This is a genomic window from Achromobacter sp. RTa (assembly GCF_000757485.1).
Taxonomy (GTDB): domain Bacteria; phylum Pseudomonadota; class Gammaproteobacteria; order Burkholderiales; family Burkholderiaceae_B; genus Achromobacter.
This window is the reverse complement of the sequence record NZ_JPYO01000042.1, coordinates 447135-504805: the sequence shown is the minus strand read 5'-3', so window position 1 is coordinate 504805 and position 57671 is coordinate 447135. Positions and strand designations below refer to the sequence as shown.

The following is a 57671-nucleotide window of genomic DNA, read 5'->3' as shown; positions in this document are numbered from 1 at the left end:
CCGGCCCGCGGGCATTCCGGACGAAATCCTGGCCCTGGACAGCGGCCTGCACCTGATCGAGCCGGGCGCCTACACCTGGCACGTCATGGTGGCCGATGCCGGCCGCAGCAAGGTGTACCTGCTGTATGACGCCACCGACAACGAAGAGCGGGTCCATGACTTCGGCCTGATCGTGCTGGGCGTGGGCGCCATCTGCGTGGTGGGAGCCTACGCGCTGTCGCGGCGCGTCGCGGCCGTGGCGGTCGGCCCGCTGCTGGACCTGACGGACCGGCTGGCGACCTGGGCGCCCGGCTCGCCCGACATGGCGGTGACGCGCGACGACGAGGCCGGCCGGCTGATCGAGGCATTCAACCGGGTGCAGAATCAGGTAGACAGGTCGATCGCCCGCGAACGCGAATTCGCGGGCAACCTGAGCCACGAAGTGCGCACGCCCCTGGCCGCGATCCGTTCGGACAGCGAATTGATGCTGCTGACCCAGTCGCTGACGCCGGACCAGCGCGAACGCCTTGCCCGCGTGGTGGACAACGTGGACGACGTCATCGTCAGCCTGGAGAGCGCCCGCGCCATGGCGCGCGATCAACTGCGCCCGCCGGAGCCCGTGGATCTTTCCGCCTGCATGGAAGACGCCTGGCGGGGCTACGAGGCCACGGCCGAGCAGGCGAAACTGCGGTTCGACAACCAGATCCAGGCCGGGCACGTCCGCACCCTGGACCGCTACGCCCTGCTGACGGTGCTGCGCAACCTCGTCCGCAATGCGGTCGAGCACGCCGCGCCGGCGACGCTGACGGCTCGCCTGGCCGCCGACGGCGGGCTGGAGCTTGGCGACGACGGCAAGGGCATCGCCGCCGAAGACCTGCCGTTCCTGTTCCGCCGCTACTACAGCGGCCGCATGCGGGATTCCAGCACGGGGGCGGCCGACGAGGCGGCCCGAGGGCTGGGCCTGGCCATTGCCAAGCGCGTTTGCGACATGCAGGGCTGGTCTCTGACCGTGGTTTCTTCCCGGGAAGGCGAGGCCAGGGGCACCCATTTCACGCTGAGCTTCGAAGGCGGCGCTGCGTCGGCGGCGGACGCGCAAACCCGAATTTGACGAAATTTCGACTGTCCGCGGTTTAGGCTCTGCCTTTGCCCGACGCGCCTCTTGTCCATCGACCATGCCGCCCCTATCGTCGTCCGAGCTTCGGAAGCCGACGGCCGCCTCATACCTATGCAGCCATGTCATCGCGGTGACGCTCGTCCTGGCCTGTCTGGCCTGGTGGGCCAATGCCTTCGGGCTGGACCTGCGCATCGCGCAAGCACTGTTCGACACAGCCCTGGATGACTTCCCCCTGCGGGCGAGCCGCTGGCTCGACCTGATTGGCCATCGCATGGTGCTGGCCCTGCCCATTGGCATTGCGCTCGCGTCCGTGGGCGTGGCGGCGGCCAGCTACCGCATACCCGCCTGGAGGCCCTGGCGCGGGCCCGCCCTGGCCGTTGCGGCGACCTGTCTGGCCGGGCAGGTGCTGGTGACCCAGTTGAAACACCATACGACGCTGCCCCGCCCCTACGACCTGGATACGCTGGGCGGCTATACCCCTTATCCCCTGCATTGGTGGACCTGGGCGCGCGCCCGGGCCGGGGGCGCCTTGCCCAGCGGCCATGCCGGCGCGGGCTATTCCATGCTGACCCTGTATTTCGCGGGCTGGGCGTTGGGGCGACCCGCATGGCGTTGGGCAGGGTTGGCCATCGGCATTGCCGCAGGGGCGGGCTTCTCTATCGTCCGCATCCTGCAGGGCGCCCATTTCCTGAGCCAGACGCTCTGGTCGGCGGCCTTGCTGTGGCTCCTGGCGGCGCTGTTCTTCTATCCCCTGATCGTGGCCCATCCGGGCGGCTCGCGGGCCGGGCGCCGCCGCTGCCGCGGCGAGGGCGCCGGCCAGGCTGCGGGCGCCAGGAAACGGGCCTGAGTGGTATGTCGTCGTATAACCTGCCGCCCGTATAATCGACAGGCGCGAGTTTTCAGCGTCTCGCCTTGTGCAACCGCTTTCGGACCCTCTGATGAACGCTCTCGCCGAATCCCCCGTCTTGCCGCAGCGTCGTCCCCGGAACCTGGCCCAGGGCCTGGTCGAAAGCTTTTCCGAACGCATACGCGGCGGTGACATCCGGCCCGGGGACAAGCTCCCGACCGAATCCGAAATCATGCGGCAGTTCGGCGTGAGCCGCACCGTCGTGCGCGAGGCCCTGTCTCGGCTACAGGCCTCGGGCCTGGTCGAAACCCATCACGGCGTGGGCACCTATGCGCTGGAACCCAGCGGCGGCGGCGATTTCCGGGTGGACCCGGCCGACATCGCCACCGTGCGCGACGTGCTGGTGCTGCTGGAGCTGCGCATCTGCCTGGAAAGCGAAGCCGCTAGCCTGGCCGCCGGCAGGCGCACGGAAACGCAGTTGCAGGAAATGCGCAAGGCGCTGGACGCGTTCAAGGGCGCCCTGGAAAGCGGCGGAGACACGGTCACGCCGGACTTCCAGTTCCATCTGCTGATCGCCCAATCCACGGACAACCGCTATTTCGCGGACCTCATGTCGCACCTGGGCTCGGCCATCATCCCGCGCACCCGCATCAATTCCGCGAAGTTCGCCCATGAAGACCGCGCGGCCTATCTGGCGCGCGTGAACCTCGAGCACGAGGACATCTACAGCGCCATCCTGCGCCAGGACGCGGAAGGCGCGCGCGCCGCCATGCGCACGCACCTGAGCAACAGCCGCGAACGCCTGCGGCGCGCGCAATAGGGCAGCATGCGGGTAGGCCGCGCCAAACCGCGTTAATCTTGCCCGTTTTCTTTTTTTCGACGACGAGGCGGCATGGTTCTGCTCGGTACACACAGTAACGTTATTTCCATTGAGCAGGCGCCCCAGGGCCGGCAGGAGGCGGATGCATGCGCCGCCTGACACTACGGTTCATCATCGCGGTCCTGGCGCTGCTGACGCTGTCACGCCTTGGCCTTGCCTTCTGGATGTGGGATCGCGTGGAAGCCGCGGGCGGGCTCGCCCCATTGCTGTTGGGCGGCCTGCGCATCGACGTCTGCCTGCTGTCGATGGTGATTGCGCTGCCGGCCGTGTTCTCGCCCTGGTTCGGGCACCGGCCGCTGGCCGCCCGCATCACCGCCTGGTGGTTCCGGGCGTGGTGGATGCTGTATGTGCTGCTGGAGGTTTCCACGCCGCAGTTCATCGCGGAATACGATACGCGGCCGAATCGCCTGTATTTCATCTACCTGCTCAACCCCAAGGAAGTCGGGTCCATGCTGTGGCAGGGCTACAAGGGCGTGCTGCTGGCCGCTTTCGTGGTGCTGGCGGTGGCCGCATGGATGTCGGTCAGGATGTTCCCGACCCGGGCGCGCGATCCCTTCATGGCGTGGTGGAAGCGGCCGCTCGCCTCGCTGGTGATCCTGGCGCTGGTTTTCCTGGGCGCGCGCGGCACGCTGGAGCATCGGCCGATCAATCCCGCCAAGGTTGCGTTCAGTTCCGATGCAATGGTCAATGCGCTGGCCCTGAACTCGCTGTATAGCGTGTTCGACGCGGCCTATCGCATGCGCGACGAACGCTCGTCCGCCGCGATGTACCCCAAGATGGCGGTGGACGAAATGAACGCCATCGTGCGGGAGAAGGCTGGCATGGCGGGCGCGCCGCTGGATGCGCGCTATCCCAGCCTGCACGAGCAGAAGGCCACGGTGCGGCGGGACAAGCCCCTGAACGTGGTGATCATCCTGCAGGAAAGCCTGGGCGCCCAGTACGTGGGCAGCCTGGGCGGGCGCGACCTGACGCCCAACATCGACCGGCTGGGCAAGGAAGGCTGGATGTTCCACCGCGCCTACGCGACGGGCACCCGCTCGGTGCGGGGCATCGAAGCCGTCACCGCGGGCTTTCTGCCCAGCGTGGCCGACGCCGTCGTGAAGCTGCCGCGCTCGCAGACCGGCTTCTTCACGCTGGCGCAGTTGCTTGGCAAGCACGGCTACCATTCACGCTTCGTTTACGGCGGAGAATCGCATTTCGACAATATGCGCGCGTTCTTCCTGGGCAACGGCTTCGACGAGATCGTGGATCGTCCCAAGTTCGTGGATCCGGTCTTCGAGGGATCGTGGGGCGCATCGGATGAAGACATGTTCAACCAGGTGGATCGTCTGCTGCGCGCCGACGGCGACAAGCCGGTGTTCACGCTGGCGTTCTCGGTCACCAACCACTCGCCCTGGGAGTACCCGGCCGGGCGCATCACGCCCGTGGGGGATCCGGCATCGGTGGACAACACCGTGCGCTACGCGGATTGGGCGCTCGGCCAGTTCTTCGACAAGGCCAGGAAGGCGCCCTATTGGAACAACACGGTGTTCCTGGTGATCGCCGACCACGATTCGCGGGTCTATGGCTCGATCCCGGTGCCGGTGCGGCATTTCCAGATCCCGGCGCTGATCCTGGGGGCCGGGATCGAGCCCCGCCAGGACGACCGCCTGGTCAGCCAGATCGACATGGCGCCCACCCTGTTGTCGTTGATCGGCCTGGACAACGTGAATCCGATGCTGGGGGCGGACCTGACGCAGCGCGATCCGAACCGGGCGATGATGCAGTACGCGGACAACTTCGGCTACCTGCAGGGCGACAAGCTGCTGGTGCTGGAGCCGTCCAAGCCGCCCAGGGAGTTCCGGTACGAGGCGGCGCCGGTGGGCCGCGACGAAGTCTACGAGCCAGTGGCGCCCGCGGATCCGAAGCTCACGGAAGAGGCCCTGGCCCACGCGCTGTGGGCGAGCTGGGCGTACCGCGAGGAGAAATACCGCCTGCCTTGAGGCGCCGCCAGGGCGGTTCCGGCCCCATGCCGCCGCCTTGATCCTGCGCAAGCCGTTTTTCGCGCGGCAGCCGCAAACTGGCGGCCATGACTTTTCCTGACCAATCCTCGAACGCGGCCCGCGCCGCCGTGCCGCACGGCGAGCCCTTGCCGCAACGCCGCGCATGGCCGGTGCCGCGCGGGCGGCTCGCCTGGATAACCGGTTTATTCAGTGTGATCCTGCTGGCCGCCAGCACCTTGTTCTGGTGCCTGCTGCTGTTTCCGGTGGCCCTGTTCAAGCTGCTGCTGCCTTTTCCCGCGGTCAGGCGGCGCGTGGACCCGGTGCTCAACGCCATCGCGACGGCCTGGGTGTCCAGCAATACCGGTTGGTTGGCGCGGATCCAGCGGTCGCCGTGGGACGTCCAGGGCCATGCCGGGCTGCGCTACGCGGACTGGTACCTGGTCAATTGCAACCACCAGTCGTGGGTGGACATCTTCGTGCTGCAGCGTTCGCTGAACCGGCGCATCCCCCTGCTGAAATTCTTCCTGAAGCGCCAACTGATCTACGTGCCGGTCATCGGCCTGGCGTGGTGGGCGCTGGATTTCCCCTTCATGAAGCGCCATGGCAAGGCCGAACTGCGCCGCAACCCCGCACTGGGGCGCGAGGACCAGGAAGCCGCCCGGCGCGCGTGCGAGAAGTTCTCGCTGGTGCCGACCAGCGTGATGGTGTTCGCCGAAGGCACGCGCTTTACCGAGACCAAGCGGGCCGCCCAGGCTTCGCCGTACCGCCATCTGCTGAAGCCCAAGGCGGGCGGGCTGGCGGTGGCGCTGAATGCGATGGGTTCGCGCTTCCGCTCGATGATCGACGCCACCATCGCCTATCCGGAAGGCATACCCAGCTTCTGGGACCTGGCCTGCGGCCGCGCGGGCCAGGTGGTCGTGCGCCTCCGGCAGTTGCCGGTGCCGCCTGCCTTCTGCGATGCCGACTACACGCGGGACAAGGCGTTCCGCTCGGAATTCCACCACTGGCTGGGGCAGCAGTGGCAGGCCAAGGATGAAGAGATCGAGAGGCTGATTGCGCGCCACGCCGCCTGAGCGCGGCGCGCCGACGATTCCCGGATCAGGCGCGCGCAGGCAGCACCGTGCCCGAGCTCTCGCCGAATCCGATGCGCGGGTAGCCCGCCTTCACGCATTCGGCCCGCATGATGATCTGGTCGCCGTCCTGCAGGAAGGTGCGCTTCTCGCCCCAGGGCAACTCGATCGGCGCCTTGCCGCCGTTGCTCAGTTCAAGCAGCGAACCGGCTTCGGAGGCTTGCGGGCCGGACAGCGTGCCCGTGCCCAGCATATCGCCCGGCTGCAGGTTGCAGCCATTGACCGTGTGGTGCGTGATCAGCTGCGCCACGTTCCAGTAGGCATCGCGGAAGTTGCTGCGCGACAGATGGGCGGGCGGCTGTTTCTCGGCGCGCGATTTCTCGGTCGTCAGCAGCACGTCCATCTGCACGTCGAACGCGCCCTTTGCGCGGTTGGCGTCGGATGCCAGGTAGGGCATGGGCTGCGGCTCGGACGGACCGCGGTTCCATTGCGTGCGGAACGGTTCCAGCGCTTCCATGGTGACGACCCACGGCGAAATCGTGGAGGCGAAGTTCTTGGACAGGAAGGGGCCCAGCGGCTGGTATTCCCAGGCCTGGATGTCGCGCGCCGACCAGTCGTTCAGGATGCACAGGCCGAATACGTGCGATTCGGCGTCCGCCAGCGGGATCCGCTCGCCCTGGGCGTTGCCCGTGCCGACGAAGATGCCCAGTTCCAGCTCGTAGTCCAGGCGGGCGCAGGGGCCGAATTGCGGCGTCTCGCCTTCGTTGGCGGGGCGGGTCTGACCGACGGGGCGGGGGAATTTCTGGTCCACGCCGATGCTGGACGCGCGGCCGTGGTAGCCGATGGGCACCCACTTGTAGTTCGGCAGCAGGGGATTGTCGGGGCGGAATTGCTTGCCCACCGAGGTGGCGTGGTGCACCGAAATGTAGAAGTCGGTGTAGTCGCCGATGCGCGCCGGCGTGGCGTATTCAGCGTCGGCCTGGGGAACCAGCAGCGGCTCGATGGCGCCGCGCAGGGCGGCGCCTTCGCGCAGGGCGCGGGACAGCGCCAGGCGCAGCGCGCTCCAGTGGGCCTGGCCCAATGCCATCAATCCGTTCAGGCTGTCGGCCGCGCAGGCCGCCAGGGCTTCAGCGGCAGGGCCTTCGAAAGGCTGCTTGGCGGCCAGCGCGGCCAGGTCCAGGATCTGGTCGCCGATGGCGACGCCCACGCGGAACGACTCGGACGAGGCCTTGCGGCGGAACGAGGCGTACGGCAGGTTCTGCACCGGGAAATCCGACGCGTTCGAATTGGCGCTGGCCACCCAGCTCTTCAGGGACGGGTCGTGGGTTTCGTTGATGGTGGTGGTCATGGCTGCGTGTCTCTTTCAGTGTTGTGATAAATCCAAATGCCAAACGGCGATGAGCTTGCGCTCATCGCCGCGGGCGTGGAAAGCCGGGGCTTTCGCGTCACGCCTTCTTCGGGTCGAAATGCTTGGCCAGGCCCTGCCAGCACCGGTAATAGTCGCCCTGCAATTCTACCGAGGCCAGAGCCTGTTCCGTCGGCCGGATGACGCGCCGGGTTTCGAACATGAACGCCATCGTGTCGCGGATGTAATGGGCCGTGCCGGTGTCGGCATGGGAGGCCTTTTCGAAGGTATCCGCGTCGGGGCCGTGGCCGCTCATGCAATTGTGCAGGCTGGCGCCGCCGGGGGCGAAACCGTCGGCCTTGGCGTCGTACACGCCTTGGATCAGGCCCATGAATTCGCTGGCGACGTTGCGGTGGAACCAGGGCGGACGGAAGGTGTTCTCCATCGCCAGGATGCGCGGCGGGAAGATCGCGAAGTCCATGTTCGCCGTTCCCGGGGTGTCCGAGGGCGCGGTCAGCACTGTGAAGATCGAGGGATCAGGGTGGTCGTAGCTGATCGAACCGATGGTGTTGAAATTGCGCAGATCGTACTTGTACGGCGCATGCGTGCCGTGCCAGGCGACGACGTTCAACGGGGAATGGTCGATGGAGGCGCGCCAGAAGCCGCCCGTGAACTTGGCGATCAGTTCGAAATCGCCTTCCAGGTCTTCGTACCAGGCCACGGGCGTCTTGAAGTCGCGCGCGTTGGCCAGGCAGTTCGAGCCGATCGGGCCCAGCTCGGGCAGGCGCAGCGCCGCGCCGAAATTCTCCAGCATGTAGCCGCGGGCGGAGCCGTCCAGCAGTTCCACGCGGAAGCGCACGCCGCGCGGGATGACGGCGATTTCCAGGGGCTCCAGGTCGAGCAGGCCGAGCTCCGTGGCCAGGCGCAGGCGGCCCTGCTGGGGGACCAGCAGCAGTTCGCCGTCGGCGTTGTAGAAATAGCGGCCCTGCATCGAGCGGTTGGCCGCGTACAGATGGATGCCCACGCCGCCCTGTTCGTCGGGGCCGCCGTTGCCGCCCCAGGTCTTCACGCCTTCCAGGAAATCGGTGGGGGCGGTCGGGATGGGCATCGGGCTCCAGCGCAGCTGGTTGGGCGTCACCGGGGCATGGCCGAAGGCGCTGAGCCAGCCCGGGGCGCCTTCAAAGGCCTCGAAGGGCTTGTGCTGGGCGCCGGGGCGGATGCGGTAGAGCCAGGAGCGGCGGTTTTCGCTGCGCGGCGCCGTGAAAGCGGTGCCGGATAGCTGCTCGGCATACAGGCCGTAGGGGCATTGCTGGGGCGAATTGCGGCCCACCGGCAGCGCACCGGGCAGGGCCTCGGTGGCGCAATCGTTGCCGAATCCGGTTTGGTATTGCAGTTCCATGGAATCCTCCTGGGCGGCTGCGCGGTGCATGGCCGCGCGGCCTGGTTCAGATCGCCCGTCCGGACGCAATCCTCGGGGCCATACGCCATTGTCGGAAAAATTGTCTCTCGCGGCTACGGGAATGCAAAAATAGAGACTATAAAATTTGTGAATAATGGAGAGGCCCATGGCCGAGCTGCGCGACGTCGACCTGAACCTGCTGCTGCTGTTCCAGCACCTGCTGGAGGACCGCAACCTGTCGGCCGTGGCGCGCCGGATGGACCTGTCGCAGCCCGCCGTCAGCAATGCGCTGCGCCGCTTGCGGGAAGCATTCGGCGATGATCTGTTCGTGCGCACCGGCCAGGGCATGCTGCCCACGCCGCGCGCGCAACGCCTGGCGGGACCCGTCAGCGAAGCGCTCACCGTGCTGTCGCAGGCGCTGAAGGACCAGGACGTATTCGACGCCGCCACCAGCACCCGGCGGTTCCGGGTGGCGATGACGGACGTGGGCGAGATCCATTTCATGCCCCGGCTGATGGAGGTGTGCGTGCAGGTCGCGCCGCAGGTGCGCATCGATTCCGTGCGCATCCAGGGACCCGACCTGGCCCGGGAAATGGAAGCGGGGCGCGTGGATCTGGCGATCGGCGCCTTCGATGAAATGGGGGCGGGTACCCTGCAGCGCATGCTGTTCCGCCAAGGGTACGCGACCCTGTTCCGGCAGGCGCACCCGACGGCCCATGCCGGCATGGGCATCAAGGCCTTCAGGGCCGAGCGCCACCTGATCGTCTCGCGGGCCGCGCCCTATGGGCAGGTGAACCAGTCCATGGAGCGCGCGGGCGTGGAGCTGGCCGAGCACTTCAGCGTGCCGCATTTCTCGGCGGTCCCGTACATCGTGAGCGCCACGGACCTGCTGGCCACGGTGCCCGAAAAACTGGCCGCCAGCGCCGCGCCGCCCTTCGGCCTGCGCTTCATGACGCCGCCCGTAAAGGTTCCCGCGCTGCAGACGAACATGTACTGGCAGCGCAGGGTGGACCGCGATAGCGGCAGCCAGTGGCTGCGCGCGCTGATCGTCAATGCGTTTGCGGTAGGAGGGGCGTAGGATGGGTGCAGCGCGAGGACCCTTAAGCAAGAACACAGCTCTCCAGCGCGCGAAACCCATGCGGCCGCAATCGATTGTTTTTCGGCCGATGCCAGGCACAGTCTGCCCACGGCCGCATGGGTTTCGCGCGCTGGGCAGTTGCGTTCTTATGCTGAAACTCTCGCGCTGCACCCATCCTACGGCGCCACCGAGGCGCGCGCGTGGCGCAGGGCTTCGCGCAGCACGTCCATGTCGCCCAGGTGGTTGGCCAGCAGCAGGATCAGCGCCGCGTTGAGTTCCTGGCTTTGTTCGTTGCTCAGGTCGCGGTGGGTCTCGATCAGCGCCTCGTAGAAGTCGTCCGGCGAGCTCAGGTTGGTTTCGGTAATCAGCATGATGGAGTGATCTCGAAGTTCAGGCGCGGCCGATGGCGCGGCTGACGGCCGCGGAGACGGCGCCGGCGTCGAAGGCGCGCCAGCGCGCGGCGATGTGCTGGTCGGGGCGGATCAGGTAGGCCGTGCCGGGCTGCGCGTCGTAGCGCTTGCCCAGGCAGCCTTCGCCGTCCGTCACCACGGCCAGTTCCGCGGGTAGCGATGAGAGATCGCATTGCGGGCCGGCCACCAGCACGGCCTTGACCGGAACGGGCGCCATGCGCAGGGCCTGCAGAGCGAGCAGCGTGTCGCGGCCGGGCAGGGCGTCGCCGCAGAACAGCGCCAGCACGAATTCACCATCCAGCTGCGACAGCCACCAGCCCGGTTCGCCCCGCGTCTTCACCGGCGCGTCCAGTGCCACGGCCCCGGGCACCATGCGGCCGGCGAAGGCGTCGGAGTCCGGCGTGTTCAGCGGCGAAGCGCCGTAGGTGGCGGGCAGCGACAGGCGGCCGCTGTTGACCAGCGAGCGCGCGAAGGGGTGGGTCTTGGCCAGGTTCAGGACCGCATTGCGGAAGCTGCGGCTGATGTCGCTCTTGGGCGTGATGAAGTCGGTGGCGCGCGAGGAATTCAGGATGTTCTCGTCGGCGGCGTATTCGCGTTCGGCGCCATAGCTGTCGATCAGCGTTTCGGGAGCCTGGCCGGCCAGCACCAGCTGCAGCTTCCACGCCAGGTTTTCCGCGTCCTGCACGCCGCTGTTGGCGCCGCGAGCGCCGAACGGCGAAACACGGTGCGCCGAGTCCCCGGCGAACACGATGCGGCCGTGGCGGAACTTGTCCATGCGCTCGCACGCGAAGGTATACACGCTGACCCATTCCAGTTCGAAGCGCGCGTCGGGGCCCAGCAGGGCGCGGATACGCGGCAGCACATTTTCCGGCTTGACGGCCTCGACCGGGTCGGCGTTCCAGCCCAGCTGGAAGTCGATGCGCCAGACGTTGTCGGGCTGGCGGTGCAGCAGCACGGACTGGTTGGGATGGAACGGCGGATCGAACCAGAACCAGCGCTCGGTCGGGAAATCGGCCTGCATCTTGACGTCGGCGATCAGGAAGCGGTCGCGGAAGATGCGGCCATGGCTTTCCTGCCCGATCAGCTTGCGCACCGGCGAACGCGCGCCGTCGCAGGCGATCAGCCAATCCGCGTGCAGCGGATATGAGCCGTCGGGGGTTTCCACGCTCAGCGTCACGCCGTCGTCAGCCTGGGTGACGGCGACGACTTTGTTTTTCCAGCGCAGGTCGATATTGGGTTCCTGGCTCGCCCGCTCGTACAGATAGCCTTCGGCGTAGTACTGCTGCAGGTTGATGAAGGCAGGGCGGCGGTGGCCGGGCTCGGGCAGCAGGTCGAAGCGCCACACTTCCTGTTCGCGGAAGAAGACTTTGCCCACGTTCCACGACACGCCCTTGTCGATCATGCGCTGGCCGACGCCCAGGCGGTCCCAGATTTCCAGCGTGCGCTTGGAGAAACAGATGGCGCGGGAGCCGGTCGACAGGCGGAAGTCGTCGTCCAGCACCACCACGCGCACGCCCTGGCGGGCCAGATCCAGGGCGGTGGTCAGCCCGACCGGGCCGGCGCCCACCACTACTACCTGATGGCGCGCCAGCTCGCTGGCGGCCTGGTCCGCGTGCTTTTCATAGGCGAACTCCATCGCCTGGAAATCGATGTCTCCCACGGTTGTCTCCTGTGTGGGTCATTTTGCTTTTATGCGCCGAAGCCGCGCGCCGCCTGGCGGCGCGCGATTCCGGTTGCTGCTTGGATGGGCCGTTGGCGGCCCGCCGGGGGTCAGCCTTCCAGCTGCGCCCACATTTCCAGATCGCGCTTGTCCGTCCAGATGCGCGGGTCGTTGTAGCCGGTGGCCTCGTCATAGGCGCGCGACACATCGAACGGCATGCAGTGGTCGAAGATCACCCAGTCGCTGTAGCGCGGCTTCATGAAGTCGTAGACCTCGCGATAGATGGTCTTCAGGTCCTTGCCTTCGGCCACGCCGCGGTTCACGGCGCCGTACAGGTCGGTCAGGAAGGCGCGGGTGCCGGCCAGGCCCTGGCGGACCTCGGTGGCGTTCTTCAGCGCCGGGCCGCGGCCGGGGACCATCTTTTCGGCTTCGAAGCCCGACAGCGCGTCCAGCGTCGTGGGCCAGTCGCGGAAGTAGGCATCGCCGCAGTAGGGGGTGGACTGGTATTCGACCAGGTCGCCCGCGAACAGGATCTTCTGCTCGGGCAGCCAGGCGATGGTGTCGCCCTTGGTGTGGCCGCGGCCCACTTGCAGCAGCTTGACTTCCAGGTTGCCCAGGTTGACGGTCATTTCGCCCTTGAACGTCATCGTCGGCCAGACCAGGCCGGGCGGAATCGATTCGGCGTTGCGGAACAGGCGGGGGAAGCGGCCGATTTCGCTGGCCTTGTCCTGCTCGCCGCGCTCGGCGATCAGGTCGTAGGTGTCGCGGCTGGCCAGGATTTCCTGGGCGTTGTAGGCCGACGCGCCGAACACGCGCACGGCGTGGTAGTGCGACAGCAGGATGTACTTGATGGGCTTGTCGGTGACTTCGCGGATGCGGCGGATCACATCCTGCGCCATGACGGGAGTGGCCTGGGTGTCGATCACCATGACGGCCTCGTCGCCGATGATCACGCCCGTGTTGGGGTCGCCTTCGGCCGTGTAGGCATAGGCGTTGTCGGACAGTTTTTCGAACGAGACGACCTTGTCGTCCAGGTCGGCGTGCGAGGCGAATTGCTTGCTCATGGAGGCTCCTTCCACTTTTATAGGAATAGGGGTGTGGAAGAAATATAGCCCGCCGTTAGTGTTTGTGCAATACGTTTGCTATAAACAAATGGTCTTGTTTTTGCAGGGATTTCCCGGTGATTTCAGGGCGGCGAAGGCTTAGTTCCTTTGGCATTTGGGGCAGTAATAGGTGGCGCGCTGGCCCTGCACGAAACGGCGGATCGGGGTGGCGCAGACCCGGCAAGGCAGGCCCTCCCGCTCATAGACCGCCGCGTGGATCTCGAAGTAGGCCCCTGGTTCGCCGGTGGCGCCGACGTAGTCGCGCAGGGTGCTGCCGCCCGAAGTCAGGGCGTCGGCCAGGGTGGCGCGCACCATGTCCGCCAGGCGGTCGCAGCGGGCCGGCGATAGCTTGTTGGCCGGGGTCTTGGGGTTGATGCGGGCCCGGAACAGGCTTTCCGACGCGTAGATATTGCCCACGCCCACCACCGCCATGCCCGCCAGCAGCACCTGCTTGACGGCGGCGCCGTGGTTCTTGAAGTGGCGGTGCAGCCAGGCTCCGTCGAAGCGCGGGTCGAAGGGCTCGATGCCCAGCTTGGCCAGCAGGGGATGGGCCTCGATGGGGCCGTCGGATCCGGGGTGCCACAGCACCGCGCCGAAGCGGCGCGGGTCGTGCAGGCGCAGCACCGCCTGGTCGAAGATCCATTCGACGTGGTCGTGCTTGCGCAGGAATTCGCCCGGGGCGACGCTGCGCAGGGATCCCGACATGCCCAGATGGACGATCTGGGTGCCGTGCTCGAAGCGCAGCAGCAGGTACTTGCCGCGGCGCGCGCATTCCAGCACGGCGCGGCCGCCGACCAACTCGGGCAGGTCCGGCGGTATGGGCCAGCGCATGCGGGATTCGTGGACGACCAGCCGCGTGAGCGTCCGGCCGGTGATGACGGCGTCTATTCCCCGACGCGTGGTTTCGACTTCAGGCAGTTCCGGCATGAGCCAGTGTAAGATCATCAATTGCGTGTACGAAGATTGTGCCATCAACCGGACGGGCCGCGTGAAGTCGTCTTTCAAACCAATGAACATCGGGATTGCCGCGCTGGCGCTTGCGCTGGCAGCAATACTGACCCCGCCGGCGCAGGCCGCCGATAGCCGGACCCGCGATGCGACCGGGCCTCGCATGGCGCCCCAGAGCCGTCAGCCTGAAACCGAGGTGATCCGCCTGCGTCCCGGCCAGCTGCCCTACGTGTCGCTGACCGCCGACATCTTTTACCGCGTGCTGGCATCCGAGATCGCCGCGCAGCGGGGCATGTTCGGCTCCGCCGCGACCACGATGCTCGGCCTGGCCCGGGACACCAGCGACCCCCGCCTGGCCCGCCGCGCCCTGGAATTCCAGCTCGCCGGAGGCAACCTGCCAGGCGCGCTGGAGGCCGCCCGCGTCTGGGCGCGCCTGTCCCCCAACGACGTGGAAGCCAGTTCCACCGAATTGGCGCTGGCCGCGGCCAATGGCCAGACCAAGGGCCTGGCCCAGGCGCTGCGCAACCGCATCGACGCCTCCCGCGACAAGCCGGCGGCCATCGGCCAGGCCCTGGCCGTGCTGAGCCGGCTCAACGACCGCCGCCTGGCCCTGCGCATCCTGGACGAATCCCTGAGCGACAGCGCGCGCAAGCTGCCCGCCGCGCACCTGGCGCTGGCGGACGTGGCGTCCGCCGCGGGCGACTACGAACGCGCCGCCCAGGAAGCCCGCGCGGCCCTGGCCGCAGATTCCAAGTCCGAGGCCGCCGCCCAGCGCGTGCTGGAGTACGGCGCCAAGGTGGATCCGCAGCGCGCGCAGGCCGAGGCCCGCGCCTACATCGCCCGCCATCCCAATGCTCGCAAGGTGCGCCTGATGCTGGCCGGCCAATTGGCCGACAGCGGCGATTACAACGGCGCCCTGGCGGAGTTGCAGGCCATGTCCCGCCGCGCGCCGGAAGATTTCGATCTGCTGTTCATGCAGGCGCAGCTGGCCTACAAAGCCGGGCAGCTGCCGCAAGCCAAGACGCTGCTGCAGCAATACCTGGACGTGCAGAACCAGCGCCAGCGCGCCACCGTGCCGGGCGCGACCGACGCCGGCGCCGCGGCCGCCGACGCCCACGTGCTGCTCGCCCGCATCGCCGAGGACCAGGGGCACTACGACGACGCCATCGCCGAACTCGGCCGCATCGACGATCCGACCCTGCGCTATTCCGTGCGCATGCGCCAGGCCGCGCTGCGCGCCAAGAGCGGCAAGATCGACAGCGCGCTCTCCATGATCGACGCCGCCGGTCCCCAGGACGACGAGGAGCGCACGCTGGGCGTGCTGACCAAGGCCCAGATCCTGCGCGACGCCGACCGCGTGCCGCAGGCGGTCTCGGTGCTGGAGGCGGCCGACCAGGCGATGCCCGACACGGTCGAGATCAAGTACGAACTGGCCATGCTCTACGAGCGCCAGAACCGCCTCGATGACCTGGAACGCATGTTGCGCCAGGTCATCGCGCTGGATCCGGACCACGCGCATGCCTACAACGCGCTGGGCTATACGCTGGCCGACCACAACCAGCGCCTGCCCGAGGCCCTGGACCTGATCACCCAGGCGCTCGAGCTGTCCCCCAACGATCCCTTCATCCTGGACAGCATGGGCTGGGTCAAGTACCGGATGGGCGATTCCGCCGCGGCCGCCGATTATCTGCGCCGCGCCTACAGCGTGCGTCCGGAAGCCGACATCGCCGCGCACCTGGCGGAAGTCCTCTGGACCCAAGGCAAGCGCGACCAGGCCGTCGATCTGCTGCGCGCCGCGCTGCAGAAGGATCCGAAAAACAAGACTGTCCAGGACGTGATCAAGCGCCTGGGGGTCAGCCTGTGACGCCGGCGGTCCCGCGCCCGCGCGATGCCATGATGCTGCTGCGCTGGGCGCTGATGGCGATGCTGGCCGCGTTGCTCGCGGCCTGCACCACGCCCAAGCCGATCGAAGGCGCCGGCGCCGACGCGTTTTCCCGCATCGGCCGCTTCGCGCTCACCGTCAACGAGGAAAGCGGCAAGCAGAACGCCGTGCAGGGCGGGTTCTCCTGGGCGGATGACGGCCGCCGCTACGTGCTCGACCTGACCAACCCGCTGGGCTCGACCGAAGCCCGCGTGGAAGGGCGGCCGGGCGCGGCCAGCCTCACCAAGGCGGACGGCACGCGCCTCGTCGCCGACAACCCCGACGCCCTGGCCGGCGAGGCGCTGGGCAGCAGCGTGCCCGTGTCCGGCCTGCGCGATTGGCTGCGCGGCAAGCTGGCTTCGCAGCCGGAAGCCACCGAGGTCTCCCGCGATGAGCTGGGCCGCCCCGTGGCGTTCGAGCAGGGCGGCTGGCGCGCGCGCCTGTCGCGCTACGATGCGCTGGGGCCGCAACTGCTGGTCCTGGAGCGCCTGGAGCCGGGTCGCCGTATCCTGTTGCGGCTGGTCGTCAACCAACCCTAGTTCCGCCGTGACTCTCTACGACGTCCCCGCGCCCGCCAAGCTGAACCTGTTCCTGCACGTCGTGGGCCGGCGCGCCGATGGCTACCACCTGCTGCAGACCGCGTTCCGGTTCATCGACCTTTGCGATACGCTGCATTTCGACGCGCGGGCCGACGGCGTCATCAGTCGCGCCAGGGACCTGCCGGGCGTGCCGCCTGAGCAGGACCTGACCTTGCGCGCAGCGCATGCCTTGCAGCGTGCCACGGGCACGAAGCAGGGGGTGCAGATCGGGCTTGAAAAACGCATTCCGCAAGGCGGCGGCCTGGGCGGCGGATCCAGCGACGCAGCCACGGTGCTGATCGCATTGAACCGGCTTTGGGGAACGGGGCTGTCGCGGCGCGAGCTGATGGCGCTGGCCCTGCCGCTGGGCGCCGACGTGCCCGTCTTCGTATTCGGGCAATCCGCCTTCGCGCAAGGCGTGGGCGAAGAGCTGGCGGCGGTCACGCTGCCGGAGCGCGCCTATCTGGTGGCGCAACCAGACGCCAGCGTGCCGACCGCTGAAATTTTTTCCGCACCCGATTTGACAAGAGATTCTTCTTACATCACAATAGCGGACTTTCTTGCTTCGCCAACTTTCTGCTTCGGCAGGAATGACTTGGAGCCGGTGGTCTACCGCCTTTACCCAGAAGTGCTTGGGGCATCGCGGTGGCTTGCTGAACAGCTGGGGCCTCAGGGCATCGCAGTTCGCATGTCGGGATCTGGTGCGTGTTTATACGCCGAGTTTTCCGAACTCTCCGAAGCCGTTTTGGCGAAAACAGAAATTACCGCTATAATGCGCGGCGCTGATAAAAAAATCAGCCAAACGCATCCACGGTTTCGGTTAGTGCAGGCTTGTACTGGATTGGCTGAGCATCCGTTGCGGAATTGGATTGCAAGATAGTTGGGGAGTCGCCAAGCTGGTTAAGGCACCGGATTTTGATTCCGGCATGCGAAGGTTCGAATCCTTCCTCCCCAGCCAACCGAATACATAACAAAGCTGTTGAACACGCCTGTAAGACACTGGCCCGGGTTCAGCAGCTTTTTTATTTTCCGGATCGGCTGGTGTTTTGTTTCACCCCGCATCACCTCGTCAGTGTCTTAAACGACCATCGCATCATCCATCATGGCAAACGATAGCTTCATGATTTTCACGGGCACCGCCAATACTCGGCTGGCCGTGGACGTAGTCAACCACCTCGATATGTCCCTGGGCAAGATGACCGTCGGTCGCTTCTCGGACGGCGAGGTGATGGTCGAGATCAACGAGAACGTGCGCGGCAAGGACGTCTTCGTCCTGCAACCCACCTGTGCCCCCACCAACGACAACCTGATGGAAATCATGGTGATGGTCGATGCGCTGCGCCGTGCTTCCGCCGGCCGCATCACCGCCGCGATTCCCTATTTCGGCTATGCCCGCCAGGACCGCCGCCCGCGCTCGGCGCGCGTGGCCATCTCGGCGAAGGTCGTGGCCAACATGCTGCAAGTGGCGGGCGTCGACCGCGTCCTGACGATGGACCTGCACGCCGACCAGATCCAGGGCTTCTTCGACATCCCCGTGGACAACATCTACGCGGGCCCGATCCTGCTGGGCGACATCTGGCGCCGCAATTTCTCGAACCTGGTCGTCGTGTCCCCGGACATCGGCGGCGTGGTGCGGGCCCGCGCGCTGGCCAAGCAGCTGGAAGCCGACCTGGCCATCATCGACAAGCGCCGTCCGCGCGCCAACGTGTCGGAAGTGATGAACATCATCGGTGAAGTCGACGGCCGCACCTGCATCATCATGGACGACATGGTCGACACCGCCGGCACGCTGTGCAAGGCGGCCCAGGCCCTGAAGGACCGCGGCGCCGGCGCCGTCTACGCCTATTGCACGCACCCCGTGCTGTCGGGCGGCGCCATCGACCGCATCGAAGCGTCGGAACTGGACGAACTCGTCGTCACCGACACCATTCCGCTCTCCGAGCAAGGCCAGGCCAGCGGCAAGATCCGCCAGCTGTCGTGCGCCGCGCTGCTGGGCGAGACCATCCTGCGTATCTCGAACGCGGAATCGGTCAGCTCGCTGTTCGTCGACTAAGACGCGGCGTCCCTCGGACGGGCAGTCCGGATACTGAGTTTTGCGCCTTGCTGGTCGCGGCAGGGCGCAACAAACACGGCGCGCATTTTGCGTGCCGTGCACCAACCGGCGGAGTCTCTTCGCCATTTATTGTTTTTGGAGTTATCCATGAAATTCAATGCCACTGCGCGTAGCGTCCAGGGTTCGAGTGCGAGCCGCCGCCTGCGCCGCGCGGGCCGCGTTCCCGCCATCGTTTATGGCGGTACGGCTGCCCCCCTGAACATCGAACTCGACCACAACGAGATCTACCACGCCCTGCGCAAGGAAGAGTTCCACGCTTCCATCCTGCAAATGGCGCTGGAAGGCGCGGCCAAGGAAGAGCAAGTCCTGCTGCGTTCGGTTCAATGGCACGCCTACAAGCCGCAAGTCCTGCACGTGGACTTCCAGCGCGTGGACGCCAACCAGGCCCTGCACACCAAGGTCCCGTTCCACTTCATCAACGCTGAAGTCTCGCCGGCCGTGAAGCTGGGCGGCGCCATCATCAGCCACGTCCTGACCGAACTGGAAGTGACCTGCCTGCCGGCCGCTCTGCCCCAGTTCATCGAAGTGGACCTGAAGGACCTGCTGCCTGGCGCTTCGGTCCACCTGGCCGACATCAAGCTGCCCAAGGGCGTGACCTACGTCGCCCACGGCGGCGACGCCAACCCGCTGCTGGCCGCCACTGCCGTGGTCAAGGGCGGCGCCGCTGCCGCCGAGGAAGGCGAAGCCGAAGCTCCGGCCGCCTAAGTTCGCTCCGGGCCCATGGGCCCGCAGGCGGCTTGAGCCCGAAACCCTGCGTGTGCATTTGCATGCGCAGGGTTTTTTGGTTTAAACACCCCCATCATGTCTACTCCCATACGCCTCATCGTGGGATTGGGTAATCCCGGTCCCGACTACGAAACCACCCGGCACAATGCCGGCTTCTGGCTCGCCGACCATCTGGCGGACGATCTGCGCGCGGCTTTCGCGCTGGAGAAGTCTTTTTTCGGCATGGTGGCCAAGGCCCGCCTGGGCGCGGACAACGTGCTGCTGCTCAAGCCCACCACCTATATGAATCGCTCCGGCCAGGCGGTTGGCGCGCTGGCGCGCTTCTACAAGCTGACGCCGGAGCAGGTGCTGGTGCTGCACGACGAACTCGACCTGATGCCCGGGCAGGTGAAGCTCAAGCAGGGCGGGGGCCATGCCGGCCACAACGGCCTGAAGGACATCCAGGCGGCGCTGGGCAGCCCCAATTTCTGGCGCCTGCGCATCGGCATCGGCCATCCGCGCACGCTTGGCCTGGCGCAACAGGTGGCGGACTTCGTCCTGCACCCGCCGCGCCGCGAAGAACAGAAGCAGATCGAAGCCGTCATCGACCGCTGCCGCGCCGTCGTCCCCGCCATGCTGGCCGGCGACTTCCCGCTGGCCACCCGCCAGCTTCACAGCGGCAACGACGCCTGATGGCGGACGCTGGCGACCGGCCCGCCATGCCGCGCGGCAAGCTGCGCTTCCGCAGCGAAGTCGCGGATTTCTGGCGCTTCATCCGCCAGCCGCACCCGGTCGCGCGCCTGCCCGGAAGGGCGGCCGCCACGGGGCTGGCAGCCGACTGGTGGCCTGGCATCTCGCCGGGGCGCCTGCTGGCCTGGGCCGCGCTGCTGTGGGCCGTGAATCTTCTCGCGCTGGGGCCGCTGGCGGTGGCCGCGGCCGGGCTGGGAGGCGTCAAGCACCGGCTCGACCCCGCGAACATTCCCTGGCTGACCGCCGTGCTCTGGGCGCCGCTAGTCGAGGAAATGCTGTTCCGCTATGGGCTGCGGCGTCCGAAGCAGGCCTTGTGGCTGATCCCCGCGATGCTGCCCGTGGTGCTGTGGGGCCCCAAGGTCTGGACGGGCCTGCTGCTGGCCGCGTTCGTGATCCTGGCCTGCTGGGGCGTGCGCCAGCGCGCCGAACCCCTGCAAGCCTGGGACACGACCTGGCGCCGTTACTACCTGAGGCACTTCGGCCTGGTGTTCCACCTGGTCGCGCTGACCTTCGCCGCCGTGCACCTGACCAATTTCGTCTACGCCAAGACGCCATACTGGCTCCTGCCCCTGCTGGTCCTGCCGCAATGGCTGACCGGGCTGGTGCTCGGCTGGATCCGCGTGCGGCGCGGCATCGGCGCGGCCATGCTGCTGCACTCGATCTTCAATGCCGGCCCCATTTTGATGATCTGGCTCATCATGCGCCTGGCCCCGACCGCCGCCGGTTAGCGGGGCCGCATGCCCCGCCGTTCCTGCGGAACCCATTCCGCCCGGCGGGGTAAACTAGAACGTTAACGATCAATACCGTACTTACACAGGATTCCCATGGCTCTGCAATGCGGCATCGTCGGCCTGCCCAACGTCGGCAAATCGACGCTTTTCAATGCTCTGACCCGCGCCGGCATCGCCGCCGAGAACTATCCCTTCTGCACGATCGAGCCCAACGTCGGCGTGGTCGAAGTGCCGGATCCGCGTCTGCAGAAGCTGGCTGAAATCGTCAAGCCCGAGCGCATCCTGTCCGCCACCGTCGAATTTGTCGATATCGCGGGCCTGGTCGCCGGCGCGAGCAAGGGCGAAGGCCTGGGCAACCAGTTCCTCTCGCACATTCGCGAAACCGATGCCATCGTGAACGTGGTGCGCTGCTTCGAGGATCCCAACGTGATCCACGTGGCCGGCAAGGTCGACCCCATCGCCGACATCGAAGTCATCGAGACCGAACTGGCCCTGGCCGACCTGCAGACCGCCGAGAAGGCCCTGCAGCGCCACCAGAAGACCGCGCGTTCCGGCGACAAGGAATCGCAGCGCATCGTCGCCGTGCTGGAAAAATGCGTGGCCCAGCTCAACCAGGCCCAGCCCATCCGCGCGCTGGACCTGAGCACCGAAGAAAAGGCCGACATCGCCCAGCTCTGCTTCATCACCGCCAAGCGCGCGATGTACGTGGGCAACGTGGCCGACGACGGCTTCACCAACAACCCGCTGCTCGACCGCCTGACCGAATTCGCCGCCAAGCGCAACGCGCCCGTGGTCGCCATCTGCGCCGCCATCGAATCCGAGATCGTCGACCTGGACGACGCCGACCGCCAGGCCTTCCTGTCCGACATGGGCATGGAAGAGCCGGGCCTGAACCGCCTGATCCGCGCCGCCTTCAAGCTGCTGGGCCTGCAAACCTACTTCACCGCCGGCGTGAAGGAAGTGCGCGCCTGGACCGTGCCGATCGGCGCCACCGCGCCCCAGGCCGCCGGCGTCATCCACACCGACTTCGAACGCGGCTTCATCCGCGCGCAAACCATCGCCTACGAAGACTTCATCACCTACAAGGGCGAGCAGGGCGCCAAGGAAGCGGGCAAGATGCGCGCCGAAGGCAAGGAATACATCGTGCAGGACGGCGATGTGATGAATTTCTTGTTTAACGTCTGACGGATTTCGCTGGATCTCGGTGGAGCTCAGTAGCGCTTGGTGGACAGGTTGCTCCATTTGAAATCAATGGGTTGCGTAAACAATACGGTCTACTGAGCGTTCCTATTGTTCATCGAGGTCCAGAAAATTCGGGGGTAGCGTTGGGGGTACTCGTGTTCAACCGTGGGGGTACATCTCCCCGCAGTGGAGTCCAACGATGCCCGAAAACCTACTCACCGACCTCAAGGTCAGGTCGGCCAAATCGACTGATCGAGATTGGAAACTATCAGACGGCGGGGGCTTGTTCCTGCTGGTCAAGCCCACCGGCGGCAAACTCTGGCGGTGGAAGTACCGCCTGCAAGGCAAGGAGAACCTCTTTGCCATTGGCGGCTTTCCTCAAGTAAGTCTTGCGGATGCACGTGCGGCCCGAGAGAAGGCGCGTGCCCTGGTCAAGCAAGGCATCCATCCCGCCCATGAGCGGCGGCAGGTCAAGGAGCGCAACCTGGAGGCGCTGGAGGAGCGTAAGCGCGCTCGTGAAAGCTCGTTCGCCAAGGTGACGAAGGCGTATCTGGCCGAGATCAAGCCAGTTTTCGCGCTCAGTTCCTACCGCACGAAAGAATCCCGTATCAGGAAGTACCTGTCGCCGAAGTTCGACAGCATGCCAATGAGCGACATAGGCGTGAAGCAAATCCGCCCGCTGCTGGAGGAGTGCAAGACCCACGGCGCGTGGGCAGCCATCCACGTCAAGGGCGACCTGTCGGCCATTTTCGAGTTCGCGGTGGTGCGGGGGCTGGTCGAGGCCAATCCGATCCCCAGCCTGCGTGGGCTGCTGCGCGTGCCGTTCAGCGAAAGCAAGGCGGCGATGACGCGAGAGCAAATCCAGACGTTCTATCAGGAGTTGCGCGGCTACCGGGGTTATCCGGAAACCTCGCTGTGCCTGCGGCTGATTGCGCTGACAGCCTGCCGTCCAGGGGAAGCGGCGGATGCCGAGTGGGACGAGTTCGACTTTGAGGATGCGCTGTGGCGTCGGCCTGCGGCGAAGATGAAAGCGCGGCGCGACCATGTCAGCCCGTTGTCTGTTCAGGCCGTTGCCGTGCTGAAGGATTTGCAGTGCATCACGGGTGGTGGCCGCTATCTGTTCCCACACCGGAGCGGCAAGGGCTTCACTACGCCAAACCGACTCACCTACGCCATGCGAGATATGAACCTGGGCCGGGGCACGACGCCGCATTGCTGGCGGACGACCTTTTCGACCTGGGCCAACGAGAACGGATACCGGCCTGATGCAATTGAACGGCAGCTTGCCCACGTGGAAAGCAACAAGGTGCGGGCGACGTACAACAAGGCGCTGCTGCTGGATCAGAGAAGGACGCTGTTGCAGGACTGGGCGGACTATCTGCGTGCTGCGGAGGGCAGCGGCACGGTATAGGGGCGATTTGGCTGGGTGTTGCAGAGCGAGTGGGCAAGGGTGCGGCCTTTTCCTTTTCAGGGTAGGGCCGTTGTCCCTTGAGTGCCGTTCCCTTGCCGTTTGCCTTTGCCCTGAGTTGGGCCCGGGAATGGGGTAAACAATGGGGCAAATAGGGTAGTTGTGAAATTATTGCCCTTTTTAGGTATTTCCTTCCTGGTCAGCCATGCCAGCCCCTCACGACCAGTCCAATGTTCAGGAAATGGGGTAGTCAAACACCGATAATGAGGTATTTTTAGAGACACTACCCCATTTTAAGGCTATAATTACCCCCATTTAGACAGCCTGGGCTTACATTTCCATGCACTCGCTCACACCCGAGTACCTTGCCGCGCTTCGCTTCGATGGCACTCAGGCCGCCACGTTGCGCACACTGGGCGAGTACCAGGGCAAGCAGCAACTCTACGCTGCGCAGTCGCCCGAAGCCCTCAAGGGGCTACGCCAGATCGCGGTAGTCGAATCCACCGAGTCATCCAACCGCCTGGAAGGCGTTGTCGTCGCACCCTCGCGACTGAAGTCTCTGGTCATCCGCAACGCAACGCCAAAGAGCCGTTCCGAACAGGAGATCGCCGGCTACCGTGATGCCCTGGCGCTGATCCACGAGTCTGCCGCGCACATGCCCTTCAGCGAGGGTGTTGTGCTGCAATTACATACCCTGCTGTACCGCTACATGCCGCAGGCGGGCGGGCGCTGGAAGGCCACCAATAACGACATCATCGAGCGTCACCCGGACGGCACGTCGCGTCTGCGCTTCCAGCCAGTTGCTGCGCATCTGACGCCGATGGCAATGGCCGATCTGACCGGGCGCTACTCCACCGCGCTGGACCAGCATCTGGCCGACCCGCTGGTGCTGGCGCCGCTGGCGATGCTCGACTTCCTGTGCATCCACCCTTTCCCGGACGGCAACGGTCGCATGTCCCGCTTGTTGACCCTGCTGCTGCTCTACCACTTCGACTATGCCGTGGGCCGCTACATCAGTCTGGAACGCATCTTCGAGGATACCAAGGAAGGTTATTACGAGACGCTGGAAGCCAGCTCGCAGGGCTGGCACCAGGGGCAGCACGACGTAAAGCCCTGGCTCGACTACTTCTGGGGCGCCTTGCTACGGGCCTACCGTGAGTTCGAGGAGCGTGTCGGCACCATCGAGCGTGGCCGCGGCAGTAAAGGCGACCGGGTGCGGGCGGAGGTCCTGGGGCGCACCCTGCCGTTCTCGATTTCCGAAATCGAAGAAGCCTGCCCAGGCGTGAGCCGAGACATGGTTCGACTAGTGCTGCGGGCGATGAAATCGGAAGGGTTGATCGAATCAACGGGCAAGGGTCGCGGGGCGAAATGGATCCGTCTCGTCGACGTACAGGATGCCGCAGAAAACAGAGGGCCGGTATCAAACAAGCAAGCCGGCAACAATGATGGATATTGAAGTGACAAGCACCGAAAAGAAGACCGACCGCTTTATCAGCAAGCTCGAAGCCGTGGGAGGTTCCGCCGGGAACCAGCGGCTCCGAGAGGCGTTGGGTTGGCAAGAATCCACCTATGACAGCATCAAGCAGCAACTGATCGAGGAGGGGCGGATCATTCCCGGTCGGGGGCGCGGCGGTTCGGTTGCACTGGCTACGACAGCCTATACGGCCAACAAAGAATCAGCGACATCGTTGGAAGTACGCGAAGCCTCCGTGCCGTACCTGAAGACAAAGACGAAAGCAGATTCGTCATCGCGGGAACGAGCGACTGCTACCCCTGCTGCCAAGACGCTTGCCCCACGCAACGGCGTGGTCAAGAAATCCGACCTCTACAGTTCCATCTGGGCATCGTGCGATGAACTGCGTGGTGGAATGGACGCCAGCCAGTACAAGGACTACGTCCTGTTCATGCTGTTCATCAAGTACATCAGCGACAAGTACGGCAACAGTGATGACTTCGCCCCGCCCGTGGTCATTCCGCCCGGCGCGTCATTCAGGGACATGGTGGCGCTCAAGGGCGATCCGGAAATCGGCGACAAGATCAACAAACAGGTCATTCGCAAGCTGGTCGAGGAAAACAGCAAACTGAGTTACAGCGACTTCCCCGACTTCAACGACCCCAACAAGCTCGGCGAAGGCGCAGCCATGGTCGAACGGCTGGGCAACCTGATCGCCATCTTCGAAAAGCCCGAGCTGAACTTTTCCAACAACCGCGCCGACAACGACGACCTGCTTGGCGATGCCTACGAATACCTGATGCGCCACTTCGCGCAGGATTCCGGCAAGAGCAAGGGCCAGTTCTACACCCCGGCCGAAGTCAGCCGCATCATTGCCCAGGTGATTGGTATCTCGCACGCCAACACCAGGGCCGCCACCACTGCGTATGACCCGACATGCGGTTCCGGATCACTGCTGCTGAAATTGGCTGCCGAGGCGGGTCGGCAGATCACCCTGGAAGGGCAGGAAAAGGACGTGACCACCGCCGGTCTGGCGCGGATGAACATGATCCTGCACGACTTCCCCAGCGCCACCATCCTCAGCGGCGACACGCTGGTGAACCCCAAGTTCAAGGATGGCGAACAACTGCGTGCCTATGACTACGTGGTCGCCAATCCACCGTTTTCCGACAAGAAATGGTCCACCGGCCTCAACCCGGCCAACGACCCGTACCACCGTTTCACCTGGGGCGAGCCGCCCGCCAAGCAGGGCGACTACGCCTACCTGCTGCACATCATCCGCAGCATGAAGGCCACCACCGGCAAGGGTGCCATCATTCTGCCGCACGGCGTGCTGTTCCGTGGCAATGCGGAAGCCCATATCCGCAGGCAACTGGTGCGCTCCGGCATGCTCAAGGGCATCATCGGCTTGCCTGCCAACCTGTTCTACGGCACCGGCATCCCTGCCTGCATCCTGGTGCTGGACAAGGAAAACGCCAGCGCCCGCAAGGGCATCTTCATGATCGACGCCAGCAAAGGCTTCATCAAGGATGGCCCCAAGAACCGCCTGCGCGAGCAGGACATCCACCGCATCGTCGATACCTTCCGCCGCAGCGCGGACGAGCCGCGCTATGCCCGCATGGTGCCGCTGGATGAAATCGCCAGTGAGAAGAACGACTACAACCTCAACCTGCCGCGCTACATCGACAGCAGCGAGCCGGAAGACCTGCACGACATCGACGCCCATCTCAACGGCGGCATCCCCGAGCGCGACATCGACGCTTTTGCCGCCGATTGGCAGGAAATGCCTGCCCTGCGCCAGGCGCTGTTCGAGGCCGAGCGTCCCGGTTATGCGCGGCTGCGCCAGCCGATGGCCGAAGTGCGTCAGACCATCCTCGCCCACCCGCAATTCCAGCAATTCCGCAGCAAGGTCGAAACCCTGTTCGACAAATGGCGGCAAGCCGTCATGCCGCTGCTCACCGGCATCCAGCCCGGCGACAAACCCAAGGCGCTGATTGCACAGGTTTCCGAAACCCTGCTCACCACCTTCCACGCTGCACCGCTGCTCGACCCCTATGATATTTACCAGTACCTGATGGACTACTGGGCCGAGACCATGCAGGACGACGCCTACCTGATCGCCGCCGATGGATGGGTGGCGCTGCCACGGCGCATTGTGGAAACCGACAAGAAGGGCAAGACCAAGGACAAGGGCTGGACTTGTGACCTGCTGCCAAAGCGATACATCGTTGCTCGCTACTTTGCCGACGAACAGGCCGAACTGGACGCGAAACAGGCCGAGCTTGAAAGCATTGCCAGCCAGATCGCCGAACTGGAAGAAGAACACAGCGGCGAAGACGGTGCCTTCGCAGGCTTCGACAAAATCAACGTCGCGCAGGTGAAAGATCGCCTCACCGAAATCGGTGATGAAGCCGACAGCGCCGACGAACGCACCGTGCTCAAGCAGTGGCAGCAACTCAGCATCCGCGAAGCCGCACTGAAGAAAACCGCCAAAACGCTGGAGGTGGAACTCGACCGGCAAGCCCACGACCATTACGCCACCCTCAGCAAAGCCGAGGTCAAGACGCTGGTGGTGCAAGACAAATGGCTGGCCCGCCTGCAAGCCGATGTGCAGCAAGAACTGGATCGCATCTCCCAAACCCTGGCCCAGCGCATCCGTGAACTGGCCGAACGCTACGACACTCCGCTGCCGAAATTGGAAGATGATGTGGCAGCCCTCAGTGCCAAGGTGGAAGCACACCTGAAGCGGATGGGGGCGACATGGAAGTGAAGCTGGGGTACAAGCAGACGGATGTGGGGGTGATTCCGGAGGATTGGAACATCTCTCGGCTTGGTGATTTGTGTCAGAAGATTCAAGATGGAACGCACTTCTCGCCGAGGATTCGAGGGGGTGATTTCTTGTATGTCACATCAAAAAATATCGGCTTTGGAACGCTGGATGTATCAGACGCAGAACGGATAGATGCAGAACAACATGCTGCCATCTACAAGCGATGCGATGTCCGTAAAAACGACTTATTGCTCACTAAAGACGGAGCCAACACAGGGAATGCAGCATTAAATACCCTGAGTGAGCCTTTTAGTCTCTTATCAAGTGTCGCATTTCTTCGATTTGATGAAGAAAAGCACGCACCAGGATACTTCCTCCAACAAATTCTTTCAGACACAGGGCAAAGGAAAATTAAGGAGGCAATGTCAGGTAATGCAATTACCCGACTAACTCTGGAAAAAATAAACAACCTCCGATTTATCACTCCTCCTGTTGTTGAACAACATGCCATCGCCACCGCCCTCAGCGACATGGACGCGCTACTGGACGGACTGGATCGCCTGATCGCCAAAAAGCGCGCCATCAAACAGGCCACCATGCAGCAACTCCTCACCGGAAAAACCCGCCTCCCGGGGCTCAGTGGGGCATGGAAGATTAAGCGGCTAGGAGACTTGGGCGCAACTTATGGTGGACTTGTCGGAAAGAATAAATCGGACTTTGGTACTGGTTCGGCCAAATACGTTCCGTTCATCAATGTTATCGCCAATGTTCAGATTGACTGTACTGCCTTTGACGCGGTCAATGTAGAAGCCACCGAAAATCAAAACAAGGTTGCGAAAGGGGATTTGCTTTTCAATGGCTCCTCGGAGACGCCGGAAGAGGTTGCTCTATGCTCTTTTATGGCGAAAGAGGTGAAAAACCTCTATCTGAATAGCTTTTGCTTTGGGCTTCGCGTTAAAAATCCCGAAATGATAGATGGGCTGTTCCTTGCTTATTACATACGCAGCCCGATTGGCCGAGACTTGATGAAATCGCTTGCACAGGGGTCGACAAGATATAACTTGTCAAAGAGAGCCTTACTGGAGGCTCAATTACCCTTGCCAGAAAAGGAAGAACAAACCGCAATCGCCACCGCCCTCAGCGACATGGACGCCGAAATCACAGCCCTCGAAACCCGACGCACCAAAACCCGCGCCCTCAAGCAGGCCATGATGCAGGAACTGCTGACTGGAAGGACGCGGCTGGTATGAGTATGTTGAACGATGCCTATGCTGACGGGGGAGCCTCGTGACTGACAAGAAACGCATTGCTGATAACGAGTCGGTAGCCGAGATGCTTGGGCTCATTCAAGGCGCCAGCGCTATCGAAGGCCTATGGCAGGCCTTCCCCATACTTCAGCAAGCATTCCCGCGACTCTCGGATTTTTCAGAAAAGCTCGTGGAGCTGAAAGAACAATCCCAGATTCTCCTGTTGCCTGATCGTTTCAACGAAATCTTTGCTTCATCAGGGTGGATTGCTTATGAGTCCATGAGCTTGGAGGTGATGAAGAAAGCCATAGAAACATTCGAGGTGCATGACATGGAAGCAGCGGAAGATTATCTCGCCAGCACCTACGATGCCGACACCTTGAAATGGGGCATTTCACGATTCAATGGACATGCTGAGTTCAGGAAAAGGGTGCGCCTGGTCGAGCTCGCAAAAGAGGACTATCTGGCGGAGCGTTACCACGCCTGTACACCGTTGTTGCTGAGTTTGATGGATGGCTTGGCCAACGATGTTTCCCGGCATGTGGGGCTCTTTGCTGACAATGCAGACTTGACTGCATGGGATTGCATAGCGGCACACGAGTCGGGGCTTCAGGCTTTGGTGGCGTTAATGACCAAAGGCAGGGGTAAGACAAGCGAAGAATCCATTTCCGTTCCATTCCGCCACGGCATTCTTCACGGGCGGGAACTGGCATTCGACAACCGTATCGTAGCTGCGAAGACGTGGGCGGCATTCTTCGCAATACGGGATTGGGCTGGGGCGCTGGCCGAAGGCAAAAAGACCCTGACACCAAAGCAAGAACCAACCTGGAGCGAACTGCTTCAGTCGCTGAATAAAACACAGGAAACCAAGCGGCTTCTCGATGTCTGGAAGCCGAGAGAAAAAGAGGATTTTGCATATCTTCCCTGCGATGGATTATCGCCCTCACTGCCTGAGAATTCGCCAGAACGCATGGTGGCCGAGTTCATGGAAAACTGGAGGCTAGGGAGGTTTGCTCCACTGGCTGACTCGCTTTCCCACACCTATGACATGGCGATGGGAAAGAAGGCCGGAGAAGCAAAGCAGGATTTCGGAAAGTACAAGGTTGTTTCGTTTCAGATCGTAGACGTGGAAGACCGCACGCCTGCCCACTCCACCGTTACCATCAGGGCAACATTCAGCGCCGAAAATAACGTTTTCGAAGAGGAACTGAAAGTGTCAGCGGGCTATCAGGATGGAAAAGGATTGCCCATGTGCCGTCTGGAGTCAGGCGGGAAATGGGCGCTGGTTCAGAACTCATTTCGCAGTGTGATCTACAGGAATGTCCAATAAGGGAAACAACGGATAACAAAGAAGATGGAAAGCCGATGACCGACAAACCAATCTCCCTAACCTCCACCCCACAAGGCTACGCCGACTGGCTGACCGACCTGAAGGGTCGCATCCACACCGCGCAGCAGCGTGCGGGGTTGGCGGTCAACCGGGAACTAGTGAGTCTGTACTGGCAGATCGGCCGCGACATCCTGGCGCGGCAAGCTGAGCAGGGTTGGGGCGCAAAGGTGATCGAGCGGCTGGCGCATGACCTGCGTGCCGCCTTCCCGGAGATGAAGGGTTTTTCGCCGCGCAACCTCAAGTACATGCGGGCGTTTGCTGAGGCCTGGCCGGACGCTGAAATTGTGCAGCAGGCTGCTGCACAATTGCCCTGGGGTCACAATCTGATATTGCTGGATCGCCTGAAAGCGCCAACGGAGCGCTTGGCGTATGCCCTCGCGGCCATCGAACATGGTTGGTCGCGCAATGTGCTGAACATCCACATCGAAACCCGCCTGCTCGAGCGCACGGGCAAAGCTGTTACCAATTTCGATCAGCGCCTGCCTGCATCGCAGTCCGATCTGGCCATCGAGTCGTTGAAAGATCCGTACCGCTTCGATTTCCTCGGCCTGGGCGAGGAGGCACAGGAGCGCGAAATCGAGAAGGCGCTGGTACAGCACGTCACCGATTTCCTGCTGGAACTGGGGGCGGGCTTTGCTTTCGTTGGCCGGCAGGTGTTGCTGGACGTGGGCGGCGAGGAGTTCTTCATCGACCTGTTGTTCTACCACCTCAAGCTGCGCTGCTACGTGGTGATCGAACTGAAGGCGGGCAAGTTCAAGCCCGAGCACCTGGGACAACTGGGCTTTTACCTGACGGCGGTGGATCGGCAGGTGAAGCACGCGCAGGACAATCCGAGCATTGGCCTGCTGCTGTGCAAGAGCAAGAACAAAGTGGTGGCCGAGTACGCCCTGGGCGACAAGTCGCAGCCGATGGGCATTGCCGAATACAAGCTGGTGGAATCCCTGCCGCAAGAGCTGCAAACCAGCCTGCCGACGATCGAACAGATCGAGCGGGAGCTGGGCAACCCAGTGGATGATGGCGCCGAGGAATGATGTGATGACCCAACCCATGCCGCGCTCCGAGCGCAACAGCCAAAACCGCGTGGCGCGGCTGTTCACCACCCCACTGGCCGATGGCGGCCTGGGCTACGAACACTTGGGCAACTGGAGCAAGCGCGACCACAACCGCGCCATCGAAACCGCGCTGCTGCGCGCCAATCTGGCCGCTCGCGGTTATTCGTCTGCTCACATCAGTGCCGCCTTGCAGAAGCTGGAAGTTGCGGTGGATGTCACCGGCATCACGCCCTATCAGGCCAATCTGCGCACCTACCAATTACTTCGCTATGGCGTGCCGGTGCAGATTGCGGCGGGTCAGTCGCATGAGACGGTGCAGTTGATCGACTGGGTGCAGCCCGAGCGCAATCACTTCGCGCTGGCTGAGGAAGTGACGCTGCGAGGCGGGAGCACCCGTCGGCCGGACATTGTTCTGTACATCAATGGCCTGGCGGTGGCGGTGATCGAACTCAAGCGCAGTTCGGTGGATGTGGGTGACGGCATTCGCCAGTTGATCAGCAATCAGGAAGAAACCTTCAATCAGGGCTTCTTCAGCACCGTGCAGTTGCTGCTGGCGGGCAGCGATGCGCAAGGTTTGCGTTACGGCACCACCGGAACACCGGAACAGTTCTTCGTGCAGTGGAAGGATGAACAACCGCCAGCCATGGCAACAGCGGGCGCGCTGCTGGATCGCCCGTTGGCCCAGATGTGCGAGAAGGCGCGGTTGCTGGATTTGATCCGCAACTTCGTGATCTTCGATGCGGGTTTCAAGAAGGTGCCCCGGCAGCACCAGTACCAGGGCATCAAGGCCGCGCAGGAACGCATTGCCAAACGCGAGGGTGGCGTGATCTGGCACACCCAGGGCAGCGGCAAGAGCATCCTGATGGTGTTGTTGGCCAAGTGGCTGCTGGAGCATGACCCGCAGGCGCGGGTACTGGTGGTAACCGACCGCGACGAGTTGGACAAGCAGATCGAAGGCGTGATGCGCAATGCCGGGGTGATCGGCGAAGGATCGGCGCCCCCGCGCATCACTTCTCGCACAGACTTCGTGCAAAAACTCGGTGCCACCACCCCGCGCTTGTTGTGCGCGCTGATCCACAAATTCGATGTGGCCGATCTCAAGGGCGAGCCACCGCCCATCCATGGGCGTTTCTATGTATTCGTGGACGAGTGCCACCGCACCCAGGGCGGCAACATGAACAAGCAGATGAAGCGCTGGCTGGTCGACGCCCTCTTCATCGGCTTCACCGGCACACCATTGTTGCGTAAGGATCGGCAGACCACCCGCGAAGTATTCGGCACGTATATCCACACTTACAAGTTCCACGAAGCCGTGGCCGACAAGGTGATATTGGACCTGAAGTATGAGGCGCGGGATGTGCCGCAGCGGCTGACTTCACGCAAGGCCATCGATGCCTGGTTCGAGAAGAAAACGCGCGGACTAAACAACTTCCAGAAATCCATCCTGCGCAAGCGCTGGGCCACGATGGAAGAGCTGATGAGCGCCAAGGAGCGCAAGGATCGCATCGTCGCCAACATCATCGAGGATTTCAGCCTCAAGCCTCGCCTGGACAATGATCGTGGCACGGCGATCCTGGTGGCGGCTTCGATCTATGATGCCTGCCATTACTTCCGGTTGTTCCAGAACACGCATTTCGGCCCCCATGTGGGCATCATCACCTCGTACGAACCCAACCCGGTTGCCATCTCGAAAGAATCGGCCGGCAGCGACGAACGCTACAAATACGACACCTACAAGCAGCATGTGCTGCGTGCCGGCCAGACCACCAAACAGTACGAAGACGAAACCAAGCGACGCTTCATCGAAGAGCCTGCCAGCATGAAGCTGCTGATCGTGGTCAGCAAGCTGCTCACCGGTTTCGATGCACCCAGCTGCTCCTACATCTACCTGGACAACGAACTGCACGACCATAACCTGTTCCAGGCCATCTGCCGTACCAACCGGCTTGACGGTGACGACAAGGACTATGGCCATATCGTCGATTACAAGGAACTGTTCGGTGACGTGCAACAGGCCATTGCGGTGTACAGCTCCGACGAACTGGACATCGACACGGGCAACGGCGGCGAGAACAACGTCCACCTGAAGAACTGGCTGGAGGAAGGCCGCAAGCAACTGGACGAAGCCCGTGAAACGCTGCATTACCTGTGCGAGCCGGTTCCGCAGCCGCGAGATCTTGAGCAGTTCATCCACTATTTCTGCGGCCATGCAGGGAATCCGGAGGCGCTGCTGGAAAGCGAGGCGTTGCGCATTGCCTTCTACAAGGCCGTGGCGACCTATCTGCGTGCCTTCGCGGACATCGCCCAGAACCTAACCGAAGCGGGTTACTCAGACAGCGAAGCCGACGCCTTGCGGCAGGAAACCGAGTTCTATGCCGAGGTGCGTTCGGCCATCAAGCATTACAGCGGCGAAGAGTTGGACATCAAGCCCTATGAGGCCGACATGCGCCACCTCATCAACACCTATATTCAGGCCGAGCCAGCGCAGGCGTTGGGGGACTTGGCCGAACTGTCGCTGACCGAGCTGATCATTGAGACCGGCATCCACAATGCCATCGCCAAGAAGCTCAACGAGAAGGGGAAGCTGTCGAAGAATGCCATTGCGGAAACCATCATCAACAACGTCCGCAAGACCATCATCCGAGATCGTCTGACCGATCCGCGCTTTTATGAGCAGATGTCCAAGCTACTCGATGACTTGATCCAGCAAAGCCGTGAAGGCACCGAGGCTTACGAAGCATTCTTGAGCAAGGCGGAAGAGATACTGAAGAAGCACCGCGCGAAACAACACGACACCGATGAACCTGCCATGTTGTGCGGCAATGCAGGTGCGCTGGTGATTTATCGCAATCTGCCTGACATCATTTCCGGCGATGTGCTGCCCGATACGAATGGTGTAGTCAAAGAGCCACAGGCCGAATACGGAGACCCGTTGGCCTTGTTGGCGCTGAAGATCGATCGTGTGATGCGTGACGAAGCCCCGGCAGGATGGCGTGGCGACGAAGCCAAGGAGCGCATCGTGCAGAATTTCCTGCACACGTTGACCGGACGTAACCGCGAGGCCACGCTCAAACTATTCGACTTGCTGAGAAATCAGCCGGGCTACTAATGGTGCAGACGCACATACATCTGGGGGAACTGGACATCGCCATCACGTTCAAGACCGTGAAGAATGTCCATCTTTCCGTGCATCCGCCCGAGGGTGCGGTGACGCTGGTGGCCCCGATAGGCACGCGGCTGGAAGTCGCGCGTGCCTATGCTGTTTCCAAGCTGCGTTGGATTCGCCAGCAACAGGCGCAATTGCAGGCACAGTCCCGCGAAACTCCTCGTCAGTTCGTCACCAGAGAAAGCCATTACGTCTGGGGACGCCGTTATTTGCTCACGGTGCTGGAGCGCGATGCCCCACCTACGGTGAAGATGGACCACCGTCGCATCACCCTGCATGTGCGTCCCGGCACCAATGCAGCCAAGCGCGAAGCCATCTATCAACGCTGGCAACGCGGTTTGCTACACCAGGCCGTTTCCCCCCTGATCGAATACTGGGAACCACGTATCGGCGTGAAGGTCAATGGCTACTTCCTGCAACGGATGAAAACCAAATGGGGTAGTTGCAATCATCGCCAGGCCCACATTCGGCTCAACACGGAACTGGCCAAGAAGCCTCGTGACTTGCTTGAATATGTGATAGTGCATGAAATGATCCATCTGATCGAGCCGACGCACAGCGAGCGGTTCATATCGTTGCTTACCCAACACTATCCTGCCTGGCGGGATGCTCGTGCGGAACTGAATGCGCTACCGCTCGGGCAGACTGTTTGAATATTGCTACCGGCGAAAAGGAGTGGACACTATCGGAGACAAAGCGCGCGCTCAATATGGGTTCGCCGGGCGCTTGCTCTATACCACCCACCGGCTGCACTCCACACTCGGATACCGATCTCCGGCCGACTACGAGAAAGCCACCACCTGAAATCCCTTATCCCGGTGTCCACTGATACTTGACCACGACACCCTTGCCATTTGCCTTTGCCGAGAGCTACATGCCCTAAGCCATGACTTCTGAGTAAAGCGTCTGCTCCTGCAGCGCCGTGTCGAACTCGTGGTTCGTGACGGGATGGGCCCCCAACATCTCATCCAGGCGTGACCGAACGATCAATTCAACCTGGTTGGCTGCGGCCTGCTCCCGCGCTCCAGTCGTGAAGCTCTGATTTGTCACGGCCAACCGACGGAATCGCGTGCCTCTGAACCTGGCCTGGTACTTCGCTGCGCCGGCGGTCACTTCCTTGATGGCATCCCACCCCACATCAGAGGCCTTGGAACTCTTGCACTGGAGGAGCTCACCTTCACGCCCCTTTAGTGCAACGACGTCGATGCCGCCGTCACCACCGCGCTTCGGAGTAACCGTCGCCTGGAAGCCTCTCTTGCCCCAAAGCAAACTGCAGAACACCTCAAAGCTGTCCCCGTCCATGCGGTCGACGTCGTCCATTGTCAGGTATCGCTTCGGAAGCGCTTCGCCGCACCCGCTGTCCCCGACCAACTCCGTGAACGTCGCATCCTTGCCTGAGCCGTTGAGCATTACAGTTAACGCCCCAGACAAACCACCGTCGTCCAACGTGGAGCCTGCCAATCCAGCCTTGCGCTTCATGAGTTGGTCGAGCCGGACTTCGAATGTGTGGAAGTCGTCTGCCACTACGGTGGGGCAGTAGACAAAAACGTCCCGTTCCTGGCCGATGCGGAAAGCTCGGTCGGTTGCTTGCGCTTCCTTGGATGGGTTCCACGCACGAGTAAAATGGAAGACATGGTTCGCGGCGGTGACGTTGAGTCCTGCACCTGCGGCGAGTGTCGACAAGATGATGACGTCGAAGCCTGGCTGCGCTGAGAACTTGTCGATGTATCCCTGACGCCCCTGAGAGTCCCCATTGATGATGAATGGACGCAGGCCGAACGTCTCCTTAAGAAAGTAGTACAGTGCCGCCTGGACCTCCCGCAGCTCGGTGAAAATGATGGCTTTCTCCTCGGTGCGTTGAATGTCAGCCAATCGTGCCAGCAGCCAACCCAGTTTGGGCGAGTTCGCTAGATGCGGTTCACGTCCACTCTTGTCGACGATGAACTTCGTGCCTGGCAGGCAGTATGGTTCAGCACAGACTGCTTTCATCAGGTGAAGCGCGCCGAATGACAGTTGGGCGCGTTTTCGACCATTCGACTCGTGGGCCGCTTCCTGAAGTTTCTTCAAGCCCCCCTTGTAGAGAATACGCTGATGCTCCGTGAGCGGAATCTCAAGCATCTCGTCATCACTAAGATGAGGCTTGAATTGCAACTCAGCCTCCGCGGCCTTTTTGTACGCGAAGAACTTCTTCGGAAGGTCCGCCGCGATGTCGCCCTTCGTACGACGAAGGGTTTGCGGAGCAATCGCTGCCTGCAAACGTTGCAATGCTGTCACCTGTTCTTCGGTCTGGCATTCGATAGGGCGACGGTAGGTCTTCCCAAACTCCTCCAGCGCACCTAACAGGCCCGGCTGCACCAAATCAAACAAACACCACAGGTCCGCGAGCGAATTCTCGACGGGGGTCCCCGTACAGGCGATACGGAAGTCCGCCTTCAGCTTCTTTGCGGCCAGTGTCACCAGCGTGCCCGGAGTCTTGATTCGCTGCGCTTCATCGCAGATGAGGAACGTGAACGGCTGCTTGGCCAGCGAGAACTCGTACGAGGTTAGTATCTCGTAGGTGGTTACCACGACCTTCGCGGTCCCGACCCAGTCAGGCTTCAGGAGTTCGACGATGCCCTTATCACGCAACTGGCTGTCGATAAGGCTGAGCGGTTGTTTTCGAGCTTTCAGCGTGTCGCCGTAGAGGACGAGAACCTCAGGGAAAGAGTCGCTGAAGAACTTGCGCGCCTCGTTGGCCCAGTTCTCCAGCAAGCTCTTTGGCGCAAAGATGACAGAGGGCGCAGCGTTGGGGTTCTCCTCGTAGTACCAACCGAGCAACGACAGAAGCTGCAGGGTCTTCCCTAGGCCCATGTCATCGGCGAGCAAGGCCCCTCGACACTCTGCCGGAGCCTTGGACACTAGGTGCTGAAACCAAGCTACGCCGTGAAGCTGATGCGTCTTTAACTTGATGGACTGTCGCAGCGAGCGCGGGAGCTGAGCTTCCCAGCCCTCGGGCAAAGCCAAGGTCGCGCGACGCTCTTCGAGATAGTCGACTCCATGGAAGTTGGTCTTGACCAGCAGCGTCTCCCGTGGGCCCTTTTTCTCCTTCGGTCTTGATTCTCCCTCGACTTTCACGCGGTCCTGGCCACCGAGCATCGCCTTGAACCCGTCGGCGAGGGTGCGCGCTTGCGCAGTCTCTAGTGAAGTGGGAAGGCTGGCATTCTTTACTTCAGCTGCCCCTTCCCGCTCCGCGTCGCTGACCTGCTTGTCAAAGTCATTGACCCATTCCTTGGTCAATGGGATGAGCACCTGACCTTCGTGCCCCTGGAGCGTCACCTTGACCATTGGCGTCAAGTCTGTGGGCAACCAGCCGGACTCGTCTTCGCTTTGCGTCTTATCGCGCTGAAAGACCGGCACGTAGATAGGCTTAGCCGCGCCAATTCCTTCAATGCGCCCGCTGTAACCATCGAGCTGATAGACATCGTCTAAGCTGATACGCTGAGCTGGCTGCATGCGCCAAAGATGTGCCACCTGCAAGCCTTGTTCAAGCTGTACGGTGGACTCGGCATCCACGGTCAGGTCGTACTCATCCCAAGGGAAATGCTCCCGGTCCTGCTCAAGGGCCGATTTCAGCGCACCGAGGAACGCGTCGAGGTCGTCGGCGGTTTTGAACGCTTTCTTGTCCGTGCGCGCTGTGCCGTCACCGAAGTGCTCGGTGATCAGTAGGTCGACCGAGTTAATGCGCCCGTGTTCGGTCCGGCCGACGATGCTGAAGACTGCCGCAACGGCCCCTGCCTCCGCCCGGTCTGCCTCAAACTCTCCTTCTTTCAGGACCTGATGCGCGGTCTCTCCCAAGAAAGAGAAGGGGTTGTGAACAAATTTTTCCGCCTTGGCACCGGCCACCTTGCGGTTTGGCATTTCTCGCTTGATGACCGCGAGTACCTTGCGGACGGGCTCGGAAATCACCACGCGAACGCGCCCGACGCCCCGCGTGAGGTCGTAGTGTGGCTGCACCGAATTGAAGCCATCGAAGGCGGCCAACCATCCGTCTGGCGCGCCGTCGAAGGTTGGGGAAACCGTCAGCACGCGGCCGAACGGCGTCTCCTCCTTCGCCAGGGGGAGGCGCAGGCTCTCCGGCGTCAATACCAACGTCGTTTCGAGGTACGGGCTGGCGTACAGCGCTCCAGCACGGTCGGCATGGCTGCGAATTCGTCCCCATGCCATCTCCTGGGCGTGTTGGGTGCGCCCCTCTGGCGGACGCGACTGGAGAGCCATAATGTCGGACGCCGCAGCCCATGCAGAGGCAGACAGCATCTGGGTAGTACCGCCCACGGTGGCGACTGCTCCGTCCAGCCGGTCCACTTGAACCTGTTGCGCGCCGTCTGTCCAGCCAGACACCTCTACAGTGAAGTCGTCTGAAGACAGCGTTCCGGAGCCGTCGATAATGGGCCGGAGCGGGCTCTGTGGCGGAAGAGCCAGCAGCTTCAGCGCGCCTGCATGCTCGGCAGAGCCCTGCAACTCATAGACGTCCGACCATGGAATGGTTACGCCGTGCGCGTCAACCCGACATCGCGACTCAGATGCCAACTGCGCCAAGTACGCGCCGAGCACCGAATCCTCGGCTCCCGCCTGATGAATGGCTTCGAGCAATCCTTCGGGCGTCGTATCCGCGATGTCATTGTTGAACTTGATACGCACTCCCTCGGCGGCCCAAATCGTCGTTAGAGCCGGCGCCTGTCCGTTGGAGCTCGCGGCACGCTTGAGGAAGTCGAACAAACCCATCATCTCTCCGGGAAATACCACGCTTGGCGACTGTTTGCCCACTTGAAGCCATGTGCCTTCAGCTCTGAGGCCAACTGCCTCCGTTGGAGCGGGTCCTCCACCCACAACCGGCCCCGGCTTGAGGTTCTACGCTTGTCATTAATGGACGCACCCCGAAACCGCGCAACGAGCGAGTTCAGTTTTGCCATGTCAGGACTGGGTGTCGCCGATTCTGGGCGTTCGGCAGCACGACCGGTGTTTTTCGCTGTGTCCGTACCGCCTGTGGCAGACGACGACACGCGTCGAGGATCTGCCACGTCCGGAATGATGCCCAGTTGCCGGAGCTCTTGCTCGGCTCGCGCGCCCCATCCTTCTCGGTGAACGATCCGCAGCGCGCATCCGTCTCGGAATCCTGCCGCGAGGTCAGCTGTCCCACCATCGTAATGACGCGAATACGGTTCAAAAGGCAGTTGGTCCGCCTGGTAGACGTAGCAAGCGTTCGGCTTCTTGCTGAACTCGATGATGATGTACGAGTCCAACTGCATCATGAACGCGTCGACCTCAGGCTTGCTCGTGAGTTGAGCGTACGCCCCCTCTTCCCGCGCGATGAGCTCCCGCACGCCAGCGTTGGTCCGCTTCAGCGCCATCGTGTCGGCACCAAACACCAGCCGCGTCCAGCAAATCTGCTTGAGGTATTTTGACCAGAAGGCCAGCCTGCCCTCATCCGCGTTATTCCGAGCGGCAAGGATGTCGAAGAAGTCCTTGAGGTTGCGCTCATTCACCCAACCCAACACCATCTGCCATACAGGGTCGGGCACCCGGTTCCAGGCCGTGGCAATACCCGCAGCTTTGAGCTTCGGGTTCTTCCAGACCGTCGTCTGACAGACGAAGTCGCGAAGCCGTTCGTCCGGGGGCGCCCCCTTGCACCCGTGGTAGCGGTTGAGGACGACCTCAATAGCTTCATCGCGAAAGCCCGGTTTGGTCTGGATTAGCTTGATGAGTTGGGGAACCAACCTTCGGAACTCGGAGTCAATTTCTCTCGCTGCATGACGCACGGCCCCAAGTACCAAGGCGTGCCAGAACCAACTCGACGGGGAGATGCCAAGGTCCGCTGCCACGCGGTCCGTGGATTCGGTCTCGCCGCGGAGATAAGCTCTCGAGTACTTCTCAACTGGCTTCGCCGTGAGAACGTCGACTTCGTGACGGAGCACCTTCACCCAGTCCGGGACCAGATCCTCACCTGCCTGCTTATCCATCAAAGGCCAGGTCTGTTCGAGGAAGGCCCGAAGGGCCTCCCATCCTTCGCGAGTGGCCGTATCCTTCCCCGCCTCAAGGTCGAAGTTGAAATACGAATAGAGTAGACCGTGCCAAGTCAGGCGCCACAGGTCCCCCCGTGCTGCTTCGTCCTCATAGGACTTGAGCAGCGCCGGGAAACGCTTCGACGCAAGCGCCATCGCGCCCGATTGCTCACGAATAGGTTCGGCCACTGCTGAAGCCACCAGGTCGCGCTGCCAGGCATCAAGCGGTTGCCCCCGAACGAAGGCACGAGCGGCAGCGTACGCATCCTCCTTGCTGGGCTTGGCCTTGGCGTATCCCTGGAACAGCTGCTCTGCTTCGCGTGTCGGTTTTTCAACCAAATCCGGTTTTCCAAACTCCCCCGCGTGCAGTCCCATGGATGCAAGCGACGCAGCCAGGTCCTTGGTCAGACGCTGCAGGGCAGAAACGGCTAACACCGCCCAAACTCCTTGCCTTTCAAGACGTCGCTTGCTTCTGGAACCCGCTCGTCCAATCCCCAGAAGTCGATCTTGAACTCCACACGGCGGCTCTCAGCCTTGTCTATTTTGATGGAGTTGAATGAGTAGCCACCGACCAGGAACAGCTCTTGGACCTTGCGCAGCTGCTCTGGTGTCAGCGCGTCTGCCACGCCGCTGGTCTGGAACAGCGAGCAGACGACGCTGCGACTGCGGTCGAGGCTGAGTTGAAGGTTGTAGAGGTAGGTGCCATCCTCGTCCGTGAACCCTTCGACGACGATGCTTCGTATCCAACGCTTGCCATCATCAGACTCTTTTGCTCGCAAGAGCACCGGGATGTAGCTTCGAAGAAACTGGCCAGCTGTCGTGTTGATGGTGTAGCTACCACTATCGAAGCGCACCTCCTTGCCTAGGTCGATGCGGAAGTTCTGTTGGTCGACACCAACCCCGGCGCTCTTCGGGTCTTGAGCAATCATCTGCATTACCCGATTGATGGCCGCGCTTCGCTCTACGGTCGCCCGAGTAGCTGCGTCGATGCTCTGCGTGACCGATACCAACGTCACCGCCATGACAACAAGGAACAGCACCATCAGGGCCGACATTAAGTCCGAGAAGGAAATCCAGAACGGACTCTCACCTTCATGTTTGGCGCCTCGCTTGAGAACGAGTCGTGCAAGCACGTCAAGCTCTCTTCATGCGTTGGACTGCATTGGCGAGCTCCTGCACCACCCCATTGAGATGACCAGTCCCTTGGGCAAGGTGGCGGTCAGTCTCAGCGATGGTGGACTTGACCTGGCTCACCAGTGCGTTTCCGAAGTCGCTGAAAGCTTTCACCAGGGCTGCATTGACTTGGCCGAGATGCTCACGAGCCTCGGCCTCAGACTGACGCATCGCTTCGGCGCTGGTCTTGATGCTGTTAACCAGTTCCTGAGAAATGCCAGCTTCTCTCTTGACGGACTCGATGAGGCCCATCAACGCAGCCACCTGTGTGTCCACCGTCTTGCGCGTTGAGTCGTACTGCTCGAACCCGCGCTGAACCGCAGTCGAGGCGGCCTGCAGCGACGCAGCCGTCGTGGCCAGCGTCTCTGCAACCTTCGTCGAGCGGTCAAAGGCATCGGTCACTGCACCCCCCGCTGTTTCGAAGCGCTGGGCAGCCGAACCAATGGTCAGGGCACCTTGGTTCATTCCGTCAATGGCACGAAGCGATACATCCCCCAGCGCGTCGATGTTGCGCTGGGTCTTGCTGACCTGGTCAGAGACCGCACCGAGCAAGGACTCAACCTGAGTCGTCAAACCACCGACCAGCTGATTCGTCTGTGTTGCCAGCCTGTCGTTCCGACCAGACTCCTCGGCTGCGGAGGCCTTCCGAACGTTTTCCAGCCCTTCCATGGCAGTTTCTACCTCACCGAGAACCTTCATCACAGCCTCGTTCATAGCGTGCTTGGACTTGCTCTGCTCCTCGGTAACCAGGCTGCGGAAGTCCTGAACAAACTCGCGCATTTGCTCGGTCAGCAACTGCTGGTTATCCGCTGCTTTCTTCATGGCATCCTCAAGCGTTCCACTCATCTGGGAGGCGGCATGTTCGTTGGTACTCCTGATGTCGGAAAGTAGCCCTTGCAGTGACGCCTGAACCGCAGCCATCGAATCCATCGACCTCTGCATCTGCTCGTTGATGCCTCGCATCTGCCCGCCGAAGGTGTCCTCCAGCTTCGCCATAAACCCGGTCAGCAAGGTCTCGAGCATGGAATTCACCTGCTCGCCGTTGCCACGAGAAGTGGCTTCCATGGCATCACCAACCCGCTTCATCGGCTCGGCAATGGCCGTCGAAATAGCCTCGCCAATGTGCTTGCCCAGTGCAAGTGACGCGGTCTCCTGTGCAGCAATCTGCCGGTCGACCAGGTTGGTCATCATCTTGTGGAGATCCTCCACAAGCGCATCCTTGAGCTGAGCTGTACTGGCTGCATTCTGCTCTGATGACTTGACCAGCCGGGCAAGATATTCCTCACCGGCGCCCGTTCGATACAAGCTGTCGATACCGTTCGTCAGGTGTTCGACGAGGCGATAGAAATACGCGAGGGTAAACCGGCTGATGAAGACTACCAGCATCGCGCAGGCGATGGCCGAACCAGAGGCCACAAAGGCGTGTTGCACTCCCTCCAGCAACGGACCCAGTCCGTTGACGGTGTTTTGCACTTTCTCGGGGTCGACCTTGAATTTGTCCAGACCACTCAGTAGGCCCGCGAACGTTCCAATGATGCCAAGCCCAGTGAGTACGCCGGGAAGATGCCTCGTGAATTCATCGAACAGCCGTCCGTCGACCAGCACTTCTTTGGTGAACATGGCTTCAGCGGGCATCGTAGCTCGGAACTCGGTGAGCGCGGTTTCCCCTGACCCGGCTTTTCGCAGTTCGTGGAGCGTATCGGCGTACTCTACCCACAGGTGCTTCAGCGGCTCGCGTCGAAAAGCTGATGCAACCTCTGTCGGGTTGGGAGCTGGGCCTGCTTTAAGAAGACTGCGAACGGCCTTAAGTGCGGACCTGAGCTGCCACCAAACCTGGGTTCCCTTGACGACATAGCCAATCAGGAATGCAAGAGTTAATACCGCGACAAGCAGGAACACATAGAGAGGAAGTCCATGAAGGCTGGCAAGCGATGGATGCACTACGCCCAAAGCCTTTGATATTTCGTTCACCTCCTGGTCCTCCGCTCACTGTTGCTCCCCGCTTCAGAGGGTGTGGCTTTCTCTTCGATAATGCCGTTGCGCGCGCAAAAGTCCTCTACAAGAACTTCCAGCATGTTGGTTAGGCTCCGCCGTTCACTTGTGGCTGCAGCTACCAAAAGTAACTTAGTCCTAGGGGTGACCCTAAACGACATCCCAACCGTTTTCTCGGCGTCCATATGTCAATGTATTGTGTAATGCGATACAAATTTTACATTATGGAAGCAGAATGCGCCAAATAATGATCGAGTGAATACTGTGTGTAGCCCCATGTGCTTACGCAGCGTGCGACTTAGCTTCCCAGATAGACCGCCGTCACCTGCACCCGCTCGTGCCCAAGTTCATGACTGATCTGCAGCCGTGCGTGTCGGTCGGCCAGGCGCTGTGATAGATCGAGTTGAGCCGTGCCGGGCCCACCTGCTGCCGGTGACTTCCACCCCGTCAACGTCTCATAACGGCTTTGCGCGTACTGATGGCGAAGACCATGCATATGACTCAGACCCGCCGCCTTGCACTGTCCATCGTAGACGTGCCGTTGCTGGATGTAGGTTTTGTTTGCCGGGATCAGTGATCCTGTGCCCGCCAGGCGGTGTGCTGCGTGGAGCGCGTCGCGTTGCTCTGTCGTGGTGATGGGCACAGTTCGCTCCCGACCGCCCTTGGTCCACGATCCCTTGAGGGCGATGTGGTCGCCCCGATCCGCGTAATTGGGCTGGAACTTGATCGCTTCCTCCCGACGCAATCCGAAGGCGGCCTGTAGCTGAAGGCTCATGCGCACGTGGACATCGGTGATCTCTTCAAGACCTGTGCCCAATTCCTGGGCCTTGCTGATGTTAGTCACATAGCGGCGCTCGGCCACGCCAAGCTGCGTGTTGTCTGCCGGCAAGATGCCGGACTTGCCGATCTTCTCGGCCCACCAGCGCAGGTGAGAGAACCGATTCTTGATGGTGCCGGACGACAAGCCTTCTCCCTGCCAGCGTTCTAGCAACGCCTGGACGTGCTTTCCCTTGAGCGACGAGGCTTTCATCTGCCGGAAGCCAGCCTCCCGCAGTTGCCGCGCGGCCAGCGACAGCGAACGCATCCGGTCGGCCTGTGTGTTGTGGCTACCGTCACGGTTGCGCTGGCAAAGCTGCCGCAAGGTGTAGGTCAAGTCGTCCATCTTCCGGCCTCCAAGCACAGCGCCGTACTGCGTTATCCTGAAATTCAATGGTTAGTGTTGGTGCCAACTCTCCAAGGCGAGATCCCGTGAGGGCAAGGGCATGGTGTTCAGGAGACACCAGAGCCTCGAATGAGGCGTCCGTCTTGCTTCCTGCTGGAAGCCCGGACGGAGGTACTACAAGACGAAAGTGATGTGAACGTGGACGAGTTCTCCTATGAAGTGAGTGGGATGAGAAATGACTGCGGGAGCCCGGTGCGTTGCACACAGGCAATTGCCGCAAAGGACGGTGCGCCAGGCGGCGCGGTAGGGATGAGTTCAAACAGACGAAGAAGGCTCCGCCCTGGGTAGGGCCGGTATGCGGTCGGAGCCTGGGCATACCTGGGGTGGTTCCGCCCTGACGGGCCAGCGCTTGCAGGAACCTACGCTGTTGGGGTTGCCGATGTACGAAGCCCATCGGTCTTGGCAACTGCCCGGTCAGTGTAGGGCGGCCATCATCATGTCTGCCGCACGCAATAGGATTCGGCATTCGCCCGCATTGTTGCTGGCGCAGGCGGGGGCGTCACTGCGGCGTGCAGTGACGCCCCGTTTCGCGGCAGCATTTTCTACGCAGGATGCGGCTGCCATCCCCTGGCCTGCATTGCCTGTGCCGCGATGTCCCCAGCGTTCGTCGGGGCATTCAGCATCTTGCGGATGTTGGCGATGTGCGCCAGGGCGGTTTCACGCGATGCCGGTGGCGCAGTCGGTTCTGGGCGGTGTTCGGTGCGTGGCACACCAGCAGGCCGATTTTCGACAGGCCGTGAGGCGGCAGATGTCTCCTTACGACCTGCCCACAAGCGGAATTCGCCAGCAAATACGCGCTTCACCAAGGCGAAAAAGTAGGCCACGACGTTGCGCACGGTGCCGCTCTGGCTGCGCGCCTGCAACTCATCGAGCACTTCCTGACGATGCTGCGGCAGCAGCCGCCGCAAGGCGGCCTGCACGTCCTTTTGCTGATCTGCCTGGGCATTGCTCAAGCAAGGCGGCAAGCTCACCGATTGCGATGCCGAATGGCCGTCGCTTTCGCGCGCGCGGTACGTACGTTCTTTTTTATACATATACGTCCTATATGTACCGCCCTGCTCAGCCGTCATGTGGCGAGCGTGTCCGGTCTGTTGCGGAATAAGCGTGCTGCCAGCGGAATCGCCAGACAATGGCAGTGGGTCGGCTGCCTCGCTCGCCTGCGACGGCGGCGTCGGGGGCAAATCATCGTCATCGCGGAATTGATCGTGGGCCGCAATGGAAGCAGTTTCCGGTGCTTGCGCCAGCATTGCCTGAATGTGAATGGCCACCCGATCTACCTGGTTGTTTTCGTGGCCGATGGAGGCTTGCAGAAGCGCGGGCAGACTGGCATCGAGCGTGCAGGCCTGCGGGAAGTGCAGGGCCGCTTTCGTGAACCTGATACAGCTCGCTGAGCACATGGCCGGTCAGAGGGTCGCGCTGCTGGCCCACCAGACTGATCCATCCCGTCAGCCGAAGCACGATGAGAACGCGCCGGGCCGTCTCGTACCCGGCCCGCTGCTCCAACGGGGTAGAGGTGAGATAGCGGCGCAACTGCCCCAGATTCGCCAGTGGGCTGATGCCCTCGGCAGAGCGCAGCATGCGCAGAACCTGCCAGCCGTTGCGCTCCAGCGGCGTGAGGCGAGCATCGAGCATGAGCGAGGCGGGCGTGGTGAACAGGGCATCTTGCCCCAGCGGGTTGTGGCGAGTGTGATGGTCTGCCCTGAGAGTTCTCCAAGGGCTGGGCCACAGTGGCCCGTTCCCCTGCATCTCATCGCGTACCGTTCCATGCGTCAGCCAACAATGCGGTCTGCGCCATAACCGTTTTATCCTGCCGCGTAGAGCTCTGGCACCGGCATGCGGACTGATCTATCATCCCGATACCCCCTTGGGGGTACAACTGGGGGTACTTCCAGCGATTCCCGCAAAGGCCGTGGTCCGATTTCCCCGCGAACCCTAGTGTTCACAAGCCTTTGCTGACCGATCAACGTTTAAACGTGTGATCAACGTCTGATTCTCACCCCGCACCTCCGGGACATGCCGTAGCGTCCCGCGAAAATCCACGCCAGCCGCCGCGGTTCGCGTGGATTTTTTTCGGCCCTGCCGACCAATGGAGATTCAACCATGCCAGAGACTTTCGACCTGCTGGATCACAACGCCGCCGCCTGGAATCACCAGGCGCGGCAGGACAGTCCGTGGTCGCGGCCCGTGACCAGCGAGGCGATTGAAGCCGCGCGGCGGGGTGAATGGGGCGTCTGCGTGACGCCGTCTCCGCTGCCGGCCGACTGGTTGGGCGATGTCGTGGGCAAGGATGTGTTGTGCCTGGCGTCGGCAGGCGGGCAGCAGGCGCCGGTGCTGGCGGCGGCGGGGGCCCGGGTGACGGTGTTGGATCTGTCCGGCGAGCAGCTGGCGCGGGACGCGATGGTTGCTCGGCGCGACGATTTGGAGTTGACGCTGGAACAGGGGGATATGCGCGATCTGTCGCGGTTTCAGGACGAGGCCTTCGATCTGATCCTGCATCCGATTTCCAACCAGTACGTGCCGGATATCCAGCCGGTATGGAACGAGTGCTGGCGCGTGCTGCGCAAGAACGGGGTGTTGATAAGCAGTTTCTTCAATCCCGCCGTGTTCATTGCGGACCGCGATCCGGCGTTTGCGCGGCAGGGGCTGATCCGGCCGCGCTTCGCCGTGCCCTACTCGGATCTGGAACAGTTGAGCAAGACGGAGCGGGCGGCCAAGGTGGCGCGCAATGAGCCCATGATTTTCGGCCATGGGCTCGGCAGCCAGATCGGCGGCCAGTTGGCCGCGGGCTTCACGATCGCTGGCTTCCTGGAAGAGATGCATCCCAGCCCGCGCTTCGAGATCGAGAAGTACTTGCCCGCCTTTATTGCCACGCGCAGCGTGAAGGGCTGAGGCGGGGCCTTGGCCGGCCCGCGGTCATTGTGGCGTGATGCCCGCGGCCGTCACGATCTCCCGCCACTTCTTGCCTTCCGTTTCGTTGAACCTCGCGAAGTCGGCGGGCTTGGATCCTACGGGCTTGGCGCCCATGGATGCATATTGGCTGATCACGTTGGGCTGGCGCAGCGCCATCGCCGCGTGCTCGGCGAGCTTGGCGACGATGGCGGGCGGCGTGCCCTTGGGGGCCCACAGGCCGTACCAGGTGCTGATGTCGAAACCGGGGAAGCCCGATTCGGCCATGGTGGGCACGTTGGGGAATTCCGCCACGCGCTGCGATACGGTGACGGCCACGGCGCGCAGCTTGCCGGACCTGATGAACGGGGTGGCGGACGGCATGGAGTCGAACATGAACTGGATCTGTCCGCCGACGAGGTCCGTCAGCGCGGGCGCGCTGCCCTTGTAGGGCACGTGCTGCATTGGCAGGCCGGTGCGCGCCTTGAATGATTCTCCAGCAAGCTGCTGGGCCGAGGCGCTGCCGGCCGAGCCGAAATTCAGTTGCTGTGACTTCGCCTGCGCGACCAGGTCCTGCGGGGTTTTGACGGCGCTGGCCTGGGGCACCACCAGCACCAGCGGGACATCGGCCAGTTGCGTGATAGGCGCGAAGTCCTTGAATGCGTCATAGCGCATGGAGCGGTAGATGTACGGGTTGATGACGTGCAGCGAGGCGTTGGCCAGGAAGGTGTAGCCGTCCGGCGCGGCGCGGGCCACCAGGTCGGCGCCTATCATGCCGCTGGCGCCGGGCTTGTTGTCGACGACGATGTTCTGGCCGATGGTCTTGGACATCTCGGCGGCGACCAGGCGAGAGACGATGTCGGTGGGGCCGCCCGGAGGGTAGGGCACCACCATCGTGATCGGGCGGTTGGGGTAGTCGTCCGCTGCGAGCGCGGGGGCGGCGGCCAGCGCGCTTGCGCATGCAAGGGCCAGCGCAAGCGCCGCGCGCAGGTTCAGGATGTTGTGTCCGGTGCTGCTGCCGCGATGGGCGGTGAGGGATTGCATGGGCGAGTCTCCGATATTATTTTGAGCGCCACTTTGCCCACGACCTGACGGCTTTCCAACGCCTGGAGCGCGGCGGCGAGTTCGGCGATCGGATAGACCGCCGTTACTGCAGGATGGATGCGCTGGCTGCGCGTCCAGTCGAACAGGGTGGCCATGGCCCGCTGCATGGCGGGGGCGTGGACCACGCGCTCATCGGCGGGCGTCCAGCCAAGGTAGCGCCCGAAGAAGAAGCCGTGCAATGTGATGTTCTTGACCAGCAGCAGGTTCAGGGGCACCGGCGGCACGTCGCCGCTGGCGAATCCCACGGACAGCATGCGCGCGTTGGAGGCCGCAGCCCGCACGGCGAGGCCGAATGCCGTGCCGCCCACCGGGTCGAACACGATGTCGGCGCCGCGGCCCGCGGTCAGCGACTTGACGGCGGCCGCCATGCCTTCGTCGGCCGCCATGGCATGGATGGCGCCGGCGTCGCGCGCGGCCTGGCGCTTGGTTTCGGTGCTGGCGCAGGCGATGACGCGCGCGCCCAGCAGGGCGGCCAGCTCCACCGCGGCCAGGCCGACGCCGGAACCCGCGCCCAGCACCAGCACGGTTTCGCCGGGTTGCATGGCTGCGCGCCACAACAGGCCGCCGTACGCGGTGCCGTAGGAGATGGGCACGGGCAGCGCCTGCAGCGGGTCGAGGCCGTCCGGCACGGCGTAGACGGTGTATTCGGGCAGCGTGAGCCGTTCGGCATAGCAGCCCCAGCGCGCCAGCGCCACGACCCGGTCGCCGGGGCGCAGCCGCGTTACGGCGCCGCCGCAGGCGAGCACGACGCCGACCGCCTCGGTGCCTGGCACGAAAGGCATGGGCGGGCGGGTCTGGTAGTGGCCCTCGATCAGCAGTTTGGTGGCATGGCTGACGCTCGCGTATTGCACCGAGAGGGTGACCTCGCTGGGGCCGGGAGGCGGCGCGTCGGGCGCATCCCGCAGGGCCACGTCGCTCACGGGGCCGAATCGTTCGCAGAGCAGGGCGCGCATCAGAGGGACTCCTTTCGGGCGCCGTCCTGCACCAGTGCGCCGGTCGCCAGCAACGTCTGGATTTCGGCCGCGTTCCAGCCCCAATCGTGCAGCACCTCGCAGGAGTGCTGGCCGATCGCGGGCGAGGCGGTGGGAGGGCGGCGTTGAGCCAGGCCGGGCAGCGGCGCATAAGGCAGGCTGCCGACGCCGGGCTGGACCAGCGTTTGCAGCAGGTCCACGTGCCTGGCCTGCGCATGGGCAGCCAGGCCGTCGTAGTCGCGCACGCGGGCATGCAGCACATCCTCGCGCGCCAGCCGTTCTATCCAGTGGGAAGACGGCCGGGTGGCGAGTTGCGCGGCTAGCTGGCGGTGCAGTTCGTCGCGCCGCGCCATGCGGCCGGCGTTGTCGGCATAGGCGGGTTCGAGCAGCCACTCCGGGCGCTCCAGGGCGCGGCAGAGGCGGGCGAATTGATCGTTGTTCAGCGCCAGCACGGAAAGGCGTCCGTCGGCGGTGTCGAACACGCCGTTGGGCGCGCTGACCGACCCCGCGTGGCGCGCGCCCGCCATGCCGTGGGCCAGGATGTCGTTGACCTGCAGCGCGGCGCAAGCCTGGAACAGGCTCAGTTGGACGTGCGCGCCCTGGCCCGTCCGCGCCTGCCTGTAGAGCGCGGCCATGGCCGCCTGCGTGGCATAGAGCGCGGTGGCGATGTCGGCCATCAGCACGCCGATGCGGCGCGGCACGCCGGCCTCGTCCTGGTTGGCGTACATCAGCCCGCTGTCGGCCTGCATGACGGAATCGGAGGCGGGGGCGCCGGCATAGGGGCCGTCTTCGCCATAGCCGCTGATGGATACGTAGACCAGCCCAGGCATGGCGGGCGCCAGGTCCTGATAGCCCACGCCCATGCGTGCGGCCACGCCCGGGCGGAAGTTCTGGATCAGCACGTCGGCGCCATCCGCCAGGCGGCGCAGCGCCTCGCGCCCCGCCGGATGGCGGGCGTCGAGGCAGACGCCGCGCTTGCCCGCGTTGTAGGCCACGGACAGCGCGCTGTGCGCGCCGGCCACGGTGCCTACGTGACGGCCCCAGTCTCCCGCGGGAGGTTCCACCTTGACCACCTCGGCGCCCTGCTGCCAGAGCATCTGCGCGCAATACGGGCCGGCGATGCCCTGGCTGATATCGAGCACGCGCAGGCCGGAAAAGGGACCACAGTTCACATCGGCGGCAACGGCGGAGTCCATGGCGTCCAAAGGAAGGAAGTCGATGAGCCGATGGTAGACTCGGTCCGTCAGCTGGACAATCTGCGTAGTTGTGCCTTGAATGGTGAACAATGATTGACAAAGAGCTGGATCTGAACCTGGTCAGGCTGTTCGTCGCGATGGCCGAGTCGCGCAATCTCAGCGCCGCCGCCGAGCGTTGCGGCATGACCCGTTCGAACATGTCGCACCGGCTGAAACGGCTGGAGCTGGCGATGGGCTCGCAACTGCTGCGGCGCACGACCCGGCATGTCGAACTGACGCAGGCCGGCCAGCTGCTCTATCAGCACGGCGTGCGCCTGCTCGATGAAATGCGCACGGCGCAGGCTTCCATCCACAGCCTGGACGGCAGCGTGCGCGGCGATGTCCGCATCCGTCTGCCGACGGGCCTGGGGCATCTGTACCTGGCGCCCGTGCTGCTCGATTTCACGCGCCGCTATCCGGATATCTCATTGCGCGTGCATATCAATGACGCCATCGGCGATCTAGTGTCGGCCGAGGTCGACATGGCGCTGAAGATCACGTCCGCGCCGCCGGAGGATCATGTCGCGCGCCGCATCTGCGACGTGCAATGGTGCCTGTGCGCCACGCCCGCCTTCCTGGACGGGCACGGGGCGATCTCGCAGCTGGAGCAATTGGGCGGCTGCACGCTGATCGCGCCGCAATCGCTGGGAAGGCGGTTCGATCTGCGCTGCAAGCGCGACCATGGCGACCCGCTGCTGCTGCGCGTGGCGCCGCGGCTGCAGTCCGGCGATTATCCGTTCCTGCGCGATGCCGTGCTTGCAAACCTGGGCGTGGCGTTGCTGCCGCGCTATGCCGTATGGAGCCAGCTGCGCGAAGGGGCGCTGGTCGAAGTGCTGCCCGAATTGGAGCCCGAAGGCGTGGGCGATGCGATCTATCTGCTGACCGCGCCCAATCGCTTCCCGTCCGTGGCGACGCGCACGCTGGTGGATCATCTGCGCGAACACATCGAACGGCATCGCGGCGACTGGCAGCGCGCGCCGGTGGCCTGGACGCCGCCGCCCGGCTAGCGGTATCCGCTCGGCTTCAGGTCGTAGGTGATCCATTCCGTTGCCTGCGAAAGTCCGTCGTAGAGCCGCCGCGCGGGATGGTTGTCGTGGGCGGTGATCCAGCGCACCAGGGGCCAGCCGCGGGCGTGGGCGATGGACGCCACCGCCGCGATCAGGCCGCGGCCGATGCCTTGCGCACGATGCGCGTCCGCGACGTAGAGGTCGTCGAGAAAGCCGGCATCCCGCCCTAGCAGCGGTTTGGGGAAGGAGCGGTAGTGCGCAAGGCCTACCAGCTTGCCGCTTTGAGTTTCGGCGACGATGCCTTCCTCGGGGTGTTCGGGCCGCATCAGCCACGACCAGGTGCGCCGCAGGATATCGTCATCCATGTCGGCGCGGTAGAACGCGGCGTATTGCCGGTACAGCGCCGCCCATTGGTCCTGGTCGCCCGGATCTACGTTCCTGATCGTGATGGCGTCCGCGCTTCGCGGGGTGTCGGGATTCATGTCGCTTTGCTCCGGCAACAGGGTTGGATGGACAGGCGTTCTGCGCTCACCATGAAACGGGCGCCGCTGCAGGCCCCGGGTGCGAGGGGAAGTGCGGCAGTACGTCTTCGGCCAGCTCCTGGATGATCTCGGCCGCGGGCCGCTGCGCGAACTGGATGCCCAGCGCGGCATGGTTCACGCCCGCCGCCTGCCAGGTATGCAGCAGGTCGACGAGGCCCTTGCGTCCGGTGCGCAGCACGAAGCCTCCCTGCAAGGGAGTGGGCGGATGGTCGGGGTCGTCCGCCAGGTCCAGCCATTCGTTGGTCATGTGCGGGCGGAAGCCGCCATCGGGGATGCGGTGGCGCCAGGCGCGGATCTTGTTGGCTAGGCGCTGCGGCCCTTCGGCGGTGTGCGTCGCGTCGGGGTAGGTCAGCCAGCCGTCCGCGTGCTCGGCGATCCAGGCCAGCGATTGGCCCGACGCGCCCGTGACGATCAGCGGAATGGGGCCGGCTGCTGGCTGCGGCAGGAAGCTGGCGCGCTCGAAGCGTCCCAGCGGAGAATCCACGGCAAGCGGACCGGGCCGCATGAGCTGGCGGAAGTACGCCACCGCCTGCGCGAAGCGTTCGCCGCGTTCCCCGTGCGCCAGGCCATACGCGGGAAATTCGATGGGGCGGTCGCCGGAGGCGATGCCCAGCACCAGGCGGCCGCCCGATAGCTGGTCGATGGTGGCTGCGGCCTTGGCCAGGTCGATGGGATGGCGCAGCGAGAAAATGGCGCTGCCCGTCGCCAGCGCGACCGTTTTCGTCCGGGCGGCGAGAAAGGCCAGATAGGTGAAGGGATCGAAGACCTGCCCGGCATCGCCGAACGAGGGATCGAATAGCGGCACGTCGCGCACCCAGACGGCGGCGAAGCCGCGCCGGTCGATCTCGCTTACGAGGTCCGCCTGCCCCGCCAGCACGCGCATGTCGCCGGCGTAGAAGCGCAGCGGCAGGAACATGCCCAGGGTCAACCGGTCCGGGGCGAACATGCGCCGGTAGCCGGGATGCGCCTGGAACGCGGTGTGCGAGGCGCCCGTCGGGTGCGGGAGGGAATGCATGTTGTCCATATCGTGTCCGTCCCGGTGCTTCATGCGTCCGTGGCGGGCGCAGGCAGCGTGACGCCCTTGCGCACGGCGGGCCGCGCCGCCACGCGTTCATGCCAGGCGCTCAAGTGGCGGTGCCTGCTGAAGTCGAAGTCGATGATGCGCGCGATGTGGGTCCAGCCGAAGTGCGCGATGTCGGCGATGGAATAGTCGTCTCCGGCCAGGTATGCATGATCGGCCAAGCGTTGATCGAGCACGCCGAACACGTCTTCCGTCAGCCGCTGGTAGCGCTCGACGGCGGCGGGGATGCGCGTGCCTGCGAAGCGCTCGAAATGCACGCGCTGCCCGATGATGGGGCCTACGCTGGAGGCGTGGAATTGCAGCCACTTGATCGCTTCCCAGCGCGCGGCGGCCGGGGCGGGCAGGAGCCGGCCGGTTTTTTCTGCCAGGTAAAGCAGGATGGCGGCCGACTCGAACAGCGTAATGCCGGTCTCGTCGTCGGTGATGACCGGGATGCGGCCGTGCGGATTCAACGCCAGGAAGTCCGGGCGCCGGTGTTCGCCCGCTCCGATGCGCACGTGGTGCAGGCGGTAGGGCAGCGCCAATTCTTCCAGGGCGATCGTGGCCTTGAAGCCATTGGGTGAACTGTCGGTATAGAGGTCGATCATCGCAGCTTCCGTTCAACAGTGCCGGCATGCTTGGTGGTAGCAGCGCGGCTAAACTTGGAGAATGTCCTGCTGGAAATTCTGCACGGTACGCAGCGGGAAAAGAAACGATTTGATCTATTGGCTATGTTTAGATGGACTAAACCATGAATCCTGTTTTTCCCCTGCTTGCCCTGCGTGCGTTCGCGGAGGTCGGCCGCCATGGCAGCATCAAGCGCGCGGCCGCCGCGCTAGGGGTGACCTCGGGCGCCGTCAGCCAGCAGATCCGGTTGCTGGAAGATCGGGTAGGCCTGCCGTTGTTCGCGCGCGGCCGCCGCAGCATGACGCTGACCGAGGCCGGCGCCAGCGTGCATCCAAGCCTGCTGCTGGCCTTCGACCAGATCGAAGGCGTGATGCGGACCCTGGAAGCTGCCCGCGCGCGCAAGGCGCTCACGATCAGCACCGTTGCTTCGTTTGCGGCGTCTTGGCTGGTGCCCAGGCTGGGGCGCTTCACCCGCCTGCATCCGGACATCGAAATCCGGGTCGAGGCGGCGGCAAGCCTGGCGGACCTGCGGCGCGACCGGGTCGATATCGCCATACGCCACGGGCTGGGCAGCTATCCCGGCCTGTTGTCGGAATCGCTGATGGCACCGGTGCTGCTGCCCGTCGCCAGTCCGGCGTTGCTTGCGTCCGGTCCGCCCATACGAGGGCCGGCCGATTGCCTGGACTATCCGCTGCTGCAGGATGGCGGGCGCGCGGACTGGGGGCTGTGGCTCTCCGCGCACGGCGTGGCGGAGGATCCGCGCGCCGAGCGCGGCACCGCGTTCGAGGACGACTACCTGCTGATACGCGCGGCCGAGGCCGGCCAGGGATTGGCCCTGGTGCCGGAGGTATATGCGCGGGAGGAGATCGCCGCGGGGCGCCTGGCGCTGGCGTTGGACAGGCCCTGGCCCGCGCGGTTCGCCTATTACGTGGTCATGCTGCCGGACACCGGGCAGCGCCCGGAGGTCGCGGCGTTCGTGGAATGGCTCAACCAGGAGGCGCGTCAGCCCGCCTGAACGTAGCCGGTGGCGCGGATCATTTCCTTGTGCTTCGCGATTTCGGCCGCATAGGCCGCCGCCGCTTCGTCCAGGGTCATGCGGCGCGAGACGTTGCGGCCGTCCGCTTCCAGCTTGGCGACCACGCCGCGATCTTCCAGCGCGTCGCCGATCGCCTTGTTCAGCGCCTGCTTGATCGCGGCCGGAGTTCCCTTTTTGACGAAGTAGCCGGCGTAGCTGGCGTATTCGAAATTGGCCAGGGCCGGCGTTTCGGTGATGCTGGCGACCTTGGCCAGCACCGCCGGCTTGTTCCGCGACAGCACCGCAAGCGCCTTGAAGCGGCCGCCCTGGATCATTTCCAGCATCGACGCCTGGAAGGGCATGATGCTGAAATCGATCTGGCCGCCGGCCAGGTCCTGGATGACCGGCGCCGTGCCGCTGTAGGGCACGTGCGTGAAGGGCACCTTCACGGTCTTGCCCAGGTATTCGGTGATCAGGTGATAGAGCGAGCCGACGCCCACGGTTCCGTAGGTCAGCGAATTCGACGCGTCGCGTTCGCCGGCCAGCTTCAGGAACTCGTCCACGTTGCCGACGGGCAGGCCGGAACGCACCAGCAGCACCAGGTGCGTCACGGTGATGGGCTGGATGCTTTCGAAGGCGTCCGGCTGGTAACGCACGGCGCGGTTGGTCAGGGGCGGAAGAATCAGTTCGTTCTGCGTGCCCTGGAAGAACACGCTGCCGTCGGCCTTGCCGTTCAGCACCTTGGACGCGGCGATCGTGCCGGTTGCCCCGCCCAGGTTTTCGACCACGACGCGGGCGCCCAGGCTGTCGCCGATCGGGCCGCTCAGGATGCGGGCGCTGACGTCGCTGGGGCCGCCGGCGGGGTAGGGGACCATCATGCTGACCGGTCCGGACGGATACGCCTGCGCGTACGCGGTTTTCATCCATGCGGCGGGGGCCAACGCCAGCGCCGTGCCGGCCTTGAGGAGGGCGCGGCGTGTCTGCAATGCGTGTGTAGTCATGAAAAGCACCTGATGAGAATGCCGGGCGGAAGGGCCGCGACGTTTGCGCCGCTTACCACTGGGTGTGGGCAAGCCGCAGTATCGTGTTGAGCACGGCCTGTCCGCGGGGAACGATGGTGCCGATCTCGCAATATTCATCCTGCGTATGGAATTTGCCGCCCACGGGGCCGGTGCCGCACAGCGTGATGGCGCCCAGGCTGGACGTGACGCCGGAGTCCGCGCAGCCGCCGCTGAATTCGGCTTCCGCCTTGTGGCCGATCGCGCCCAGCTCGGCCTGGTACAGCTCGAACAGCTTGCGGGATTGCGCGGTGGGCACGAAGGGCTTGAATTCGCCGGTGATGTCCAGTTTGGACAAGGTGCCGGTGATGAAGGACTTGTCGCAGATGCAGCGGATCTTGCCGACCAGGGATTCGCGCTGCTCCAGGTCGAAGATGCGCAGGTCGATCGCCGCAGTGGCGGAGGGCGCGGAGGTATTGACCGACAGGCCGCCGTTGACCAGGCCGACGTTCACGGTGACGCCCGCGTCGAGATCGGTCAGGGCGTCCAGCGCCACCACCTTGTGAGCCAGTTCGGAGATGGCGCTGATGCCTTCGGCGAAGTTCGCGCCCGAGTGCGCGGCCTTGCCTTCGATTTCCATGTTGAAGAACACGCCGCCCTTGCGCCCGGTTACGACGTTGCCCGACGGACGGCCCGGCTCGGCGTTGAACACGAAGCCCGCCTGCTTGCCGAAATGCGCGATGGCGTCCTTGCTGAGCGGCGATCCGATTTCCTCGTCGCAGGTGAACAGGCCGGTGATTTCCGGGGCCGCTTCGCCAAAGCGGGCGAAGGCGGCCAGCAGGAAGGCGTTCATCACGATGCCCGACTTCATGTCGGCCACCCCCGGGCCATAGGCGCGGGCGCCATCGATGCGGAAGGGCCTGCGGGCGGCCTCGCCTGCCGGGAAGACGGTATCGCAATGCCCCATGAGCAGCACGGGCTTGCCCACGTCGCTTCCGCGGTTCACGGTGACAGAGATCGCGGCTTCGACGTCGCCCGCGTAGTGCGAGGTCGTCTCCAGTCCATGCGACGCAAAGAACGACTCCAGCCGCCGGAACACGCGCGCCACCCCGGGTTTGTCGAAGCTGCCGGAATCGATATTGACGATATCCTCCAGTAGCGCAAGCATTTCCGGCTGTTGGCTTTCCAGCCATTGCGTAGCGGTGAGTCCGGCCTCGAGATTCATTGTTTGTTCCTTAGGTATTGTTATTTAATACTTAGTATTATTATGTGCTACCTGAGCCAACCCGTACATTAGGTAAAACGATGACGACCAACGCGCTGTACGTAGGGTCCGTGGGCAAGGCCTTCCGGGTCCTGGACTGTTTCAAGAACGCATCGGGCGACCTCGGCCTGATGGAGATCATGGCCATGAGCGGCCTGGACAAGAGCGCCGCCCAGCGTTACGCCTATACCTTGTGCGCCGAGGGCTATCTCGAGCAGAACGCGCAGACGCGGCGCTACCGGCTGGGCACGGGCAT

The 57671-nt window shown here is 63.5% G+C and carries 46 protein-coding genes and 1 tRNA gene (2 of these 47 cut by a window edge); 27 read left to right on the top strand and 20 right to left on the bottom strand.

Annotated features, from left to right (window positions below; genetic code table 11):
* The 5 genes from JL37_RS20010 to JL37_RS19990 all read left to right on the top strand — a co-directional run.
* Positions 1 to 1087 carry the 3' portion of a HAMP domain-containing sensor histidine kinase gene (locus JL37_RS20010; RefSeq protein ID WP_043546282.1) on the top strand. 260 nt of this gene lie to the left of the window's left edge, so only the last 1087 of its 1347 coding nucleotides appear in the window; the start codon falls outside the window, past its left edge; its stop codon occupies positions 1085 to 1087.
* A gap of 64 nt (positions 1088 to 1151) precedes the next feature.
* Positions 1152 to 1940, top strand: a complete 789-nt coding sequence (locus tag JL37_RS20005) for a phosphatase PAP2 family protein (RefSeq protein WP_052097430.1) — start codon at positions 1152 to 1154, stop codon at positions 1938 to 1940.
* Positions 1941 to 2031: 91 nt separating this feature from the next.
* Positions 2032 to 2760: a FadR/GntR family transcriptional regulator gene (locus tag JL37_RS20000; RefSeq protein ID WP_043546281.1), complete on the top strand. Its 729-nt coding sequence runs from the start codon at positions 2032 to 2034 to the stop codon at positions 2758 to 2760.
* 146 nt (positions 2761 to 2906) lie between these two features.
* Positions 2907 to 4802 carry an LTA synthase family protein gene (locus JL37_RS19995; protein ID WP_043546280.1) on the top strand — a complete coding sequence of 632 codons (1896 nt, stop codon included), beginning with the start codon at positions 2907 to 2909 and terminating at the stop codon, positions 4800 to 4802.
* A gap of 170 nt (positions 4803 to 4972) precedes the next feature.
* Positions 4973 to 5875: an acyltransferase gene (locus tag JL37_RS19990; RefSeq protein ID WP_043547090.1), complete on the top strand. Its 903-nt coding sequence runs from the start codon at positions 4973 to 4975 to the stop codon at positions 5873 to 5875.
* Positions 5876 to 5900: 25 nt separating this feature from the next.
* On the opposite strand, the gene fahA is transcribed toward JL37_RS19990, so the two are convergent.
* Together fahA and hmgA are read right to left on the bottom strand one after the other, a co-directional pair.
* Positions 5901 to 7220 (bottom strand): fumarylacetoacetase, encoded by a 1320-nt coding sequence (gene fahA / locus JL37_RS19985; protein ID WP_043546279.1) that lies wholly within the window; start codon positions 7218 to 7220, stop codon positions 5901 to 5903.
* Between the two features lie 97 nt (positions 7221 to 7317).
* Complete coding sequence (hmgA, locus tag JL37_RS19980; protein WP_043547089.1) at positions 7318 to 8616, bottom strand: homogentisate 1,2-dioxygenase; 1299 nt, start codon at positions 8614 to 8616, stop codon at positions 7318 to 7320.
* Between the two features lie 166 nt (positions 8617 to 8782).
* On the opposite strand from hmgA, the gene JL37_RS19975 reads away from it, so the two are divergent.
* Positions 8783 to 9694 (top strand): LysR family transcriptional regulator, encoded by a 912-nt coding sequence (locus JL37_RS19975; protein WP_043546278.1) that lies wholly within the window; start codon positions 8783 to 8785, stop codon positions 9692 to 9694.
* Between the two features lie 176 nt (positions 9695 to 9870).
* On the opposite strand, the gene JL37_RS19970 is transcribed toward JL37_RS19975, so the two are convergent.
* From JL37_RS19970 to mutM, 4 genes are all read right to left on the bottom strand, one after another.
* Complete coding sequence (locus JL37_RS19970; RefSeq protein ID WP_043546277.1) at positions 9871 to 10065, bottom strand: DUF2783 domain-containing protein; 195 nt, start codon at positions 10063 to 10065, stop codon at positions 9871 to 9873.
* Positions 10066 to 10084: 19 nt separating this feature from the next.
* Entirely contained in the window at positions 10085 to 11764 is a 1680-nt protein-coding gene (locus JL37_RS19965) for an FAD-dependent oxidoreductase (RefSeq protein ID WP_043546276.1), read from the bottom strand.
* Between the two features lie 110 nt (positions 11765 to 11874).
* Complete coding sequence (locus tag JL37_RS19960; protein WP_043546275.1) at positions 11875 to 12828, bottom strand: MBL fold metallo-hydrolase; 954 nt, start codon at positions 12826 to 12828, stop codon at positions 11875 to 11877.
* Positions 12829 to 12966: 138 nt separating this feature from the next.
* Positions 12967 to 13794 carry a bifunctional DNA-formamidopyrimidine glycosylase/DNA-(apurinic or apyrimidinic site) lyase gene (gene mutM / locus JL37_RS19955; protein WP_043546274.1) on the bottom strand — a complete coding sequence of 276 codons (828 nt, stop codon included), beginning with the start codon at positions 13792 to 13794 and terminating at the stop codon, positions 12967 to 12969.
* Between mutM and JL37_RS19950 the strand changes: the two genes are divergently transcribed.
* The 17 genes from JL37_RS19950 to JL37_RS19870 all read left to right on the top strand — a co-directional run bounded on the left by JL37_RS19950 (position 13793) and on the right by JL37_RS19870 (position 34934).
* On the top strand, positions 13793 to 15679 hold the full coding sequence (locus JL37_RS19950; RefSeq protein ID WP_043546272.1) for a lipopolysaccharide assembly protein LapB: 1887 nt from the start codon (positions 13793 to 13795) through the stop codon (positions 15677 to 15679). The genes mutM and JL37_RS19950 overlap by 2 nt on opposite strands.
* Before the next feature lie 29 nt (positions 15680 to 15708).
* Positions 15709 to 16275, top strand: coding sequence for a lipoprotein insertase outer membrane protein LolB (gene lolB, locus JL37_RS19945; protein WP_043547088.1), 567 nt, complete (start codon positions 15709 to 15711; stop codon positions 16273 to 16275).
* A gap of 7 nt (positions 16276 to 16282) precedes the next feature.
* On the top strand, positions 16283 to 17194 hold the full coding sequence (gene ispE, locus JL37_RS19940) for a 4-(cytidine 5'-diphospho)-2-C-methyl-D-erythritol kinase (protein ID WP_043546270.1): 912 nt from the start codon (positions 16283 to 16285) through the stop codon (positions 17192 to 17194).
* Between the two features lies 1 nt (position 17195).
* Positions 17196 to 17272, top strand: a tRNA-Gln gene (locus JL37_RS19935).
* Positions 17273 to 17416: 144 nt separating this feature from the next.
* Complete coding sequence (locus JL37_RS19930; RefSeq protein ID WP_006227587.1) at positions 17417 to 18367, top strand: ribose-phosphate pyrophosphokinase; 951 nt, start codon at positions 17417 to 17419, stop codon at positions 18365 to 18367.
* A gap of 147 nt (positions 18368 to 18514) precedes the next feature.
* The gene (locus JL37_RS19925; protein ID WP_043546268.1) at positions 18515 to 19132 is read left to right on the top strand and encodes a 50S ribosomal protein L25/general stress protein Ctc; all 618 of its coding nucleotides are present in this window, start codon (positions 18515 to 18517) and stop codon (positions 19130 to 19132) included.
* Between the two features lie 96 nt (positions 19133 to 19228).
* A complete protein-coding gene (gene pth / locus JL37_RS19920) occupies positions 19229 to 19825 on the top strand; it encodes an aminoacyl-tRNA hydrolase (RefSeq protein ID WP_043546266.1) in 597 nt (198 codons plus the stop codon).
* Positions 19825 to 20610, top strand: coding sequence for a type II CAAX prenyl endopeptidase Rce1 family protein (locus JL37_RS19915; protein ID WP_156124346.1), 786 nt, complete (start codon positions 19825 to 19827; stop codon positions 20608 to 20610). The genes pth and JL37_RS19915 overlap by 1 nt, the downstream gene beginning before the upstream one ends.
* A 96-nt stretch (positions 20611 to 20706) precedes the next feature.
* Complete coding sequence (gene ychF, locus JL37_RS19910; RefSeq protein WP_043546265.1) at positions 20707 to 21798, top strand: redox-regulated ATPase YchF; 1092 nt, start codon at positions 20707 to 20709, stop codon at positions 21796 to 21798.
* A gap of 196 nt (positions 21799 to 21994) precedes the next feature.
* Positions 21995 to 23206, top strand: coding sequence for a site-specific integrase (locus JL37_RS19905; protein WP_043546262.1), 1212 nt, complete (start codon positions 21995 to 21997; stop codon positions 23204 to 23206).
* A gap of 337 nt (positions 23207 to 23543) precedes the next feature.
* Complete coding sequence (locus JL37_RS19900; protein ID WP_197064636.1) at positions 23544 to 24659, top strand: Fic family protein; 1116 nt, start codon at positions 23544 to 23546, stop codon at positions 24657 to 24659.
* Positions 24646 to 27426: an N-6 DNA methylase gene (locus tag JL37_RS19895; RefSeq protein WP_231570395.1), complete on the top strand. Its 2781-nt coding sequence runs from the start codon at positions 24646 to 24648 to the stop codon at positions 27424 to 27426. Before JL37_RS19900 ends, JL37_RS19895 begins: the two co-directional genes overlap by 14 nt.
* Entirely contained in the window at positions 27417 to 28676 is a 1260-nt protein-coding gene (locus JL37_RS30175; protein ID WP_081955129.1) for a restriction endonuclease subunit S, read from the top strand. The genes JL37_RS19895 and JL37_RS30175 overlap by 10 nt, the downstream gene beginning before the upstream one ends.
* Before the next feature lie 37 nt (positions 28677 to 28713).
* A complete protein-coding gene (locus JL37_RS29790; protein ID WP_052097426.1) occupies positions 28714 to 30003 on the top strand; it encodes a hypothetical protein in 1290 nt (429 codons plus the stop codon).
* Positions 30004 to 30038: 35 nt separating this feature from the next.
* Positions 30039 to 31094 (top strand): YhcG family protein, encoded by a 1056-nt coding sequence (locus JL37_RS19880; protein ID WP_043546259.1) that lies wholly within the window; start codon positions 30039 to 30041, stop codon positions 31092 to 31094.
* 4 nt (positions 31095 to 31098) lie between these two features.
* Complete coding sequence (locus tag JL37_RS19875) at positions 31099 to 34224, top strand: type I restriction endonuclease subunit R (protein ID WP_052097424.1); 3126 nt, start codon at positions 31099 to 31101, stop codon at positions 34222 to 34224.
* The gene (locus JL37_RS19870) at positions 34224 to 34934 is read left to right on the top strand and encodes a M48 family metallopeptidase (RefSeq protein ID WP_043546257.1); all 711 of its coding nucleotides are present in this window, start codon (positions 34224 to 34226) and stop codon (positions 34932 to 34934) included. Before JL37_RS19875 ends, JL37_RS19870 begins: the two co-directional genes overlap by 1 nt.
* A gap of 226 nt (positions 34935 to 35160) precedes the next feature.
* Here JL37_RS19870 and JL37_RS19865 read toward each other — a convergent pair whose 3' ends face one another.
* The 6 genes from JL37_RS19865 to JL37_RS19840 all read right to left on the bottom strand — a co-directional run bounded on the left by JL37_RS19865 (position 35161) and on the right by JL37_RS19840 (position 46103).
* Positions 35161 to 39042, bottom strand: coding sequence for an SNF2-related protein (locus tag JL37_RS19865; RefSeq protein ID WP_043546256.1), 3882 nt, complete (start codon positions 39040 to 39042; stop codon positions 35161 to 35163).
* On the bottom strand, positions 39042 to 40754 hold the full coding sequence (locus JL37_RS19860) for an EH signature domain-containing protein (protein WP_043546255.1): 1713 nt from the start codon (positions 40752 to 40754) through the stop codon (positions 39042 to 39044). Before JL37_RS19860 ends, JL37_RS19865 begins: the two co-directional genes overlap by 1 nt.
* Positions 40748 to 41452, bottom strand: coding sequence for an OmpA family protein (locus JL37_RS19855; RefSeq protein ID WP_043546254.1), 705 nt, complete (start codon positions 41450 to 41452; stop codon positions 40748 to 40750). Before JL37_RS19855 ends, JL37_RS19860 begins: the two co-directional genes overlap by 7 nt.
* Position 41453: 1 nt before the next feature.
* Complete coding sequence (gene zorA / locus JL37_RS19850) at positions 41454 to 43463, bottom strand: anti-phage ZorAB system protein ZorA (RefSeq protein ID WP_043546253.1); 2010 nt, start codon at positions 43461 to 43463, stop codon at positions 41454 to 41456.
* A gap of 319 nt (positions 43464 to 43782) precedes the next feature.
* Positions 43783 to 44646: a phage integrase N-terminal domain-containing protein gene (locus tag JL37_RS19845; protein ID WP_043547079.1), complete on the bottom strand. Its 864-nt coding sequence runs from the start codon at positions 44644 to 44646 to the stop codon at positions 43783 to 43785.
* Between the two features lie 602 nt (positions 44647 to 45248).
* Positions 45249 to 46103, bottom strand: a complete 855-nt coding sequence (locus JL37_RS19840) for a hypothetical protein (RefSeq protein WP_231570394.1) — start codon at positions 46101 to 46103, stop codon at positions 45249 to 45251.
* A 703-nt stretch (positions 46104 to 46806) separates the two neighbouring features.
* Between JL37_RS19840 and JL37_RS19835 the strand changes: the two genes are divergently transcribed.
* A complete protein-coding gene (locus JL37_RS19835; protein WP_043546252.1) occupies positions 46807 to 47595 on the top strand; it encodes a class I SAM-dependent methyltransferase in 789 nt (262 codons plus the stop codon).
* 24 nt (positions 47596 to 47619) lie between these two features.
* On the opposite strand, the gene JL37_RS19830 is transcribed toward JL37_RS19835, so the two are convergent.
* Genes JL37_RS19830 through JL37_RS19820 form a run of 3 tightly spaced genes read right to left on the bottom strand, consistent with a single transcriptional unit; the run spans position 47620 to position 50863 of the window.
* The gene (locus JL37_RS19830; RefSeq protein ID WP_052097422.1) at positions 47620 to 48636 is read right to left on the bottom strand and encodes a tripartite tricarboxylate transporter substrate binding protein; all 1017 of its coding nucleotides are present in this window, start codon (positions 48634 to 48636) and stop codon (positions 47620 to 47622) included.
* The gene (locus JL37_RS19825) at positions 48585 to 49649 is read right to left on the bottom strand and encodes an NADPH:quinone oxidoreductase family protein (RefSeq protein WP_052097420.1); all 1065 of its coding nucleotides are present in this window, start codon (positions 49647 to 49649) and stop codon (positions 48585 to 48587) included. Before JL37_RS19825 ends, JL37_RS19830 begins: the two co-directional genes overlap by 52 nt.
* Entirely contained in the window at positions 49649 to 50863 is a 1215-nt protein-coding gene (locus JL37_RS19820) for a CaiB/BaiF CoA-transferase family protein (RefSeq protein WP_043547075.1), read from the bottom strand. The genes JL37_RS19825 and JL37_RS19820 overlap by 1 nt, the downstream gene beginning before the upstream one ends.
* 89 nt (positions 50864 to 50952) lie before the next feature.
* Here JL37_RS19820 and JL37_RS19815 point away from each other — a divergent pair, with 89 nt between their 5' ends.
* Positions 50953 to 51909, top strand: a complete 957-nt coding sequence (locus JL37_RS19815; protein ID WP_043546251.1) for a LysR family transcriptional regulator — start codon at positions 50953 to 50955, stop codon at positions 51907 to 51909.
* Here the strand turns inward: JL37_RS19815 and JL37_RS19810 are convergent.
* The 3 genes from JL37_RS19810 to JL37_RS19800 are packed head-to-tail and all read right to left on the bottom strand — an operon-like array spanning position 51906 to position 54119.
* Positions 51906 to 52391: a GNAT family N-acetyltransferase gene (locus JL37_RS19810; protein ID WP_043546250.1), complete on the bottom strand. Its 486-nt coding sequence runs from the start codon at positions 52389 to 52391 to the stop codon at positions 51906 to 51908. The genes JL37_RS19815 and JL37_RS19810 overlap by 4 nt on opposite strands.
* Positions 52392 to 52437: 46 nt before the next feature.
* A complete protein-coding gene (locus JL37_RS19805; protein WP_156124345.1) occupies positions 52438 to 53466 on the bottom strand; it encodes an LLM class oxidoreductase in 1029 nt (342 codons plus the stop codon).
* Between the two features lie 29 nt (positions 53467 to 53495).
* Complete coding sequence (locus tag JL37_RS19800) at positions 53496 to 54119, bottom strand: glutathione S-transferase family protein (protein WP_043546248.1); 624 nt, start codon at positions 54117 to 54119, stop codon at positions 53496 to 53498.
* Positions 54120 to 54262: 143 nt separating this feature from the next.
* On the opposite strand from JL37_RS19800, the gene JL37_RS19795 reads away from it, so the two are divergent.
* On the top strand, positions 54263 to 55153 hold the full coding sequence (locus JL37_RS19795) for a LysR substrate-binding domain-containing protein (RefSeq protein ID WP_043546247.1): 891 nt from the start codon (positions 54263 to 54265) through the stop codon (positions 55151 to 55153).
* On the opposite strand, the gene JL37_RS19790 is transcribed toward JL37_RS19795, so the two are convergent.
* Entirely contained in the window at positions 55141 to 56154 is a 1014-nt protein-coding gene (locus tag JL37_RS19790; protein ID WP_043547074.1) for a tripartite tricarboxylate transporter substrate binding protein, read from the bottom strand. The two genes, JL37_RS19795 and JL37_RS19790, sit on opposite strands and share 13 nt — an antisense overlap.
* A gap of 52 nt (positions 56155 to 56206) precedes the next feature.
* Entirely contained in the window at positions 56207 to 57376 is a 1170-nt protein-coding gene (locus JL37_RS19785; protein WP_043546246.1) for a M20 family metallopeptidase, read from the bottom strand.
* Between the two features lie 80 nt (positions 57377 to 57456).
* Between JL37_RS19785 and JL37_RS19780 the strand changes: the two genes are divergently transcribed.
* On the top strand, positions 57457 to 57671 hold the 5' end (the start) of the coding sequence (locus JL37_RS19780) for an IclR family transcriptional regulator (RefSeq protein WP_043546245.1). Its footprint extends 556 nt past the window's final position; the window shows 215 of its 771 coding nt (coding positions 1–215); its start codon is at positions 57457 to 57459; its stop codon lies off the right edge, out of view.

Coding starts and splice junctions, on each gene's coding strand:
- JL37_RS20005 (WP_052097430.1), top strand. CDS start 1,152: ATGCCGCCCCTATCGTCGTCCGAGCTTCGGAAGCCGACGGCCGCCTCA.
- JL37_RS20000 (WP_043546281.1), top strand. CDS start 2,032: ATGAACGCTCTCGCCGAATCCCCCGTCTTGCCGCAGCGTCGTCCCCGG.
- JL37_RS19995 (WP_043546280.1), top strand. CDS start 2,907: ATGCGCCGCCTGACACTACGGTTCATCATCGCGGTCCTGGCGCTGCTG.
- fahA (WP_043546279.1), bottom strand. CDS start 7,220: ATGACCACCACCATCAACGAAACCCACGACCCGTCCCTGAAGAGCTGG.
- hmgA (WP_043547089.1), bottom strand. CDS start 8,616: ATGGAACTGCAATACCAAACCGGATTCGGCAACGATTGCGCCACCGAG.
- JL37_RS19975 (WP_043546278.1), top strand. CDS start 8,783: ATGGCCGAGCTGCGCGACGTCGACCTGAACCTGCTGCTGCTGTTCCAG.
- JL37_RS19970 (WP_043546277.1), bottom strand. CDS start 10,065: ATGCTGATTACCGAAACCAACCTGAGCTCGCCGGACGACTTCTACGAG.
- JL37_RS19960 (WP_043546275.1), bottom strand. CDS start 12,828: ATGAGCAAGCAATTCGCCTCGCACGCCGACCTGGACGACAAGGTCGTC.
- JL37_RS19950 (WP_043546272.1), top strand. CDS start 13,793: ATGAGCCAGTGTAAGATCATCAATTGCGTGTACGAAGATTGTGCCATC.
- mutM (WP_043546274.1), bottom strand. CDS start 13,794: ATGCCGGAACTGCCTGAAGTCGAAACCACGCGTCGGGGAATAGACGCC.
- lolB (WP_043547088.1), top strand. CDS start 15,709: ATGATGCTGCTGCGCTGGGCGCTGATGGCGATGCTGGCCGCGTTGCTC.
- JL37_RS19930 (WP_006227587.1), top strand. CDS start 17,417: ATGGCAAACGATAGCTTCATGATTTTCACGGGCACCGCCAATACTCGG.
- JL37_RS19925 (WP_043546268.1), top strand. CDS start 18,515: ATGAAATTCAATGCCACTGCGCGTAGCGTCCAGGGTTCGAGTGCGAGC.
- pth (WP_043546266.1), top strand. CDS start 19,229: ATGTCTACTCCCATACGCCTCATCGTGGGATTGGGTAATCCCGGTCCC.
- JL37_RS19915 (WP_156124346.1), top strand. CDS start 19,825: ATGGCGGACGCTGGCGACCGGCCCGCCATGCCGCGCGGCAAGCTGCGC.
- ychF (WP_043546265.1), top strand. CDS start 20,707: ATGGCTCTGCAATGCGGCATCGTCGGCCTGCCCAACGTCGGCAAATCG.
- JL37_RS19905 (WP_043546262.1), top strand. CDS start 21,995: ATGCCCGAAAACCTACTCACCGACCTCAAGGTCAGGTCGGCCAAATCG.
- JL37_RS19900 (WP_197064636.1), top strand. CDS start 23,544: ATGCACTCGCTCACACCCGAGTACCTTGCCGCGCTTCGCTTCGATGGC.
- JL37_RS19895 (WP_231570395.1), top strand. CDS start 24,646: ATGATGGATATTGAAGTGACAAGCACCGAAAAGAAGACCGACCGCTTT.
- JL37_RS30175 (WP_081955129.1), top strand. CDS start 27,417: ATGGAAGTGAAGCTGGGGTACAAGCAGACGGATGTGGGGGTGATTCCG.
- JL37_RS19880 (WP_043546259.1), top strand. CDS start 30,039: ATGACCGACAAACCAATCTCCCTAACCTCCACCCCACAAGGCTACGCC.
- JL37_RS19875 (WP_052097424.1), top strand. CDS start 31,099: ATGACCCAACCCATGCCGCGCTCCGAGCGCAACAGCCAAAACCGCGTG.
- JL37_RS19870 (WP_043546257.1), top strand. CDS start 34,224: ATGGTGCAGACGCACATACATCTGGGGGAACTGGACATCGCCATCACG.
- JL37_RS19865 (WP_043546256.1), bottom strand. CDS start 39,042: ATGGGTTTGTTCGACTTCCTCAAGCGTGCCGCGAGCTCCAACGGACAG.
- JL37_RS19845 (WP_043547079.1), bottom strand. CDS start 44,646: ATGGACGACTTGACCTACACCTTGCGGCAGCTTTGCCAGCGCAACCGT.
- JL37_RS19840 (WP_231570394.1), bottom strand. CDS start 46,103: ATGTGCTCAGCGAGCTGTATCAGGTTCACGAAAGCGGCCCTGCACTTC.
- JL37_RS19835 (WP_043546252.1), top strand. CDS start 46,807: ATGCCAGAGACTTTCGACCTGCTGGATCACAACGCCGCCGCCTGGAAT.
- JL37_RS19830 (WP_052097422.1), bottom strand. CDS start 48,636: ATGCAATCCCTCACCGCCCATCGCGGCAGCAGCACCGGACACAACATC.
- JL37_RS19825 (WP_052097420.1), bottom strand. CDS start 49,649: ATGCGCGCCCTGCTCTGCGAACGATTCGGCCCCGTGAGCGACGTGGCC.
- JL37_RS19820 (WP_043547075.1), bottom strand. CDS start 50,863: ATGGACTCCGCCGTTGCCGCCGATGTGAACTGTGGTCCCTTTTCCGGC.
- JL37_RS19815 (WP_043546251.1), top strand. CDS start 50,953: ATGATTGACAAAGAGCTGGATCTGAACCTGGTCAGGCTGTTCGTCGCG.
- JL37_RS19810 (WP_043546250.1), bottom strand. CDS start 52,391: ATGAATCCCGACACCCCGCGAAGCGCGGACGCCATCACGATCAGGAAC.
- JL37_RS19805 (WP_156124345.1), bottom strand. CDS start 53,466: ATGCATTCCCTCCCGCACCCGACGGGCGCCTCGCACACCGCGTTCCAG.
- JL37_RS19800 (WP_043546248.1), bottom strand. CDS start 54,119: ATGATCGACCTCTATACCGACAGTTCACCCAATGGCTTCAAGGCCACG.
- JL37_RS19795 (WP_043546247.1), top strand. CDS start 54,263: ATGAATCCTGTTTTTCCCCTGCTTGCCCTGCGTGCGTTCGCGGAGGTC.
- JL37_RS19790 (WP_043547074.1), bottom strand. CDS start 56,154: ATGACTACACACGCATTGCAGACACGCCGCGCCCTCCTCAAGGCCGGC.
- JL37_RS19785 (WP_043546246.1), bottom strand. CDS start 57,376: ATGAATCTCGAGGCCGGACTCACCGCTACGCAATGGCTGGAAAGCCAA.